This window comes from Mycobacterium sp. NGS57, assembly GCF_059812405.1.
The window spans coordinates 56,330-99,188 of the sequence record NZ_JCALCP010000014.1 but is presented as its reverse complement, the minus strand read 5'-3'; the positions used below and the strand labels follow the sequence as shown (position 1 = coordinate 99,188).

Below are 42,859 nucleotides of genomic sequence, written 5' to 3'. Positions count from 1 at the left end.
TGCGCTCGATCAGCACCGCCTCGGAGTCGCAGATCGGGTCTCCGAAGGCCACCAGGTCGTGCATGCTCAGGGTGCGCCCGGACCCCACCACGTCGGCGATGGCGTCGGCCACGCCGAGCTGCACCGAGATCTCCACCGCACCGTCGAGCCGGATGACGGTCGCCTCAATCCCCTTCTCCGCCAAATCCTTTCGGACCAGGTTCGGATATGCGGTGGCGATCCGCTTGCCGGCCAGGTCAGCCGTCGTCCAATCGGAGCCGGCCGGGCCGGCGTAGCGAAAGCTCGACGACCCGAAACCCAGCGCCAGCCGCTCGCGCACCGGGGCGTCGGAATCGCGCACCAAATCGCGCCCGGTGATGCCGAAGTCCAGCTCGCCCGAGCCGACGTAGATGGCAATGTCCTTGGGCCGCAAGAAAAAGAACTCGACCTGGTTGGCGGGGTCGATGACGGTCAAGTCCTTGGCATCGGTGCGCCGCCGGTAGCCGGCCTCGGCGAGGATCTCGCTGGCGGGCTCGCTGAGCGTGCCCTTGTTGGGTACCGCAATGCGCAGCATGCTCACAGCTTCCGGTAGACGTCGTCGAGGGACAGCCCGCGCGCGATCATCAGCACCTGGGTCCAATACAGCAACTGGCTGATCTCCTCGGCGAGCGCCTCGTCGGGTTCGTGTTCGGCGGCCAGCCACACCTCGCCGGCCTCCTCGAGGATCTTCTTGCCCAGCCCATGGACGCCGCCGTCCAGTGCGGCGACGGTGCCGCTGCCGGGCGGGCGGGTGCGGGCGCGCTCGGCGAGCTCGGCGAACAGATCATCGAACGTCTTCACGGCCAGCGATTGTTTCACGCGGCGGCGAGCAAAGTCACTCGGGTTTCGCCGAGTCCCCCGGCCGCGAGCGTCCGCATATGTACGCCAAGCACGGCGTGTCGCTGTACAAACATGCACGCTCGCGGGGGAAATCGGAGCTCAGTCCTCGGGGTTGTAGCCGAGGTTGGCGCCGAGCCAGCGTTCGGCCTCCCGCAGCGTCCAGCCCTTGCGCTTGGCATAGTCGGCGACCTGGTCCTGGGCCATCCGGCCGACCACGAAGTACTGCGACTGCGGGTGCGAGAAGTACCAGCCGCTGACGGCGGCACCGGGCCACATCGCCATCGAATCGGTCAGCTCGATGCGGGTGCGCTCCTGGACGTCCATCAACTTCCAGAGCGTCGCCTTCTCGGTGTGCTCCGGGCAGGCCGGGTAACCCGGCGCGGGGCGGACCCCCTGGTACTTCTCATCGATGAGGGCCTCGTTGTCCAGCTGCTCGTCCGGCTGGAATCCCCAGAACTCCTTGCGGACCCGTTGGTGCATCCGTTCGGCGAAGGCCTCTGCCAGCCGGTCGGCCACGGACTCCAGCAGGATCGCGCTGTAGTCGTCGAGGGCCGCCTTGAACTCCGCGATCTTCTCTCCGCTGCCGAGCCCCGCGGTGACGGCGAAGGCGCCGACGTAGTCGGCCAGACCCGTGTCCTTGGGCGCGATGTAGTCGCCCAGCGACCGGTTCGGGATGCCCTCCCGGTGCTCGCCCTGCTGGCGCAGGTTGTGCAGCGTGGTCAGCACCTCGGTGCGGGTCTCGTCGGTGTAGACCTCGACGTCGTCACCCACGGCGTTGGCCGGGAAGAACCCGATCACGGCGTTGGCGGTCAGCCACTTCTCCTTGATGAGGGTGTCGAGCATCTCCTGGGCGTCGTCGTAGAGCTTGCGGGCGGCCTCGCCGGTGGCCGGGTTGTTGAGGATGTCGGGAAACCGGCCCTTCATCTCCCAGGCGTTGAAGAACGGCTGCCAGTCGATGTACTCGCGCAGCTCGGCAAGGTCGTAATCCTGAAAATCCCGTACTCCGAGGCCCTGGGCGGGGACCGGCGGCGTGTATCCGTCCCAGTCGATCGGCGTCCGATTGGCGCGGGCCTTCTCCAGCGTCAGCATCGGCCGCTCGTTCTTCTGCGCGTGCCGTTCGCGCAGCGATGCGTAGTCCTTCTCGGTGGCCTCCAACAGGGGACCCCGCTGCTTGTCGTCGAGCAGCGCCGCGGCGACCGGCACCGAGCGGGACGCGTCCTTGACCCAGACCACCGGGCCGCTGCGACGCGGCGATATCTTCACGGCCGTGTGGGCGCGCGAGGTGGTCGCGCCACCGATCAGCAGCGGGATCTCCAGACCCTCGCGTTCCATCTCGACGGCGAAGTTGGCCATCTCGTCCAGCGACGGGGTAATCAGGCCGGACAGCCCGATGATGTCGGCGTCGTGCTCCTTCGCCGCGTCCAGGATCTTCTGGGCGGGCACCATCACCCCGAGGTCGATCACCTCAAAGTTGTTGCACTGCAGGACGACCCCGACGATGTTCTTGCCGATGTCATGGACGTCGCCCTTGACGGTCGCCATCACGATGGTGCCGTTGGTGTCCTTGGTCGAAGCGGCGCCGTTCGCTGTGTTTTCAGCCTTTTCCTCCTCGATGAACGGCAGCAGGTAGGCGACGGCCTTCTTCATCACCCGGGCCGACTTCACCACCTGGGGCAAAAACATCTTGCCGGAGCCGAACAGGTCGCCGACGACGTTCATGCCGTCCATCAGCGGGCCCTCGATCACCTCGATCGGGCGACCACCCGAGGCGGCGATCTCGGCCCGCATTTCCTCGGTGTCGTCATCGACGTGCGCGTCGATGCCCTTGACCAAAGCGTGCGTGATCCGCTCGCGGACCGGCAGGCTGCGCCACTCGGCCGCCGCAGGGGCCCCGTCTGTTGAGGCCTTCGCCTCATTGCTGAAGCGCTCGGCGATCTCCAGGAGCCGTTCGGCCGCGTCCTCGCGACGGTTCAGGACGACGTCCTCGATGCGGTCCCGCAGCTCGGGGTCGATCGAGTCGTAGGGCACCAGCGCGCCGGCGTTGACGATGCCCATGTCCAGGCCGGCCTTGATGGCGTGGTACAGGAACACCGCGTGGATCGCCTCGCGGACGGGGTTGTTGCCCCGGAACGAGAACGACACGTTCGAGATGCCGCCGGAGATGTGCACCCCGGGCAGGTTCTCCTTGATCCACGCGCAGGCCTCGATGAAGTCGATCCCGTAGGTCGCGTGCTCCTCGATGCCGGTCGCCAGCGCGAAGCAGTTCGGGTCGAAGATGATGTCCTCGGCCGGGAAGCCGACCTCCTCGGTCAGGATGCGGTAGGCGCGCCCGCAGATCTCCTTGCGGCGCTCCAGGTTGTCGGCCTGTCCGGTTTCGTCGAAGGCCATCACGACGACGGCGGCGCCGTACTTGCGGCACAGCCGCGCCTCACGGATGAACTTCTCCTCGCCCTCCTTCATGGAGATCGAGTTGACGATCGGCTTGCCCTGCACGTTCTTCAGGCCCGCCTCGATGACCTCCCACTTGGAGGAGTCGATCATCACCGGGACGCGGCTGATGTCCGGCTCGGCCGCGATCAGCTTGGTGAACCGGTCCATCGCGGCGACGCCGTCGATCATGCCCTCGTCCATGTTGATGTCGATGACCTGCGCGCCGACCTCGACCTGCTGCAGGGCGACCGACAGCGCGGTGTCGTAGTCCTCGGCCTTGATCAGGTTGCGGAACCGGGCGGAGCCGGTGATGTTGGTGCGCTCACCGATGTTCACGAACAGGGAGTCGTCATTGATGTTGAGCGGCTCCAGGCCCGACAGCCGGGTGGCGACATCGATCCGCGGCAGCTCACGCGGCGCCTTGCCCTCGACGACCTTGGCGATCTCGGCGATGTGCGGCGGCGCGGTCCCGCAGCAACCGCCGACCAGGTTGACCAGGCCGGCGTTCGCGAAGTCGGCGATGTAGCCGGCCTGGGCCTCCGGAGTCTCGTCGTACTCGCCGAAGGCGTTGGGCAGGCCGGCGTTCGGGTAGCAGGAGACGAAGGTGTCCGCGATGCGTGCCACCTCGGCGATGTAGGGCCGCATCTCCGGCGCGCCCAGGGCGCAGTTGAGGCCGACCGCGATGGGCTTGGCGTGCCTGATCGAGTTCCAGAACGCTTCGGTGACCTGCCCGGACAACGTCCGCCCGGAGGCATCGGTGATGGTGCCCGAGATGATCACCGGCCAGCGGCGACCGCGCTCCTCGAACAGCGTCTCGACGGCGAACACCGCCGCCTTGGCGTTGAGCGAGTCGAAGATCGTCTCGATCATCAGGAGGTCGGCGCCGCCGTCGACCAGCCCGTTGGCGGATTCAAGGTAGGCGGCGACGAGCTGGTCGTAGGAGACGTTGCGGGCCCCGGGGTCGTTGACGTCCGGCGAGATCGACGCGGTGCGCGTCGTCGGCCCGATGGCGCCGGCGACGTAGCGGGGCTTCTCCGGGGTGCTGAACTCGTCGGCGGCCTTGCGGGCCAGGGCGGCGCCGGCGTAGTTCAGCTCGTAGCTCAGGTCGGACATGTCGTAATCGGACAGCGAAATCGCGTTCGCGTTGAACGTGTTGGTCTCGAGGATGTCGGCACCCGCCTCGAGGTACTCGCGGTGGATTCCCTCGATGATCTGCGGCTGCGTGAGGGTGAGCAGATCATTGTTGCCCTGCAGAGCCGTCGGCCACTCGGTGAACCGGTCGCCGCGGTAGCCGGCCTCGTCCGGCCGGTCCCGCTGGATCGCCGTGCCCATCGCGCCGTCGATCACCATGATCCGCCGGCGCAGAGTCGCCGTCAGGTCGTCGGTGCAGTCGGGGCGGATGTTGGGCGCGAAGGCATTCGGCGCGGAGGTGTTCGACGCTGAGGCGTTCACTGTGCATTTCCTTCCGTAGCGGAAGGCGTCCTTGTCTCTGCCGAGCGTGGCGGATACCGGCCGGACCCGTATCCGTTGCAACGCCTCTCGACCAGAAAAGTCTACGTCGTCACCCGATCGACTTTGGACGCCCAACTCATCGCCGCGATCGACAGCTCGTGGATCCTGTCGGCGACGTGGTCACCCCCACGAGGATAGTCCGCCTATGCAAATTGCCCCGGCGCTTCCGGGTGTCTGACACGGACCGCACGTCCGCGCAGGCGACCCGCGAAAGGCCGTACGCTGATTGTCGTGACTTTGCCCGATCGCGGCCCGGATCGCAGCGCGCTCCCCGACCTGCACAACACCATCGTGGTGGCGGCGTTCGAGGGCTGGAACGACGCCGGCGACGCCGCCAGCGACGCGCTCGAGCACCTCGACGCCATCTGGGAGGCCGATCCGATCGTCGAGATCGACGACGAGGCGTACTACGACTACCAGGTGAATCGCCCGGTCATCCGCCAGATCGACGGGGTGACCCGGGAGCTGGTGTGGCCGGCGATGCGGATCACCCACTGCCGCCCGCCGGGCAGCGACCGCGACGTCGTGCTGATGCACGGGGTGGAACCCAACATGCGCTGGCGCACGTTTTGCGCCGAGTTGCTGGCCATCGCCGACAAGCTCAACGTCGACACCGTCGTCATCCTCGGGGCGCTGCTGGCCGACACCCCGCACACCCGGCCGGTGCCGGTCTCGGGCGCGGCCTACTCCCCCGAGTCGGCGAAACGCTTCGCGCTCGAGGAAACCCGCTACGAGGGCCCGACCGGAATCGCCGGGGTGTTCCAGGACGCGTGCGTCGCCGCCGGGATTCCCGCGGTGACGTTCTGGGCTGCGGTGCCGCATTACGTGTCGAGCCCGCCGAACCCCAAGGCGACGGTGGCGTTGCTGCGCCGCGTCGAGGACGTGCTGGATCTCGAGGTCCCGCTGGGTGACCTGCCGGCGCAGGCCGAGGAGTGGGAGCAGGCGATCACCGAAATGGCCGCCGAGGACGAGGACCTGGCCGAATACGTCACGTCGCTCGAGCAGCGCGGCGACGCCGAACTCGACATGAACGAGGCCCTGGGCAAGATCGACGGCGACGCGCTGGCCGCGGAGTTCGAGCGCTACCTGCGGCGGCGGCGCAAATAATTACGTCTCGCCCAACCGCTCGACGTTGGACGTCGACAGCGAGCGGCCCAGCGCGGCGACCTCGGCATCGATTCGCGGTAACAGCTCGGCGGTGGCCGCGCGGAGGGGAAGCTCGCCGACCGGGGTGGACAGCACCGGCTTGAGCCACCGGAACACGCCCACCCAGCGCGGGCAGTAGACGCGGTCGGCGCGCCGCGCGATGCCGTTGACGAACGCGTCGGCGCACTTGTCGACGGTGGTGGTCCGGTTCAGCGGCCACGGGAAGCGGGCCAGCAGCTGGCCGAAGGACGGCACGTCGGCCTTGGTGTCGCGGACCAGGGCGGTGTCGATCCAGGACATGTGGGCCGAGCCGACGGTGACGCCGAGGTGGCCGACCTCGAGGCGGAGCGCGTTGGCGAGGATCTCGACGCCGGCCTTCGACGCGTTGTAGGCCGCCCACCCCGGCGCCGCCGTGTACGCCGCCAGCGACGAGACGATCAGGAGGTAGCCCCGGCGTTCGACGAGCACGGGCAGCGTGGCCCGCGCGGTGTGAAAGACGCCCAGCACGTTGACGTCCAGCACTCGCCTGAAGGCCTCGGGGTCGACCTGCAACACCGACCCGTAGCTGTTGATGCCGGCGTTGGCCACGACGACGTCGATGCCGCCGAAGCGTTCGACGCCCGCCGCGGCCGCGGCCCGCATCGCCGGCAGGTCGCGCACGTCGGCGACCGCGGTCAGCACGCGGTCTTCGCCGAGTTCGGCGGCGATGGCCGCCAGTTGGGCCTCGTCGAGATCGGTCAGCACCAGGCGGGCGCCCCGGTTGCGCAGCCGCCTTGCGACCTCGGCCCCGATCCCCCTGGCTCCCCCGGTGATGAAGACGACCTTGCCGTGCAGCGACGCCATCACAGCGCCACCCCGAGCAGCGCGTCGACGGCGCTCCCCACCAGCGCCGGCGCGGCGGCGTCGTGGCCGCCGTACTCCAACGCGTCGGTGGCCCAACCGTCAAGGGCGGCAAGGGCTTTCGGGGTGTCGAGGTCGTCGGCCAGATACCGGCGCAGCCGGGCGACGACGTCGGTGGCGTCCGGGCCGGCGGGCAGCGACGTCGTCGCGCGCCAGCGGTGCAGCCGGGCGGTGGCCTCGCCGAGCACGTCGGCGCTCCAGAACCGGTCGGCGCGGTAGTGCCCGGCCAGCAGGCCCAGCCGGATGGCCGCCGGCTCGACGCCCTGCGCGCGCAGCGCCGACACCAGCACCAGGTTGCCGCGGCTCTTGGACATCTTGTGCCCGTCCCAGCCGATCATCCCGGCGTGCACGTAGTGGCGGGCGAATCTCCGTTCGCCGCGCACACATTCGGCGTGGGCGGCGGTGAATTCGTGGTGCGGGAAGATCAGGTCGCTGCCGCCGCCCTGGATGTCCAGGCCGCTGCCGATGCGGCTGAGCGCGATCGCGGCGCACTCGACGTGCCAGCCGGGGCGTCCGGCGCCGAACGGCGCCGGCCAGCTGGGCTCGCCGGGTCGCGCGGCCCGCCACAGCAGGGCGTCGAGCTCGTCGGTCTTGCCGGGGCGGCGCGGGTCGCCGCCGCGTTCGGCGAACAGCCGCAGCATGGTGTCGCGGTCGTAGCCGGACTCGTAGCCGAACTGCGGGGTGGCGTCGGCGCGGTAGTAGACGTCGGGGTATTCGCCGTCGGGACCGTCCAGGACGTACGCGGCCCCCGAGGCCAGCATCTTCTCGACGAGCTCGACCACCTCGGGGATCGCCTCGGTCGCCCCGACGTACTCCCGCGGCGGCAGGATCCGCAGCGCCGCCATGTCCTCGCGGAACAGGGCGACCTCGCCGTCGCCGAGTTCGCGCCAGTCGACGCCGTCGCGCTCGGCGCGCTCCAGCAACGGATCGTCGATGTCGGTGACGTTCTGCACGTAGTGCACGTCGTGGCCGAGGTCCAGCCACTGGCGATGCACGAGGTCGAAGGCCAGGTAGGTGGCCGCGTGGCCGAGGTGAGTGGCGTCGTAGGGGGTGATCCCGCAGACGTACATGGTGGCGTTCGGCCCGGCCGCCACCGGGCGCACCTGCCGGTCGGAGGTGTCGTACAGGCGAAGCTCCGGGCCGCGGCCCGGCACCACCGGGACCTGTGCGGAAGACCACGCCTGCATATCGTCGACTCTAAACGCGCGCCGGATCAGCGAAATTCCTGGCGGATCGCGCCGAGCAGGATCGGCGCCAGCTCCGCGCGGCACATGACGAAGTCGGGCAGGTACGGGTCGAGCTGGTTGTAGCGCAGCGGTGACCCGTCCAGGCGCGAGGCGTGCATGCCCGCGGCCATCACCACCCCGGCCGGCGCCGCCGAATCCCATTCCCACTGGCCGCCCGCGTGCACGTAGGCGTCGACGTCGCCGTCGACGATGGCCATCGCCTTGGCGCCCGCCGAGCCGATCGCGACGGGCTGGATGTGCAGGGTCTCGCGCATGCGGTAGAGCACCGCGGGCGGCCGGGTGGCGCTGACGGCGATCCGGATGACGTCGGGGACGCCGACGCGCGCGGCGTCGGCGGTGACGGTGTCGCTGCGGTACACCGTGTTCCCGCGGGCGGGCAAAGAGACTGCGGCGTCGGTGATTTCGCGCTTATTGTCGGTTGGGCCGTCAGCGGGGCGTTGCCACAGCGCGATGTGGACCGCCCAGTCGTCGCGGCCCGGCGTGGAGAACTCGCGGGTCCCGTCCAGCGGGTCGATGATCCACACCCGGTCGTGGTTCACCCGCGCGAGGTCGTCGTAGGCTTCCTCGCTGAGCACCGCGTCGCCGGGCCGTTCGGCGCGCAACCGGCGCAGGATCAACTGGTTGGCCAGGGCGTCGCCCGCGTCGCCGAGCGCCCAGGGATGGCCGAACCCGACCTCCTCGCGCACCTTCAGCAGCAACTCCCCCGCGTCCGCGGCGAGATCGGCGGCCAGCGCGGCGTCGGTCATCTCGTCGGCGGCCGGTTTCACCGCATCAGTATCGCCGACGGCGAAGCCGCCTTCAGAAGGCCGGCCACGGAATGGGGCGGTGCCGGTTGGGCCCGGGCATGACCGGGTTGTCCAGCAGCGCGAGCGCGCGCCCGCGCAGCGCCGCGATCTCGGCGCGGGTGATGTGGGCGGCCAGCTCGTCGCCCAGCGGCCCGGCGAGGGCCTCGGCGAGCCCGGCGACGGCCTCGAGCATGGTGTCGTCGACCGGCTTGCCCGCCCAGCCCCACAGCACCGTGCGCAGCTTGTTCTCGACGTGCAGGCTCACCCCGTGGTCGACGCCGTAGATGTGGCCGTCGATGTCGCGCAGGACGTGGCCGCCCTTGCGATCGGCGTTGTTGATCAGCACGTCGAAGACCGCCATGCGCCGCAACCGGATGTCGTCGGCGTGCATCAGGACGACCTCGTCGCCGCGGTAGTCGTAGGCCCGCAACACCGGCAGGTAACCCGCCTGCGCTTTGTCGGCGGGAAACAGGTCGACCGGATCCGGGCCCGGCCGCGGTTCGGAATCGGCGGCATCGCCGGGTTGCTCGACCCACAGCTGCAGCATCCCCGGGCCGGCGGGCCCGTGCCGAATCACGGTGTAGGGCACCAGGTTCCAGCCCAACTGCGTCGACACCAGGTACGCGCCGAGCTCGCGGCCGGCCAGGGTCCCGTCGGGAAAGTCCCACAGCGGCGCCTCCCCGGAGACCGGCTTGTACACGCAGTGCACGCTGGACTGACCGAGCGTCGACTCGCACAAGAAGGTGGCGTTGCTGGCCGAGCGGATGCGTCCGAGGACCGTCAGCTCGCCGTCCCGCAACACCTCACGCCCACTACTCCTCGAGGTCATCGTCCGGCCCGAGCAGCGCGCCGCGCCTGTACCCGTTGGTGCGCGCGCAGATGTGCCCGTCGGGGTCCAGCGGTTCGTCGCACAGGGGGCACGGCGGGCGTCCGGCCGAGATGACGCGGGTGGAGCGGGTGGCGAACTGGCGCGCCGACTCCGGCGTCAGGAACACCCGCACCGCGTCGGGACCCTCGTCGGTGTCGTCGAGCACCACCGAGGCGTCGAACTCGGCGTCGGTGACGGCCAGCAACTCGACCACCACGGTCTGCGCCTCGGAGTCCCAGCCCAGCCCCATGGTGCCGACCCGGAACTCCGCGTCGACCGGGGTGATCAACGGGTTCAGGTCCTCGATCTCGGCGGGCTCCGGGGGGACCGGCGTGCCGAACCGGCGATTCACCTCGAGCAGCAGCGCGCCGATGCGCTCCGCGAGCACCGCGACCTGTTGCTTCTCCAGCACCACCGAAACAACCCGCGAATCGCCCACGGCCTGGATGTAAAACGTGCGATTGCCGGGCTGGCCAACGGTCCCGGCCACGAAGCGGTCGGGCGTGCGGAAGACGTGGATTGCGCGGGCCATGGCACCTCCAAAATACCGGCTGTCGTCGCCGCCGTGCGATTCGATTGCCCAGCCAGAGCGGAATCAAGCGCGATCAGTCCGAAGAGCCGCCGACCATCGCATCGCCCGACGGCACCGCTTCGGCAGGCTCCGGTTGCGCGTCTTGTTGCGGCTCTTGCGGCGGGGGTCCGGCCCGCAGGGATGCGGCCAGCCGCGCCCCGGTGTGGTTGACGTGCAACACGAACGGCCGCAACGGCGTGTAGCTGATGACGCTCACCGAGCCCGGGTCGGCGGTGACGCGCTGGAAGGCGTCCAGGTGCATGCCGTAGGCGTCGGCGACGACCGCCTTGATGACGTCGCCGTGGGTGCAGGCCACCCACAGCGCGTCGCGGCCGTGTTGCTCGGCCAGCCGCCGGTCGTGGGCGCGGACGGCCGCGACCGCGCGGGCCTGCACCTGCGCCAGGCCCTCGCCGCCGGGGAACACCGCCGCGCTGGGGTGGGCCTGAACCACCCGCCACAGCGGCTCTTTGGTCAACTCGCCGATCTTGCGGCCCGTCCAGTCGCCGTAGTCGACCTCGGCGAGTTGGTCGTCGATCAGGGGCTCGAGGCACAGCGCCCCGGCGAGCGGCTCCACGGTGCGCCGGCAGCGCAGCAGCGGCGACGACACCACGGCCCGGATCGGCAGGTCGCCGATCCGGTCGACCAGCCCGGCGGCCTGCTCGCGCCCCTTGTCGTCGAGGTCGACGCCCTCCGAGCGGCCGGCCAGCACACCGGCGGTGTTCGAGGTGGAGCGGCCGTGCCGCAACAGGATGACGGTCACGACGACGACCGTACCCGGCGCGGCGACCTCTAGCGGGAGACCGGCAGCGCGTGCGCGACCGCGTCGCGCACCGCGGCGGTCAGGCTGCGCTCGTCGGTCAGGTCGATGTCGACCAGCCCGCGGACCGCCCTGGCCACCACGTCCTCGGCCTGCGGAACCGGTCCGGCCAGGCGCGGCCGGTAAACTTCGACGACCAGCGAACGATGCTCGATATGGAAGGAAAAGCTGCGTCCATCACCGGCTTGCCCGTATCCGCTGGCGAAAATCCCTGTCGATATGTCCTCGACAGCAAACTCGTTTTGCGCGGTATGCCTGTCATCGATGACGGTCATGACGCGACGATACCTCGCCAGTCCGGCGCGATGTGGGCAACGTGGCCATATTGGATGCGAAACCGTTCCCTAAAATTTTGACTTCGGTTCTGACGTGAGGAAAACAGAGTTGCTGCCATGGCATAGCAGGGTGGTTGGGCGCTGCCTGGCGTTGCTGACGCTGGTCGCGGGGTGTGCCAGTTGTTCGGCAAGTCCCCTTTCCAGCGCGCCGCCGACGATCGAACCGGCCCACCCGGCGGCGTCGCCGCCGGTGTCCCAGCGGCCGGCCGGCGTGGTGGCACCGTTGGGCGGCCCCGCCGCGGCGGCGATCTTCGACGGCAGCACCCACCGCCTGGTGGCGCTGACGCCGGGCACCGACCCGTCGGCGCCCGCCACGCTGACCGAGTTCGGGGACCCGCACGCCGCGCCGCGTCTCGTGCCCCTGCCGGGGCCGGCGACTGCGTTGACCGGCGATGGGCGCGGCAGCGCCTACCTGTCGACGCGCGGTGGCTACTTCTCGGTCGACCTTGCCAGCGGCCACACCGCGCGGGTGGGCGTCACCGGAAGCGGCGCCGACCAGGCCGACTTCACCGCGATCGCCCGGCGCGACGACGGCAGGCTGGTGCTGGGTAGCGCCGACGGCGCGGTCTACACCCTTGCCGCCCCGGCACCCGACGGGGCCGTCGGCAGCCGCACCAAAATCTTCGCCCGTGTCGATGCCCTTGTGACACAAGGGAATACAACGGTCGTCCTGGACCGGGGCCAGACGTCGGTGACGACGATCGGCGCCGACGGCCAGGTCCAGCAGTCGCTGCGCGCCGGCCAGGGCGCGACCACCCTGGCCGCCGACGCGCTCGGCCGGGTCCTGGTCGCCGACACCCGCGGCGGCCAACTGCTGGTCTACGGCGTCGACCCGCTGATCCTGCGGCAGGCCTACCCGGTGCGGCAGGCCCCCTACGGGCTGGCCGGATCCCGCGCGCTCGCCTGGGTGTCCCAGACCGCGTCGAACGTCGTCATTGGTTACGATTTGTCAACCGGAATTCCCGTCGAAAGGGTGCGATACCCAACCGTGCAGCAACCCAACTCCCTGGCTTTTGACGAAGCGTCGGGCACCTTGTACGTGGTGTCGGGGTCGGGTGCGGGCGTGCAGGCCATCGAGCACGCGGCGGGCGCGCCGTGACCGCGGCGCGCTGGGGCCGGCTGCCCTCGGGCTGGGACGCCGACATGTCCGACGAGTACGAGTGGATACCGTTGCGCCTGCCTCCGGAGGTGACCCGGCTCAGCGCGTCGACCCGGCTGTCCATCGAGGCCGAATATCGTGGCTGGGAGCTGACGCGGGTGCGGCTCTACACCGACGGCAGCAGGCGGGTTCTGTTGCGCCGGAAGAAGTCTCGCCTAGGCGGGCGGACCGACCAGCCGGAACTGTGACGGTGTACGGCCTGCTGCGACGGCTGTTGTTCGCGGTCCCCGCCGAGCGCATCCACACGGTGGTCTTCGCGCTGCTGCGCGGCGCGACCGCGGGGGGCTGGGGGCGGCGGCCGCTGCAGCGCGTCCTCGCCCCGAGCGATCCGGTGCTGGCCAGCACGGTGTTCGGGGTGCGATTTCCCGGGCCGCTCGGGCTGGCCGCCGGCTTCGACAAGGACGGCGCCGGGTTACTGACCTGGGGCGCACTGGGTTTCGGGTACGCCGAGGTAGGCACGGTCACGGCGCGCCCGCAGCCCGGCAACCCCGCCCCCCGCCTGTTCCGGCTGCCCGCCGACCGCGCCCTGCTCAACCGGATGGGGTTCAACAATCACGGCGCCGGGGAGCTGGCCATCCGGCTCGCGCGCCACCGGCCCGAGGTGCCGATCGGGGTCAACATCGGCAAGACGAAGGCGGCCCCGGATGCCGTGGCCGACTACCGCGCGAGCGCCCGGCTGCTCGGCCCGCTGGCGTCGTACCTGGTGGTCAACGTCAGTTCGCCGAACACGCCGGGCCTGCGCGACCTGCAGGCGGTCGAATCGCTGCGGCCCATCCTGTCGGCCGTCGTCGCCGAGGTGTCGGTGCCGGTGCTGGTGAAGATCGCCCCCGATCTCTCGGATTCCGACGTCGACGACATCGCCGACCTGGCCGTCGAGTTGGGCCTGGCCGGCATCGTCGCCACCAACACCACGGTGTCGCGCGACGGCCTGCGCACGGCGGGGGTCGACGAGCTGGGCGCGGGCGGCATCTCGGGGCCGCCGGTGGCGCGCCGGGCCGTCGAGGTGCTGCGCCGGCTCTACGCCCGCGTCGGCGACCGACTGGTGCTGATCAGCGTCGGGGGCATCGAGACCGCCGACGACGCGTGGGAGCGGATCACCGCCGGCGCGTCGCTGCTGCAGGGCTACACCGGCTTCATCTACGGGGGAGGCTTGTGGCCCAAGCACATTCACGACGGCATCGCCCGCCGCCTGCACGACGGCGGGTTTGCGTCGCTCAGCGAGGCGGTCGGCTCGGCGGCCCGACGCTAAGCCCGCCGCTGCCGCCACAGCTGCCGCGAAAGTGCAACTAGCGACACCGCCTCTCGGCCGATGCGTCGCCAGTTGCACTCTCGCGGGAAGGGCGGGCGGTTACGTCTGCTCGTAGGTGCCGTGGATGTAGGCCCGCGCGATCGCGTGCTGGAACAGGTTGAACCCCAGGAACGCCGGGCTGGCGTCCTCGGGCAGGTCGAGCTTGTCGACGTCCACGGCGTGCACCGCGACGTAGTAGCGATGCGGCCCGTGTCCCGGCGGCGGCGCGGCGCCGACGTAACGGCGCATCCCGGCGTCGTTGACCAGCGTCAGCGCGCCGCCCGGCAGGTCGCTGCCGTCGCCGGCGTTGTCGGGCAACTCGGTGACGTCGGCGGGCAGGTTGGCCACCGCCCAGTGCCAGAACCCGGACAGCGTCGGGGCGTCCGGGTCGTAGACGGTGACCGCGAAGCTGCGGGTCTCCTCCGGGAATCCCGACCAGCTCAGCTGCGGGCTGACGTCCTCGCCGCCGGCACCCATGATCCCACTGATCTGCGGGCTGGCCAGCGGCTGACCATTGGTGATCGAGTTCGAGGTCACGCTGAACGACGGAAGCTTGGGCAGCGCGTCGTACGGGTCGGACGGCAAGCTCATGGGCGATCCTCTCGTGTTGGTATCCGTTTAGCAGTGTGTCAGGAAGTGCGCCAGCACATCGGCGCCGAACCTCAGCGCGTCGATGGGTACCCGTTCGTCGACGCCGTGGAACAGCGCACTGAAATCCAGATCCGGCGGCAGCCGCAGCGGGCTGAAGCCGAAACAGCGAATACCCAAGCGCGCGAAGGCTTTCGCGTCTGTCCCGCCGGAAAGCATGTAGGGCACCGTCCGGGCGTCCGGGTCGAGCGCCAGCAGGGCGGCGTTCATGGCGTCGACCAGGTCGCCGTCGAAGCCGGTTTCATACGACGAGAAGTCCTTGATCCACTCGCGGGTCACGTCGGGCCCGATGAGCTCGTCGACCTCGGCCTCGAACGCGGCCTTGCGGCCCGGCAGGATGCGGCAGTCGACCACCGCCTCGGCGGTGCCCGGGATGACGTTGGCCTTGTAGCCGGCCTTGAGCATGGTCGGGTTGGCGGTGTCGTGCAGCACGGCCTTGAGCATGCGGGCGGCCGGGCCGAGCTTTTCGATCGTGCCCGCCAGGTCGCCGGACTCGACGTCGAACGTCAGCCCCGTCTCCTCGGTCACGGCGGCCAGGAACTGCGCGACGGTGTCGGTCACCACGAGCGGGAACTGGTGGCGCCCCAGGCGGGCGACCGCCTCGGCGAGAGTCGTGACCGCGTTTTTCTCGTGCACCATCGAACCGTGCCCGGCCGGGCCGCGGGCGCTCAGCCGCATCCACGACAGCCCCTTCTCGGCCGTCTCGATCAGATAGAGCCGCCGCTCGCCGCCGTCGCGGCGCGGCACGGTCAGCGAGAATCCGCCCACCTCCCCGATCGCCTCGGTGACGCCCTCGAAAAGCTCGGGCCGGTTGTCGACCAGCCACTGTCCCCCGTAACTGCCGCCGTGCTCCTCGTCGGCGACGAACGCGAACACCAGGTCGCGGGGCGGCACGATTCCGGCCTGCTTCAACTGCCGCGCGACCACGATCATCATGCCGACCATGTCCTTCATGTCGACCGCGCCGCGGCCCCACACGAAGCCGTCCTGGACCGCGCCGGAAAACGGGTGCACGGTCCACTCCGCCGGCTCGGCCGGCACCACGTCGAGGTGCCCGTGGATCAGCAGCGCGCCGCGCGAGCTGTCGGCGCCCTCGAGCCGGGCGAACACGTTGCCCCGGCCGGGCGCGCCGGACTCGAGGTACTGGGGCTGGTAGCCCACCTCGGCGAGCTGCTCGGCGACCCAGTGCGCGCACTCGGCTTCGCCCCGCGTGGTCTCGGGCTCGCCCGTGTTGGTGGTGTCGAACCGGATCAGCCTGCTGACGACCTCGACCACATCGTCGCTGGGATCGGTCGACTCGGTCGTGCCGCTCGCGGTGGTCACAACCACCTTTCCTACCACTGTGGGGTTCGCGTCGTGGACGAGCTGGGTTGGGACCGCGCGCACCGATCCGATAGCCTTAGGCGCCAGCCCACGTGGTTTGGTCTTGTCCGAGTGGCGGAATGGCAGACGCGCTAGCTTGAGGTGCTAGTGCCCTACTAATGGGCGTGGGGGTTCAAGTCCCCCCTCGGACACGCGACTGAGGCGAGCGAAGCGAATGCTCGCATTCGCTTCCGAACCGAGGGAGCGTGTTGAGCGGCGAAGCCGCGATCACACGACAACGACTGAGGCGAGCGAAGCGAATGCTCGCATTCGCTTCCGAACCGAGGGAGCGTGTTGAGCGGCGAAGCCGCGATCACACGATTTTTTTGGCGCCAAGGGTCCCCAGCTCCTAGCCTGGAATGCGACCCCATGACCCCACCGAGCGGCTTCCTCCGGCGAACGGCGACGCGCACGTTCCGCGACCGCCGCGAGGCCGGTCGCGTGCTCGCCGACGAGCTGGCGTCCTACCGCGACAAGGACGGCCTGCTGGTGCTCGGGCTGGCGCGCGGCGGGGTCCCGGTGGCTCGAGAAATCGCCGCCGCGCTGCAAGCCCCGCTGGACGTGTTCCTGGTGCGCAAGCTCGGGGTGCCGCGGTGGTCGGAGCTCGCGATGGGCGCGCTGGCCAGCGGCGGCGGCGTGGTGATGAACGACAACGTGGTCTCCAGCCTGCAGATCACCGATGAGCAGATCCGCGAGGTGATCGCCGCCGAAACCGCCGAACTCGCCCGGCGCGAGCACGCGTACCGGGGCGACCGCCCCGTCCCCGACCCGCGCGGCAAGACCGTGATCCTGGTCGACGACGGCATCGCCACCGGCGCCAGCATGCTGGCCGCCGTCCGCGCCCTGCGGGCGGCGGGTCCGCGGTCGATCGTCGTCGCGGTCCCGGTCGGACCGCCATCGACATGCCGCGAACTCGGGCAGGAGGCCGACGCCGTGGTGTGCGCCACCATGCCGCCGGGCTTCGAAGCCGTCGGACAGGTCTACGCCGACTTCCACCAGGTCAGCGACGACGAGGTCCGCGAACTGCTGAACACGCCCTACTTGGCGCGGTCGTCCACCACCGGCTCTTCGCCGGATTCGGCGCCGGACTCGTCGGGCCCCTCGTCCGGGACCTCTTCGGGATAGTCGACCGCGGCGGCCTCGTCCTCGGCGTCGTCTACGTCGGCTGCTTCGTCCACGAATTCGCCGCCGGCGTCACGGCGCTGGCGTTCCCGCAGCGCGTCGATGATCAGCAGCACCACGCCCAGCACGCTGGCGGCGATGCACACCCACGCGACGAGCTCGTTGCTGGTGACGACCGCGAACACCAGCGCGATCAGCCCGATCAGGGCGAGTACCAGCGCAATGATCAGCATCGGTCATCCTCCAGGCGGCAAGCGGAAACTGCCAGGTCTAGTGCAGGTTAATGTGCCGATCGAAGCTTGGCGAAATCCGGCACGGCGACCGGCTAGTTGTTCCCCCGGTTGAACTGGTCGAACCCGCCGGCGTCGGCGCTCGAGTCGACCGGTGCCGCCGAACCACGCTGCCCGAGCTCCTCGAGCTGGGATTCCAGGTAGGTCTTCAGTCGGGTGCGGTACTCGCGCTCGAAGGTGCGCAGCTGCTCGAGGCGGCCCTCCAGCACGGTGCGCTGCTGGTTGATGGTCCCCATGATCTCGGAATGCTTGCGCTCGGCGTCGGCCTGCAGGGCGTCGGCCTTCTCCTGCGCCTGGCGCAGCTGGGTCTCCGAGCGGCTCGTGGCGTCGGCCAGCATGGTGTCGGCGCGCTGCTTCGCGTCGGCGACCGTGGTCTCGGCGGTGTGCTTGGCCTCGCTGAGGATCTGGTCGGCGTTGGCGCGCGCGTCGGCCAACATCTTGTCGGACTCGGCCTTGGCGGTGCTGGTGAGCCGGTCGGCGGTGTCCTGGGCCAGGCTCAGCACGCGAGCGGCCTTCATGGCCTGCTCCTCGTTGGTCCCCTGGGACGCCGCGGGCGCCGCCGGCGCGACTACAGGAGCCGGCTTGACGGGCTCGGGCTCGGGCTCGGGCTCGAAGGCCGGCATCGCCTGGGTGGTCTGGGCGGCGCCACCGCCACCACCCGCGGCCAGCTCGCGGTCCAGCTCCTCGATCCGCTGACGCAGATCGGAGTTCTCCTCGATGAGCCGCGTCAGCTCGTTCTCCACCAGGTCGAGGAAGGCGTCGACCTCGTCTTCGTTGTAACCGCGCTTGCCGATCGGCGGCTTACTGAACGCCACATTGTGGACGTCGGCTGGTGTAAGCGGCATTGTTCGTCCCCTCGAGTTCCTGTCAAACGATCTGGAAAGTGTAGAACGGAGTGGTTGCCGGCGTGCAACTGCCGTCCATCCTGTCACACCAGACTCGGCGGTAGCCGATTAGGCCAATAAATAAGAACCAATTTCACACACTAAGACCAATAAAATCCAAACCCTTAACGATTTTAAATCGCGACCGCCGAACCGACACTAAAACGTGGCCGAACCGTCTCACGCCGCCGCGCTGAACGCCAGCTGCATCCCGATGAACGCGACCAGCAGCAGCACCATGATCGACAGGTCGAAGCGCACCGCCCCGATGGTGAGCTGCGGGATCAGCCGACGCAGCAACTTCACCGGCGGGTCGGTGATCGACATGATGATCTCCAGGACCACCACGGTGATGCCGGTCGGATGCCAGTCGCGGCTGAACGAGCGGATGAACTCGACGACGACCCGGGCGATGAGCAGCAGCCAGAAGATGAACAGCGCAAACCCAAGGATCTGAAAGAACACCACCAGAGAAGCCCCGACCTTAACGATGAGGATGACGCGAAAGTCAGCCGCCGACCTGCGGGCGGCATCCGCTAGCGTACCGACTCCGGGGTGCGGCCACGCACGTCATGCGGCGCGGCCGGACACTGCTGGCTATTGGTAAGCGTAAAAACCGGTTTCGGCGATGCGGCGCCGCTCCTCCGGGGAGACGTCGACGTCGGCGGGCGACAGCAGGAACACCTTGGTCGCCACCTTGTCGAACGAACCGCGCAGCGCGAAGGCCAGGCCGGCCGCGAAGTCGACGAGTCGCTTGGCGTCGGCGTTGTCCATCGACACCAGGTCCATGATGACCGGGGTGCCGTCCCGGAAGCGCTCGCCGATGGTGCGCGCCTCGCTGTAGTCCTTGGGCCGCAACGTCGTGATCTTCGACAGCGGGCTGCCCTCCTCGAACAGCATCGCCATCCGGCGCGGGTCCATCGCGAGCGCCCCGCGGGTGGAATTGCGCAGCCACGACCCGAAGCGCGGGCGGCTCATGTCGGGGCGGTCGAACTCACGGGGGTGGACCGACCCATGGACCGACCCGTAGCGGGGCTCCTCGGCGTAGCCGCCGCGGTAGCCGCCGGGGGGCGGGTAGTCCGCCGGCTCCCGGTCGTCGTAGTCGCGCCCATCGTAGCGGCCGTCCATTCGGCCGTACCCGTCATCGAACCGCGGGCGGGGGAAGCCGCGGGAGGGCGCGCGGTCGTCGTAGTACTCGTCGTCGTAGTCCTCCATCGGAGCCATACCGAAGTAGGCCTTGACCTTGTGCAGTGTGCTCATCGCGTAAACCCTTCTAGCCCCTGGGAGTAGTGGTGTCTGTGATGAAGGTGTTACTACAGTGACTACTCACGGTGACGGTAACCGGCGCGGACCCAATAGCGCGGTACCGACACGCACACATGTCGAACCATGTTTGACGGCGATTTCCAGATCGTCGGACATGCCCGCGGACAGCCCGACCGCGCCCGGGTGCAATTCGAGCACCCGGTGGTGCTCCGATCGCAGCAGGTCGAAGGCCCGCTCGGGGTCCCACTGCAGCGGCGGAATGCCCATCAGGCCGAGCAACTGCAAACTCTTGGACTCCTCGACCCGCGCGCAGACCTGATCGACGGCGCCGGCCTCGGTGATGTCGACGCCGCCGCGCGACACGTCGCCGTCGAGGCTGACCTCGACATAGACCCGTAGCGGGTCCCGGCGCTGATCCTCGGCCAGGGCCGCCGAGACCGCCCGGTCGAGCGCGGTCACCAGCCGCGTGCTGTCGACCGAGTGCGCGGTGTGCGCCCACCGGGCCAGCGACCGGGCCTTGTTGCGCTGAATCCTGCCCACCATGTGCCAGTGGATATTCGGCAAGTCCGGCCGCTCGGAACTGCTCGCCAGCCGGGCGACTTCGGCGACCTTCGCCGTGGCTTCCTGATCCCGGGATTCGCCAACGCAGCGACAACCCAATCGGGACAAAATCGCGACATCGGTTGCTGGAAAGAATTTGGTAATAGGAAGAAGTTCAATTTCGCTGACATTGCGGCCCGCCGCTTCGGCGGCCGCCGCCAGCCGCGAGCGCACCGCGGCCAGCGCGTGGGTCAGTTCCGATTCACGGTTGCCGTCGCCCCGGCCCGCGCGGACCGGCGTCTCCCCCGCCATGCGATCACTCCATCCAGATCAGCGAGGCCAGCCGGCCCGTGGGCGCGGCGCGGCGGTGACTGAACAGGGCCGGGTCGGCCACCGTGCAACGCGAATCGACATCGATCGCCGTGACGCCCAAATCGCGGAGCTGGCAAGCGATTCCGGCGCGAAGGTCGAGCCCCGGGGTGCCGGCCGCCGTGGTGGTGCGGCTGCCCGGCAACGCCGCCTCGACCTCGTCGGCCATCGCGGCGGGCACCTCATAGTTGCGTCCGCTGACCGCGGGCCCCAGCAGCGCCGAGACGTCGTCGGCCTGCGCGCCGAGCGCGAACATCGCCTCCAGCGCGCGGGCCACCACGCCGCGCTGGGCGCCGACGCGACCGGCGTGCACCGCCGCGACGACGCCGGCCCGCGCGTCGGCCAGCAACACCGGCACGCAGTCGGCCGTCACCACCGCCAGCGCCAGTCGCGGCGCGGTGGTCACCAGCGCGTCGGTCTGGTCTACCGCGGACTTCCGCGGTTCCCCGACCACCTCGACCCGATCACCGTGGACCTGGTTCATCCACACCACGTGCTCGTCGCCCAGGCCAAGCGCTTTGGTCAGCCGGGTGCGGTTGGCGGCCACCGCCGCCGGGTCGTCGCCGACGTGGTCGCCGAGGTTGAAGGTGTCGAACGGCGGTTTGGACACGCCGCCCGCGCGGGTGGTGGTCACCCGCCGGATGCGAAGGCTCACAGGGCCAGTATCCGGATTCCGTTGTGGGCCAGGCGGCAGCGACGTCCGGGCGCGGCCGGTTTGTCGCGCACTGGCAAGCAAATTGAGACCCTTAGCGGCGCATGAACGGCGGCACGTCGACGTCGTCGTCGTCGCCGCCGATGTTGAGCGTCGAACCGTTGGTGTGCACCGGCACACTGACGGCGTCGACGGGCTCGAACAACGTCGAGGAGAGCTTGCCGGCCTTCGCCGACTCGATCCGGTGCGCGCCGGTCTTGTCCCCGGCGCCGCCGACGACCGGCTTGCGGCCGGGTCCGGCGGCCTCGAAGCCCGCCGCGATCACGGTGACGCGCACCTCGTCGCCCAGCGAGTCGTCGATGACGGTGCCGAAGATGATGTTGGCGTCCTGGTGGGCGGCGTCCTGCACCAGCGACGCCGCCTCGTTGATCTCGAACAGGCCCAGGTCGCTGCCGCCCGCGATCGACATCAGCACTCCCTGCGCGCCCTCCATCGAAGCTTCCAGCAGCGGCGAGTTGATCGCGATCTCGGCGGCCTTGAGCGAGCGGCCCTCGCCGCGGGCCGAACCGATGCCCATCAGGGCGGTGCCGGCGCCGGACATGATGCCCTTGACGTCGGCGAAGTCGACGTTGATCAGGCCCGGGGTGGTGATCAGGTCGGTGATGCCCTGCACGCCGTTGAGCAGCACCTCGTCGGCGCTGCGGAACGCGTCCATCAGCGACACCGCCGCGTCGCCCATCTGCAGCAGCCGGTCGTTGGGGATGACAATGAGGGTGTCGCAGCTCTCCCGCAGCGCGGAGATGCCGCTTTCGGCCTGATTGCCGCGGCGCTTGCCCTCGAACGAGAACGGCCGGGTGACGACGCCGACGGTCAGCGCGCCCAGCTTGCGCGCGATGCTGGCGACGACGGGCGCCCCGCCGGTGCCGGTCCCGCCGCCCTCGCCGGCGGTGACGAACACCATGTCGGCGCCGCGCAACAGCTCCTCGATCTCGTCCTTGGCGTCCTCGGCGGCCCGCCGCCCGACCTCGGGGTCGGCGCCGGCGCCCAGCCCGCGGGTGGAGTCGCGGCCGACGTCGAGCTTGACGTCGGCGTCGCTCATCAGCAGCGCCTGCGCGTCGGTGTTGATGGCGATGAACTCCACGCCCTTGAGGCCCTGTTCGATCATCCTGTTGACGGCATTGACGCCGCCGCCACCGATACCTACGACCTTGATGACGGCGAGGTAGTTGTGCGGGGGGGTCATCATTCGTCTTCCTCCCTGGTGGGTCGGCTCACGTCGGCGGCCCCTTGAGCATTCCCTGCAAACCCTCAACCTCAACCATAGAGTTAGAGTTATGTCAAGTAGTTCCGCGCAACCAGAACGGTAGGGGCACCGCGGGCCCTAATCCGGCAGGCGCGCCGACGCGCGGTGCGCAAATTTTTTCGCGTCGGATGTCGCGCCGGCTCGTCCACGAGGGGACGGCTACTTGACTGTCGGCAGGTCGGGGCTGGACACGTCGTAGGTCTTGCCCGGCTGCGTCAGCAGCGCGGCCAGCTTTTCGGCCTTCTCCTCGGTGCGGTCGGTGGTCCCCCAGATCACCACCCGCCCGTCGGTGAGGGTGAGGGTGATCGAGGCGACCGACGGGGCGGCGATCCGGGCCACCTGGCTCGAGACCTCGGGGCGCAGCGCGGTCAGCACCTGCAGCGCGGCCCTGGTCGCCGGGTCGGTGGGCCCGGGATCGGCGACGTCGATGTAGGGCAGCGCCGGTGGCGGCGGCGCGGTGGCGAAGTCGACGCCGTCGCGGTCGAACAGGTGTGGCCCGTCGGGAAAGTCCTTGACCACCAACGGGATTCGCTCGACGATCGTGATGCGCAGCGCCGACGGGTACTGGCGTTGCACCCGGGCGCTGGCCACCCGCCGGATCGCCGCCACGCGTTCGGCGACCTGGTTGGTGTTGATCTGCAGCAGCGGCGTCCCGGGCCGCACCCGCGCGGCCTCGAGCACCTCCTCGCGCGTCACCGACCCGGTTCCGGTGACGACGATGCTGCGTGCCGACATCGCGGGCGTGAAATAGAGGACGAGGCCCAACCCCACCCCGACGATGGCCACCAGCACGCTGACCAGCAGCATCTTGAGGCCCCGCACGACGCCGCGCGCGGGGCGCTTGGGCTGGTTGACCAGGCGTCCGCTGGCCTCGCGCTTGGCCTCGCGGCGGGCCTCCTCGATGGCCCGGGCGCGCGCCTGCGCGGCGCGGCGCTCGGCCCGTTCCCGGCGCGCGCGCCGGCGCGGCCCCTCGAAGTCGCCCTGCTCTGCGGGCTCTTTTGGGGCACCCGTCTCGAGCGGTTCGGTGATCACGCTGTCGGCGGCCTCGGCGTCTGAGCCCTCGGGGTCGCCCGGGCCGGGGTTCGGCTCGGTCATTGCGCCACCCCCGGGCGCCCCGGCGTCCCGCGGTTGGCCCGCGCCCGCAACGCCGTCACGATCTCCGGACCCAGCACGGTCACGTCGCCGGCGCCCATCGTCACGACGACGTCGCCGGGGCCGGCGGCCGCGGCGACCTCCTCGGTGACCGCGGAGAAGTCCGGCAGGTAGCGCACCGGCACGGTGACGTGCTCGGCGACGATGGCCCCGCTCACCCCGGTGAGCGGTTGCTCGCGGGCGCCGTAGACGTCGAGGACGAACACCTCGTCGGCCGCGTCCAGCGCGCGACCGAACTCGGCCGCGAAAGCCTTTGTACGCGAATACAAGTGGGGCTGAAACACCGCGATGCAACGCCCGCCGCCGCTCTGCTCGAGGACCGTGCGCACCGCGGCCAGCGTGGCCGCGATCTCGGTGGGGTGATGGGCGTAGTCGTCGAAGACCCGGATTACTGAATTCGGAGCCGGCCCGGTTCCCGAGGTGCCGACCAGCTCGAAGCGGCGGCGCACGCCCTCGAACCCGGCCAGCCCGTCGAGCACGTCGTCGGCGGGCGCGCCGATCTCGATCGCGGCCAGCAGCGCGCCCAGCGCGTTGAGCGCCATGTGCCGGCCGGGCACCGACAGCCGCATCACGCGCGGGTGTTCCTCGCCGGACAGTTGGATGTGCGCGACCGCCTCGGTGCCCTGCTGGTCCCACGACAACAGGCTCGCGGCGTGGCCCCGGTCCGGTGCGGACCCGTAGCACAGCACCCGGATGCCCAACTCGGCGCTGCGCTCGGCCAGCGCGGCCGCACCCGGGTCGTCGGTGCACACGACGAGCGCCCCACCTGGGGCGAGCCGTTCCACGAACGCGTCGAACACCTCGACGTAGGCCTCGGCGCTGCCGTAGAAGTCCAGGTGGTCGGTCTCGATGTTGGTGACCACCGCGACGTTGGGCGTGTACTCCAGCAGCGAGCCGTCGCTCTCGTCGGCCTCGGCGACGAAGCAGTCGCCGCTGCCGTGGTGCGCGTTGGTGCCGGCCTCGCCGAGTTCCCCGCCGACTGCGAACGACGGGTCCCGCCCGCAGTGCTGCAGGGCCACGATCAGCATCGACGTCGTGGTCGTCTTGCCGTGCGTGCCGGTGACCATCAGCGTGGTGCGCCCGGCCATCAGCTTGGCCAGCACGGCCGGCCGCAGGACCACGGGGATGCCGCGACGGCGCGCCTCGACGAGCTCGGGATTGGTCTTCGGGATGGCGGCGTGGGTGGTGACGACGGCGGTGACGCCGCCGGGCAGCTGGTCGAGCGACGAGGCGTCGTGGCCGATGCGGATCAGCGCGCCGCGGGCCCGCAGCGCGTGGACGCCGCGCGACTCCTTGGCGTCGGAGCCGGACACCAGCCCGCCGCGGTCGAGCAGGATGCGCGCGATGCCCGACATCCCGGCTCCCCCGATGCCCACCATGTGGACCCTTTGTAACTCAGGGGGCAGCTGCTCGACGGTCACGGGGTGCCCCCGCGCCCCGCCGCGAGCCGGGCGATGTCCAGCGCCGCCTGGGCCACCCGGCGCGCGGCGTCCGGGTGTCCCACCCGCGCGGCGGCGGCCGTCATCGCCGCCAGCCGCGGTGCGTCGGTGAGCAGGCCGGCCACCTCGCGGGCGACCAACTCGGGCGTCAGGGCGGCGTCGGCGACGATCATGCCGCCCCCGGCGTCGACCACCGGCAGCGCGTTGAGCCGCTGCTCGCCGTTGCCGATTGGTAGCGGTACGTAGATGGCCGGCAGGCCGACGGCCGAGACTTCGGCAACCGTCATCGCCCCGGACCGGCAGATCGCCAGGTCGGCCGCGGCGTAGGCGAGGTCCATCCGGTCGAGGTAGGGCACCGCCACGTACGGCGGATCGCCCGGCGCGGGCTCGCGCAGGTCCAGGGTGTTCTTCGGGCCGTGCGCGTGCAGCACCGCCACCCCCGCCGCGGCCAGGCCGGCGGCAGCCCCGGACACGGCCCGGTTCAGCGACACCGCGCCCTGCGAACCGCCGAACACCAGCAGCACCCGGGCGTCGTCGGCGAAGCCGAAATGCCGGCGCGCCTCGGCGCGCAACGCCGCGCGGTCCAGTGCGGTGATCGCCTCCCGGACCGGCACCCCGACCACCTCGGCGCGCGGCAACCCGCAGTCGGCGACTGCCGAGAGCACCCGCTCGGCGCTGCGGGCGCCGACCCGGTTGGCCAGCCCGGCGCGGGCGTTGGCCTCATGGATCACCACCGGGATGCGGCGCCGCCTGCGCAGACCGCGCGCGGCCAGGTAGGCCGGCACGGCCACATACCCGCCGAAGCCGATCACCACGTCGGCCCCGACGGCGTCGAGCACCGCGCGGGCCTCGCGGACAGCGCGCCATACCCGCGGCGGCAGCCGGGCCAGATCACCACTGGGCTTGCGGGGCAACGGCACCGGCGTGATCAGCTCGAGGCGATAGCCGCGCTGGGGCACCAGCCTGGTCTCGAGCCCGCGCGCGGTGCCCAGCGCGGTGATGCGGACCCGAGGATCCAGCGCCGACAGCGCGTCGGCGACCGCCATCGCGGGCTCCACATGGCCGGCGGTGCCGCCGCCGGCGAGGACCACCGACAGGCCCGCATCGGCCGATGATGCGGCACCGGCGGGCGAGGGGCTTGCCCCCAGCCCGCCGGCCGGCTGATTGATCGTGCCGTTCACCCGTAACGCTGACCTTCCAATGTGCGAGCCCGCCGGTTCGGGCGCTGACCGGCATACCGCTGGCCAGATCCATGATGCCCTCCCCGCGCGCGCGCCGTGGCGCCAGACCGGGCGGCCTTTCGGCCGGTCGCCACCCGTGGCGGGGCTTCCTCGTTTCGCGAGGCCTTTCGCGAGGCCTTTCGCGAGGCCTTGGGCGCCGCTGGCTTGGGCGCCTTGCGTGCCGCGCGCGGGTCTTCCCGCTTGCGGTCGCGGAAGGACTCGACCCGGCTCGGCACGTACGGGCGGGGCCGCGGCAGCCGCAACAGCCGGTTCATCTTGTCGTCGCGTCCGGCGCGCAGCGCCGCCACCGCCTCAGGTTCGTGGCGGGCCGCGTTGGCCATCATGCCGATCATGAAAAGCGTTGCGGCCGTGGATGTCCCACCGGCCGATATGAGCGGCAGCTGAATGCCGGTGACCGGCAGCACGCCGATCACGTAGCCGATGTTGATGAACGCCTGACCCAGGATCCACATGGTCGTGGTGGCGGTCAGCAGCCGCAGGAACGGGTCGGCCGAGCGGCGCGCGATCCGCATCCCGGTGTAGGCGAACAGCCCGAAAAGCGCCAGCAACCCGAACGCGCCGATGAAGCCCAGCTCCTCGCCGATGATCGCGAAGATGAAGTCGTTGTGCGCGTTGGGCAGGTAGTTCCACTTCGCCACGCCCTGGCCCAGGCCGTCGCCGAAGATCCCGCCGTGGGCCAGCGCGAACTTCGCCTGCCGGGCCTGGTAGCCGGTGTCCTGCGGGTCATTCTCGGGATTGATCCAGGACCGCACCCGCTCGGATCGATAGCCCGCCGACATCGCCAGGATCGCGCCGGCCATGAAGACGGCCAGCAGCGAGGTGACGAAGACGCGCAGCGGCAACCCGGCGTACCACAGCAGGGCCAACAGGATGATGCCCAGCGACACCGTCTGCCCGAGGTCGGGCTGGGCCACGATCAGCGCCAGCGCGATGACGGCGGCCGGCACCAGCGGGATCAGCATCTCGCGCAGCGAGGCCCGCTCCAGGCGCCGGCCGGCCAGCAGGTGCGCGCCCCAGATGGCGAACGCGATCTTCGCGAGCTCGGAGGGCTGCATCGACAAGCCCGCGACCACGAACCACTTGCGCGAGCCGTTGGCCAGGTTGCCGATCCCGGGAACCAGCACGAGCACCAGCAGGATGATCGTGACCAGGTAGCCGGTGAACGCGACGCGCCGGATGAACCCCACCGACACGCGCATCGCCAGGTAGGCGCCGACCAGCCCGACGACCGTCCACAGGACCTGCTTGCCGAAGATCACCCATGCCGACCCGTCGGCGCCGTAGGAGCGCACGCCCGAGGCGGACAGCACCATGATCAGCCCCAGCGTCGTCAGCAGGCCGGCGACGGCGACGATCAGGTGAAACGACGTCATCGGCCGGCCCAGCCAGGCGCCGAACCGGACGCGCAGTCCGCCCGGCAGACCGGTGAATCTGGCTTTCACGCCCGCCGGGGCCTCGGCGGGTTCGGCGGTTTCGATCGCGTCGGTCGGCGTCTCGGCGCTCGAGGCGTCCGGCTGCGCCGCCTCGCCCTTGCTCCGCTTGCCTCGCCCGGGGAGCCGGTTCAGCCCGATACCCACGCCCGCCTACCGGATCGCCGCGCGGACGGCGGCCGCGAAGGCGTCGCCGCGGGCGGCATACCCCGCGAACTGGTCAAACGACGCGCCGGCCGGGGCCAGCAGCACCGTGTCGCCCGGCTTGGCGAGGTCGCGGGCCGCGCCGACGGCCACGGTCATGACGCGAGCGCCGAGGTCCCCGCCCTTAGGTCTCACTTCCGTCACTTGAACAACAGAGGCATCAGAAACCACAGCAGTCGCATCCATATCAGCATCCTCGCCTGTCACAACCTGGACGACGGGGACATCCGGCGCGTGTCGCGATAACGCCTCGGCAACCTCGGCGCGATCTCGGCCGATGAGCACGGCGCCGACCAGGTGCGACGCGATCCTGGCGACCTCGGCGTCCACGGACGCGCCCTTCAGCAAACCGCCGGCCACCCAGACCACGCGCGGATAGGCCCGCACCGACGCCTCGGCGGCGTGCGGGTTGGTGGCCTTGGAGTCGTCGACGTAGGTGATCCCGTCGGCGACGGCCACGACCTCGGCCCGGTGCCGACCCACCCGGAACGACGAGATGGCCGCCTCGATCGCGGCCGGGGGCACGCCGACGCTGCGGGCCAGGGCCGCCGCCGCCAGAGCGTCGAGCACCCCGACCGGGCCCGGCACCGGGATCGAGTCGGCCGGCAGCAGCGCCAGGTCGTCGCCTGGATCGGTGACAAAGGCGCGGTCGACGAGTTGACCGCCGCGCACGCCGAGCTCGCCGGCGGAGGGCTCGCCGAGCCGGAAGCCGACCTTGACCGGCGCGGCCGCGGTGTCCAGCAACGCGGCGGCCCGGGCGTCGTCGAGCCCGGCCACGGCCACCCGGCCGTCCAGCACCCGGGCCTTGGCCGCGGTGTACGCGGCCATCGTGACGTGCCAGTCCAGGTGGTCCTCGGCGATGTTGAGGACCGCGCCGGCCTCGGGCCGCAGCGAGGGCGCCCAGTGCAGCTGGAAGCTGGACAGCTCGACGGCCAGCAGGTCGGCGGGCCGGTCCAGGACGTCCAGCACGGGGCTCCCGATGTTGCCGCACAACACCGCGTCGTGACCGGCGGCGACCAGCATGGCGTGCAGCATCGACGTCGTCGTGGTCTTGCCGTTGGTCCCGGTGACCACCAGCCAGCGCCGCGGCGGCCCGTAGTGGCCCGCGGCGTCCAGGCGCCAGGCCAATTCCACGTCGCCCCAGATGGGCACGGCCGCCCCCGCCGCGGCGGCCAGCAGGGGTGTGGCCGGCGAGAAGCCGGGGCTGGTGACCACCAACGCGTAATCGGCGATCCGCTCGGCCGCGGCGGCGGGCTCCGTCGTCGCGATCCCGCGCTCGGCGTACGGGCGCAGCATTTCCGGGTCGTCGTCGCAGACCGTCGGCGTCGCGCCGAAGCGGGTCAGCGCGGCCTGCACCGCGCGGCCGGTGACCCGGCCGCCGGCCACCAGCACCGGCGCGCCGGGGGCGAGGGGGTCGAGCACGTCAGGCACCGATCGCGGCCAGCCACTCACCGTAGAACAGGGCGACGCCCAGGCCGCAGCTGATCGCGGTGAGCAGCCAGAAGCGAATGATCACCGTCGTCTCGGCCCAGCCGGCCAACTCGAAATGGTGGTGGAACGGCGCCATCCGGAACACCCGGCGCCCCGTGGTGCGAAAGGCGAGGATCTGCGCCACCACGGAACTGACCTCCGCGACGAACAGCGCGCCCAGCACGACGGCGAGGAATTCGGTGCGGCTGGTCACCGACAGGCCCGCGATGATTCCGCCCAGCGCGAGCGAGCCGGTGTCGCCCATGAAGATCTTCGCCGGCGCGGCGTTCCACCACAAAAAACCGATGCAGGCGCCCGCGGTTGCGGCCGCGATGAGCGCCAGGTCCAGCGGGTCGCGCACGTTGTAGCAGCCCAGCCCGGGCGCGGTGACGCACGCGTTGCGGTACTGCCAGAAGGTGATCAGCACGTAGGCGGCGGTGACCATCGCCATGGCGCCGGCGGCCAGCCCGTCCAGGCCGTCGGTGAAGTTCACCGCGTTCGACCAGCCGCTGACGATGACCACGCAGAACAGCACGAACAGCGCGGGAGCCAGTGTGACGGTGGCGATTTCGCGCACGTAGGACAGGTTCGCGCTGGCCGGGGTCAGGCCGTCGGCGTTGCGGAAGCCCAGGACCAGCACCCCGAACAGGACCGCGGCGACGAGCTGGCCGACGGTCTTCGCGGTCTTGTTCAGCCCGAGGTTGCGCGACCGGCGGATCTTTATGAGGTCGTCGACGAAGCCGACGCCGCCCAGCACGGTGGCGAGCCCCAGCACTAGCAGGCCCGAGGCGGAGATGCCCTCGCCGTGGAAGGCCAGCCCCGCCAGGTGGGTGCCGAGATAGCCGGCCCAGATGCCGGCCAGGATCGCCACGCCGCCCATCGACGGGGTGCCGCGCTTGGCGTGGTGCGTCGGCGGGCCGTCCTCGCGGATGTGGTGGCCGAAGCCCTGCCTGGTGAACAGCTTGATCAGCGCCGGGGTCAGCAGGATCGACACGGTCAGCGCGACGGCGACCGCGATGAGGATCTGTCTCACGGGCGCGCCCCGGCGTCCGTGGCGAGCGCGTCGGCGAGCGCCCCGAGGCCCGCGGCGTTGGAGGCCTTGACCAGGACCACGTCGCCGGGCCGCAGCTCGGCCCGCAGCAGGGCCAGGGCGGCGTCGCCGTCGGGCACGCTCACGGATCCGCGCTCACCGGACGCGCCCCACGAGCCCCATGCCCCCTCCAAGACCGCGCCCCCGTGCATGGCGCTCATCGACCTCCCGCTTCCGACGACAACGAGTCGAGACACATCTAAGCGCACCGCGAGGCGGCCGATGCGATCATGCTCGGCAATCGCGTCGTCACCGAGTTCGGCCATTTCGCCGAGCACCGCCCAGCTGCGCCGCTTTTCGGTGGCGCCGTGGGCGATCCAGGCCAGCGCCTGCAGCCCGGCCCGCATCGAGTCGGGGTTGGCGTTGTAGGCGTCGTCGATCACCGTGACGCCGTCGGGGCGCGTGGTCACCTGCATGCGATGCCGCGACACCGGGCCCGCCCCGGCCAGCGCGGCGGCCACCTGCTCGACGCCGGCGCCGCACTCCAGCGCGACCGCGGCGGCGCACAGCGCGTTGCTGACCTGATGGTCGCCGAACACGCCGAGCCGCACTTCGACTTCCCGGGCACCGCGCACGTCCATCGCGTGCAGGGTAAAGCGCGGCCGGGCGAATTCGTCCAGCGACACTCCCTCGGCCCATAGGTCGCTGGGACCCGATTCGGTACGCGCAGCGCGGCTGACCCTTAGCACGCGGGCCGCGGTGACGTCGGCCATCGCGGCCACGGTGGGATCGTCGGCGTTGAGGATGACCACGCCCGACGACGGAACCGCTTGGGGCAGTTCGGCTTTGGTGCGTGCGATCGCATCCCGCGAGCCGAACTCGCCCAAGTGGGCGGTCCCGACGTTGAGGACCACCCCGATCGACGGCGGCGCGATCTCGGCCAGCGCGGCGATGTTGCCGGGATGGCGCGCCGACATCTCCAGCACGAGGTAGTCGGTGCCGGGCGTCGCCCGCAGCACCGTCCAGGGGTGGCCCAGCTCGTTGTTGAACGACCCGGGCGGTGCCACGACCTCGCCCAGCGGCTCGAGCACCGCGGCCACCAGGTCCTTGGTGGAGGTCTTTCCCGACGAGCCGGTGATCCCGACGATGGTCAGCCCGCCCGCGACCAGCTCGGCGGCCACCGCCCTGGCCAGGCCGGCCAGCGCGGCCAGGACGGCGGCCCCGGAGCCGTCGGCGTCGTGTTCGAGCACCCCGGCCAGCGGACCCCCGGTCGGGCCCGGTCGCGGTGCGACGACGATGGCGGGCACCCCGACCGGCCGGGCGGCCAGCACGGCGACGGCGCCGGCGGCCACCGCCGCGGCCGCGTGGTCATGGCCGTCGGAGCGCGCTCCCGGCAGGGCGAGAAACAGCCCGCCCGGGCCGATGGCGCGCGAATCGAACTCGACGGACCCGGTGACGCGGAGTTCCGCGGCGACCTCCGGGGCGATGTCGGCGAGTGTGCCGCCGACGATCTCGGCGATCCGGGCGACGGTCAGCTCGATCACCGGCGCGCCTCCAGCGCGCGGGCCAGCTCCACCCGGTCGTCGAACGGGCGGACTTCGGCGCCGCTTTGTTGCCCGGTCTCGTGGCCCTTGCCCGCGACCAGGACGACGTCGCCGGTGCCGGCCCAGGCCACCGCGTGGTCGATCGCCGCCCGGCGGTCGGCGATCTCGACCAGCTCGGCCTTGCCGCCGGTTGCGCCGGCCAGGATCTCGCGGCGGATCGCCGCGGGGTCCTCGCCGCGCGGGTTGTCGTCGGTGACGACGACCAGGTCGGCCAGCTCGGCAGCGATCTCGCCCATCGGCGAGCGCTTGCCGGGGTCGCGGTCGCCGCCCGCGCCGAACACCACCGCCAGCCGCCGCTCCGGCCGCGCCAGAGCGGCCAGCACCGCCCGCAGCGCGCCCGGCTTGTGGGCATAGTCGACCAGCGCCAGAAAGTCCTGGCCGCGGTCGATCTCTTCCAGGCGACCCGGCACGCGGGTGTGCAGCAGCCCCGGCGCCGCCCGCTCCGGCGAGACCCCCACCGCGTCCAGAACCGCCAGCGCGACAAGCGAATTGGCGACGTTGTAGTGGCCGGGCAGCCGGATGCCGACCCGGTGCTGCACGCCGGCGGGGTCCGTGGCGGTGAACTCGCTGCCGGCGCCCAGCGGCGTCACGTCGGTGGCGCGCCAGTGGGCGGAGCGGCCCGTCGTGCTGACGGTGATCGCGTCGCCGGCGCGGGCGGCCATCGCGCGCCCGGCGTCGTCGTCGATGCACACGATCGCGGTGCGCGCGCGCAGCGGCGATGCCGGGTCGAACAGCACCGCCTTGGCCTCGAAGTAGTCGGCCATGGTGGGGTGAAAGTCGAGGTGGTCGCGGGACAGGTTGGTGAAGGCGCCCACCGCGAATCCGGTGCCGTCGACGCGGCCGAGGGTCAGCGCGTGGCTGGAGGCCTCCATCACCACGGTGTCCACGCCGCGTTCGGCCATCGCGGCGAGCATGGCCTGCAGGGCAGGGGCCTCGGGTGTGGTCAGCGCGCTGGGGATGTCGGCGCCGTCGATGCGGATGCCGATGGTGCCGATGAGCCCGGCGGTGCGCCCGCCGGCGCGCAGGCCGGATTCGACCAGGTACGTGGTGGTGGTCTTGCCCGACGTTCCGGTGATCCCGATGACCGCGACCTTCTGGGAAGGGTCGCCGTAGACGGTGGCGGCCAGGCCGCCGAGGATCGAGCGCGGCGCCGGGTGCATCAGGATGGGAACTTGGGCAGGGTGGGGGGCCATCTCGGCGACCCCGGCGGCGTCGGTGAGCACCGCGAGCGCACCGCGGGCGATCGCGTCGGCGGCGTAGCGGGCGCCGTGCGTGGTCGAGCCGGGCAGGGCGGCGAACAGGTCGCCGGGGCGTACGTCCTGGGCGCGCAGCGTCACGCCGGTGACGGGCAGGTCGGGAACGGTCACGCCGTCGGCCATCACGGCGCCGATCCGGGCCGCCAGCTCCGGCAACCGCGCGTCGACGACGGCACTCGGTCGCAGCACCGTCGACACCTCAGCCACACCTCCGTCCCCCATGATCGGCCATGACCCTACCGAGAAAGCGGCAAGAGAATGACGCATGCGCGCGCCTACCCCCGGTTGGCGCCGGCAGCTCTAGGTCACGCCCAGCGCCCGACACGTCGACTCGGCGCACCTGTCGCAGGTGACCAGCGTCGACCCATGCGCGCGGGCGGCCGCACCGCCCAGGCCGTCGCAGAGCGCCGCGAGCGAGACGCCCATATAACCAGCAAGCTGGTATGATGGGCAGGTGAAAACCACCATCGACCTGCCCGACGAGTTGATGCGCGCCATTAAGATCCGCGCGGCGCAGCAGGATCGCAAGATCAAGGACGTCGTGGCCGAACTGCTGAGGAGCGGCCTGTCCCAGGCGGGCAGCGCGCCAACGGCCTCGGCCACCCGGCGGGTCGAGCTCCCGCTCGTTCGATGCGCACACCCGGCTCCCTCCGACCGCGAGATGACACCGGCCCGGGTCGCCGCGACTCTGCTGGGCCAAGAAGCGGCCTGGACATCCGAGCACGACGATGCCGCTGCTCTGTGACACCAACGTCTGGCTGGCGCTGACACTTTCCAAACACGTACACCACCGCGTTGCGCGCGCATGGCTGGACACGATCGACGAGCCCGCGGCAGTCCACTTCTGCCGCGCCACGCAGCAGTCATTCCTTCGGCTAATGACCGCCCGCGTGGTGCTCGGTGCGTATGGCAACGACCCGTTGAGCAATGCCGAAGCATGGTCGCTCTATGCCGCGTTGCTGGCGGACGATCGCATCGCGATGACCGATCAGGAACCCATCGGCCTTGAAGCGCAATGGAAAACGTTTGCCTTTCGCCCGTCGGCGTCGCCCAAGGTCTGGATGGACGCCTACCTGGCCGCGTTCGCGTTCGCCGGCGGATTCGCGTTGGTGACTACGGACGCGGATTTCCGGCACTACCAGGGAATCGATCTGCGACTGCTCACTCAGCAATGAACCCGACGTCGGTCTAGGTGGCCTGCAGGGTCAGCGGCGGGCCGGGATCCGGTGACAGCGGCACGTTCTCGCGCTGCATCAACCAGCCGGCGATGTTGTGGAACAGCGGCGCCGCCGAATGCCCGGGTGTGCCGTCCGCATTCTGGTGCGGGTTGTCCATCATGATGCCGATCACGTAGCGGGGATTGTCGACGGTGGCCATGCCGGCGAAGGTGATCCAGTAGACGTCGTCGAAGTAGCAGCCGCAGCCGGGGTTGATCTGCTGCGCGGTGCCCGTCTTGCCGGCCATCTGGTAGCCGGCCACCGCGGCCGCCGATCCGGTGCCCTGCTGGTAGCCCATCGGGTCGCGTTGCACGACCGCACGCAGCATGCCCCGCACCGTCTGCGCGGTCTGCGGCGAGACCACCCGGATCCCGTCCGGGCGCGGCTCCTCGGTGCGGGTGCCGTCGGGCGCGATGGTGGCCTTGATGATCCGCGGCGGTATCCGCATCCCGTCGTTGGCGATCGTCTGGTACATGTCGGTCATCTGCAGCAGCGTCATCGAAAGGCCTTGGCCGATCGGCAGGTTCGAGAAGGTGCTGCCCGACCACTGGTCGATCGGGGGCACCAGCCCGGCACTCTCGCCGGGCAGCCCGACGTTGGTGCGCTGGCCGAGGCCGAACTTGCGCACCATGTCGTAGAAGCGCTCCGGGCCGACGCGCTGCGCCAGCATCAGGGTGCCGACGTTCGACGACTTCCCGAAGACCCCTGTGGTGGTGTAGGGCATGACGCCGTGATCCCAGGCGTCGTGGATGGAGACGCCACCCATCTGGATCGAGCCGGGGACGTGCAGCACCTCGTCGGGGTCGGACAGCCCGTATTCGATCACCGACGACGCGGTGATCACCTTGTTCACCGATCCCGGCTCGAACGGCGAGGACACTGCCAGGTTGCCCAGTTGCCGGTCGCCCTGGCGACCGATGTCCTGGGACGGGTCGAACGTGTTGTCGTTCGCCATGGCCAGCACTTCGCCGGTCTTGGAGTCGAGCACGACGGCCGAAACGTTGTGCGCCCCAGACAGATTCTTGGCCTGCTGGACCTGCTGCTGGACGTAGAACTGGATGTCGTCGTCGATGGTCAGCTGCACGGTGGAGCCGTTGACGGCCCGGTGCCGGTTGCGGTAGCTGCCGGGGATGACGACGCCGTCGGAGCCGCGGTCATAGGTGACCGAGCCGTCGGTGCCCGACAGCGCGGAGTCCAGGGAGTCCTCCAGTCCCAGCAAACCGTGGCCGTCCCAGTCGATGCCACCGACGATGTTGGCCGCCAGCGACCCACCCGGATACTGGCGCAGATCCTGCCGTTCGGAGCCCACCTCCGGGAACTTGTCGGAGATCGCGCTGGCGACGGCGGGGTCGACGGCGCGCGCCAGGTAGACGAAGTTGTCGTTGCTGCGCAGCTTTTTCAGCACGGTCTCGAAGTCCGGCTTGTTGTTCAGCCGGGTGGAGACCTCCTTGGCGATGTCCCGCAGCCGTTCCTGCGGATCGGGGGCGGCCGAGTTCTTGTTCCTCGCCTCTTCGAGTTGCTGGCGAATCCGCTTGGGCTGGAACGTCAGCGCGCGCGACTCGATGGTGAACGCAAGCTGTTCGTTGTTGCGGTCGACGATGCTGCCCCGGACCGCCTTCTCGACGTCGGTGACCTTGAGCTGTCCGGCCGCCTGGGCGCGCAGCTTCGGCGCGCTGGTCACCTGCAGGACGAACAGCTGCGCGGCCGCCACCAGGATCATCACCAGGATGACCGCGTTGCCGGCCCGGTGCCGGAAGACGAACGACGCGCCCCGCGTGCCGGTTTCCAGGATCTGGCGGGTGCGCCGCTGCCGCGCCGAGTGACCAGCCGCGACGGTGACGGGTCGTTCGGCCGCGCGGGTCTGATTGGCCTGCTTCGGCTTGCGGGCGCGCTTCGGTTGCCGAACGTCCTTGGGCTCCTGCGGTTTACCGGGACCGCGCGCGGGTCGCGCCGCCTGCGACCGGCGCGCCCGCCCGCCCTCGCCGCGGCTCATCGGGGAGCACCCGGCGTCGCAACGGTGGGCGGCACGGCCGGCCCGGGAACGAGCGGGACTCCGGCCTGGGGTACCTGCGGCACCACCCCCGGCGACACCGGGACCGGCACCTCAGCGGGCAGCTGTGCGGGCATGGGCGCCGGCGCCGGGATGGGCAGCCCGCCAAGGGGAATCGAGACTTCGGCCGGCCCCGGGAGTGGCGCCGCGGCCACCGGCCCCGGCAGCCCCGGCGTCGGCAGCGCGCCGTGGAACTGCCCGGTGGCCGGTCCGCCGGGCATCCCGGGCAGCGGCGCCGTGGGGGCCGCGGGCGCAGGCAGGTGCTGGCCTCCCACGGTCGACGAGCCGTCCGGGGCGCGCAGCAGCGCCTCGGGTCCCGGCCGCGCCGGCATTGCCGGGGCGCCAGGCGCCGGTTGCACCCGGACCGGGACCTCCGGGGGAAGCACCGGCGGCGGCGGGGCCGGCGGGGGCGCGTCGGAGATTTTGGTGTTCAGCGGTGGCGGCGGGACGCCGTCGGCCGGCTTCGGGCTGCCGACAACGACCCAGTTACCGGACGGGTCCTGGACCAGGTGCGCGGTATCCCGCGTCGGGATCATGCCCTGCTTGCGGGCCGCCTCGGCCAGCGCCGGCGCGGACTCGGCCTGGCGCACATCGCGTTCCAGCGCCTCCTTCTGCTGCAGCAGCATCCGGTTCTTGTCGCGGGCGTGGCTCAATTGGTAGGACCGCTCGGCCGAGGCGGTGGACAGCCACAGCGTCAGCCCCAGTCCGAGACCGAGCGCACCGATGACCAACACGACGAACGGAACCTTGCGCGCCAACGTGGAGGGGCGCACGTCGATCGACGACAGCCGAATGGCCAACCGCTCGGACAGCCGGGGGCGGACAGCCTTGGGCGCCTTGGCCTTCCGCGCCTTCGCCCGTGCCTTGGCCTGGCTGGCGTTTTTGGGCCGGCCGGATCGCTCGACGGGCCGGGTGATCGGGCCGGTTTGCGGTCCCGACCGCGGCACCCGGTTCTCGCGCGTGTTCGCCGAGACCGGCCGGGTACGGCGGGATTCGGCCGGGGCGCGCCTGCCCTTGCGGGCCGGCCCGTCGTGTCGGTCGCCACCGCCACGGCGTTTCGAGGTCTCGCGCTTCACCTTCATGTGTCGCCTTTCCCGCTCGCCCGTTCTGGTTTCACCGTTGGCGCCAGCCGTTGCAATGCCCGTAATCGCACCGCGGCGCTGCGCGGGTTGCGTTCGATCTCGGCGGCATCGGCGCGTTCGGCGCCGCGCGTCAGCGAGCGGAACAGCGGCTCGTGGCCGGGAAGCTCCACCGGAAGATCCACCGGAGTCCGCGACGAAACCGCGTCGGCGAAAACGCGTTTGACGATCCGGTCCTCCAGCGACTGGTAGGCCAGCACCACTATGCGCCCGCCGCCGGCGAGCGCACCCAGGGCGGCAGGCAGGGCGGCGCGCAGCGAGGCCAGTTCGTCGTTGACGGCGATCCGCAGCGCCTGGAAGGTGCGCTTGGCGGGATGGCCGCCGGTGCGTCTTGTGGAGGCCGGAATCGCTTGGTACAGCAGGGCCACCAGCTCGGCGGTCGAGGTGAACGGCGCGCGGGCGCGCTGGCGCACGATCTGCGCGGCGATGCGGCGCGCGAACCGTTCCTCGCCGTAGCGGTGCAGGATGTCGGCCAGGTCCGCCGCGTCGTAGGTGTTGACGATGTCGGCGGCGGTCAGCGGCGACGACGGGTCCATCCGCATGTCCAACGGCGCGTCCTGGGCATACGCGAAGCCGCGTTCGGCCCGGTCCAGCTGCATCGAGGATACGCCGAGGTCGAAGAGCACCGCGTCGACGGATTCGCTTGCCGGGCAGCCGGATTCGGCCAGGGCTGCGCCGAGGCCGTCATAGCGGGTGTGGGCCAGGGTGACGCGGTCGCCGAACCGGGCCAGCCGGTCGCGCGCGATGTCCAGCGCGCTGGGATCGCGGTCCAGCCCGATCAGCCGCAGCCCGGGCAGCCCGGTCAGAAACCGCTCCGCATGACCACCGGCGCCCAGCGTCGCGTCGACGAGGACGGCCCCCGACCCGTCGGGCGCCGAGCGCGTCAGGGCGGGGGTGAGCAGCTCGACGCAGCGGTGCAGCAGTACGGGCACATGCCCGAAATCGTTCGAATCCTCAACCACCGCAACGCCTCCCCGGGCCTGGCGGGCGGCCCCTGCACCCGGGTCTCTGTCCGAAGGCACGAACCTGGCGTTGGGGAAGTACGCCAGGGTCGGTTCGGGCAGAGGCCACGATGCACGGGCACGCGCCTCAGATAATGTCGCCGAGTGCTTCATCGCTGGCCGCGGAGAAGTTCTCTTCATGGGACTGCTGGTAGTCGTGCCAGGCTTGCGCATCCCAGATCTCGAGGTAATCGACCGCGCCGATCACCACGCAATCCTTGGACAGGTTCGCGTACCGGCGGTGGTCGGCCGACAACGTGATCCGCCCCTGGGCGTCGGGATGCTGCTCGTCGGTGCCGGCGGCCAGGTTGCGCAGGAACGCCCGGGCCTCGGGGTTACTCCGCGACGTCTTGCTCGCGCGCCGCGCCAGCTGCTCGAATTCCGACCGCGGGTAGACGGCCAGGCTGTGGTCTTGACTCTTGGTGACCATCAACCCCCCTGCCAACGCGTCGCGGAACTTGGCGGGCAACGTCAGCCGCCCCTTGTCGTCGAGTTTGGGCGTGTAGGTGCCGAGAAACACCGGCTCACCTCCCGCTATGGGTCACCCAAACACTTCAGCCACCATACCCCACGATCCCCCACTTTGCCCCATTGCTGTGGTGTCGGAGCGGCGTTTCGCGGGCTATCCACCACCGGGCAGTATCCGGCGGCCGTCCGCGGCCCGCCAGGACTGGCGCCCCACCGCACCGGGGCGTCGCAAATCCGCATGTCAGAGGCGCCGAGGAGGCCAGTGGGGCGCGGCGGGGCTCTTGGTGGGGCCGGGTGGGGCATGACTGCGCCGCCCGGACTCGATTTGGGCTCGATTGCGAATCGGTTCGACCTCGACCGCCCGGCGCGGCCGGGCCCACGCCCGCGGCCTGCGACGATGACCCGCACGCGAAAACGGGGCAGCCGCTTTGGCTACCCCGTCTGGCCCGTTCTGCCCGGCTACTCGCCTACTCGTCGAACCGTCGGCGGAACCGGTCCTCCATGCGGCTGGTGAACGAGCCGCCCTTGCTACGGCGTGGGCGCGCCGATCCGGGCGCGGACCCCGAACGGTCCGGCCTGCCGGACAACCGCGGGCCGGTGATCGCATAGACGACGCCGCCGAACATCACGATGAAGCCAAAGATGCTGAGAATCGGGATGGTTCCGACCCAGGTGGCGCGGAACGCAACGCCGGAAACCAGCATGGCCAGGCCGATGACGAACAATGCCGCGCCCTGCAGGCGCCGCCGCGCGGTAGGCGCGCGCAACCCTCCGCCACGGACGCTCGACGCGAATTTGGGGTCTTCGGCGTAGAGTGCGCTCTCGATCTGATCGAGCATCCGCTGTTCATGATCGGAGAGTGGCATTCGTCCCTCCTTGCCGACAGTTTGGCACGTAACTATCGATAGCACGCGGATGCCCCTTGTAAAGGCAACTAACCCAAATGATACGAGGTCGACCTGCGCCGTACCACTGGTTCGGCAGCGATTCTATCCCGGCCCCATTGCCCCACGCGTACCGCCCGCAACGACGGTGCGCGGCAACCCCCTTGCCGTGCGGCGCCGCCACCGGCGGACACTGAGCCCCGGCCGCGGCCGCCCGGCGCGCCGACCGGGAAGCGTCGGATAATGGCGACACCGGCACGCGCCGACCCGAAATATCAAGCCACCGGATGAGGAGGACACCGCGCGTTGGCGATATTCCTCATCGATTTGCCGCCGGCCGACATGGAGCGCCGTCTAGGTGATGCCCTCGGGGTGTATGTCGAAGCGATGCGGTATCCCCGCGGCACCGAGAACCAGCGCGCGAGCATGTGGCTGGAGCACATCCGGAGACGCGGCTGGCAGGGGGTGGCCGTCGTGGAAGCGGAGGAACCGGCAGCACCCGAGGCACCCGGAGCCGGCCAGCAACCGTCGGCCGCGCAACTGAACAGCGCGCCGCTGCTGGGCGTGGCCTATGGCTACCCGGGCGCGCCGGGACAGTGGTGGCAGCAGCAGGTGGTCTTGGGCATGCAGCGCGGCGGGCTGCCGCCCCAGGAGATCGCGCGGCTGACGAACAGCTACTTCGAGCTGACCGAGCTGCACATTCACCCCCGCGCGCAGGGCCGCGGACTCGGCGAGGCGCTGGCCCGGCGCCTACTCGCCGGGCGCGCCGAGGAGAACGTCCTGCTCTCCACCCCGGAAACCAACGGTGAGCCCAACCGCGCGTGGCGCCTGTACCGCAGGCTGGGGTTCACCGACATCATCCGGCGCCACCACTTCGCCGGGGACCCACGCGCGTTCGCGGTCCTGGGGCGCGCACTGCCCCTTTAGCGGTGCGCGCCCTCTGGCGGTGCACGCCGGATCTGGCACGATGACGTCGTGCACGCCAGCGCTCCCCCGGTCCGGGCCCACCAGAAAGCGTCGTTCACCCCCCGGCGCCGCCGCGTGCTGGCCATCGCGATGCTGCTGCTGATCGTGCCGCTGGCCAGCGGCTGCCTGCGGGTGCGGGCGTCGCTCACCATCTCGCCCGACGACCTGGTGTCCGGCGAGATCATCGCCGCGGCCAAGCCGAGGACATCCAAAGACACCGGACCCCAGCTCGAGAGCAACAACCTGCCGTTCAGCCAGAAGGTGGCGGTGTCGACGTACGACAGCGACGGCTATGTGGGCTCGCAGGCGGTGTTCTCCGATCTGACCTTCGCCGAGTTGCCGCAACTGGCGAACATGAACTCCGACGCCCAGGGCGTGAACTTGTCGCTGCGCCGCAACGGCAACCTGGTGATCCTCGAGGGCCGCGCGGACCTGACGTCGGTGACCGACTCCGACGCCGACGTCGAGCTGACGGTCGCCTTCCCCGGCGTGGTGACCTCCACAAACGGCGACCGCGTCGAACCGGACGTGGTGTCGTGGAAGCTCAAACCGGGCGTGGTGAGCACCATGACGGCCAACGCCCGCTATACCGACCCCAATACCCGCAACTTCACCGGCGCGGGTGTGTGGCTGGGCATCGCGTCGTTCGCGGCGGCCGGGGTGGTGGCGGTGCTGGCCTGGGCCGGGCGCGACCGCTCCCCGCGGCTCACCGGGCCGCGCGACCATCCGCCCGGCTGAACCCGATGGCGGCGACCCGCCGCGCGCGGCTTAGCCGCGCTTGCGATCGCCGCTAGGCGGGCGACCAGTAGGCCAGCATCTCCGCGAAGGTCTGGAACGCGGGGCCGGAAACCCCGTACGTGGCCTCGAAATGGACGCTCAGCGGGAAGCCGAGCTCGCCGACGCCGTCGATCACGCGCTTGTACAGGTCGACCATCAACCGGCGCTTCTGGTCCGGCTCGGCGCCGGCCAGGCGCTTGACGAACGCCTGCTCGCCGGCCACCGCGGCGTTGCCCGGGTCCTGGATCAGCCAGTTGATCAAGCCGACGCGGTTCTCGACCTTCGGCACGAACCCGAAGGACAGCAGGATTTCGGGCCGGTGGTCGGTGTCCTTGGCGAAGTCGGATAAAAAGCCCACGATCGCGTCGGAATACAGCAGCTGCGTCATGCCGTAGGTCGCACCCTGTTTGCATTTGAAATCGAGCCGGCCGTGTTCGCCGTCACGGGTGGGGATCACGATCACGCCGCGGTTGCTCACCTGTTCGCGATAGATCGACAGGGCGTCGGTCGGTGCGACGCCGGAGCCCTCGCCGTCGTTCATCGTGCGCGGCACGCCGACGAAGACCACACCCTCCATCCCGGCGTCGCACAGGTCGGCGAGGCGCTGGCGCAGCGACGCCTCGTCCATGAACGCGGTCACCTGCGTGCACAGGCCGCGCAACCCCGGCAACTCCGGCTTGATGATCGACCAGAAGTCCAGCACGTCCAGCTTCGGCTTCATCGCGACGGGACGGTCGTCGTCCTCGGCGATCATCCCCGGAATCATCACGTGCCGGATGCGGCCGTCGAGACCGGATTCCGCCGAGTACCGCACCACTTTTCGCGCGTCCTCTAGCGCGCGCTCCCGCCCGTCTTCCACATTGGGGGCCACCAGTTCGAGCGCGATGGTGTTGAGCGTCACGCGGCTCCTTCCCATCGAATCCACCGGACGGCTTGCCGGACAACCCCCGACAGCATAGTGAGGTAGTCGAAGCAACTGCGGGCCGATGCGACATACACTGTCGGGCCAGAGACCTGCCGAGCAGAAAGGGGCGCCGCGCTGAGCCTCAAAGCCACAGCAGCAGCGGCCACCGTCGAGTTGACCAGCGCCATCACCGAGCAACTGCGGCGGTACCTGCACGACCGCCGCGCCCAGACCGCCCGCATCGGCGCCGACTACGACGTGCTGGTCGGCGCCCT

General features: G+C 70.6%; 43 protein-coding genes, 1 tRNA gene and 1 pseudogene (1 of these 45 only partly in view). 11 read left to right on the top strand and 34 right to left on the bottom strand.

Annotation, left to right across the window (positions count from 1 at the left end):
* From hisG to metH, 3 genes are all read right to left on the bottom strand, one after another.
* On the bottom strand, positions 1-553 hold a 553-nt coding region (gene hisG, locus AC5Y43_RS22765; protein ID WP_499976226.1), incomplete at its 3' end, for an ATP phosphoribosyltransferase.
* 2 nt (positions 554-555) lie between these two features.
* Positions 556-837, bottom strand: a complete 282-nt coding sequence (locus AC5Y43_RS22760) for a phosphoribosyl-ATP diphosphatase (protein WP_499976224.1) — start codon at positions 835-837, stop codon at positions 556-558.
* A gap of 120 nt (positions 838-957) precedes the next feature.
* A complete protein-coding gene (metH, locus tag AC5Y43_RS22755) occupies positions 958-4,740 on the bottom strand; it encodes a methionine synthase (protein WP_499976222.1) in 3,783 nt (1,260 codons plus the stop codon).
* A 297-nt stretch (positions 4,741-5,037) separates the two neighbouring features.
* Between metH and AC5Y43_RS22750 the strand changes: the two genes are divergently transcribed.
* Positions 5,038-5,907 carry a PAC2 family protein gene (locus AC5Y43_RS22750; RefSeq protein WP_499976248.1) on the top strand — a complete coding sequence of 290 codons (870 nt, stop codon included), beginning with the start codon at positions 5,038-5,040 and terminating at the stop codon, positions 5,905-5,907.
* On the opposite strand, the gene AC5Y43_RS22745 is transcribed toward AC5Y43_RS22750, so the two are convergent.
* The 7 genes from AC5Y43_RS22745 to AC5Y43_RS22715 all read right to left on the bottom strand — a co-directional run bounded on the left by AC5Y43_RS22745 (position 5,908) and on the right by AC5Y43_RS22715 (position 11,409).
* Positions 5,908-6,789, bottom strand: a complete 882-nt coding sequence (locus tag AC5Y43_RS22745) for an SDR family oxidoreductase (RefSeq protein ID WP_499976220.1) — start codon at positions 6,787-6,789, stop codon at positions 5,908-5,910.
* Positions 6,789-8,033, bottom strand: a complete 1,245-nt coding sequence (gene mshC, locus AC5Y43_RS22740; RefSeq protein ID WP_499976218.1) for a cysteine--1-D-myo-inosityl 2-amino-2-deoxy-alpha-D-glucopyranoside ligase — start codon at positions 8,031-8,033, stop codon at positions 6,789-6,791. The genes AC5Y43_RS22745 and mshC overlap by 1 nt, the downstream gene beginning before the upstream one ends.
* Positions 8,034-8,059: 26 nt before the next feature.
* Positions 8,060-8,839, bottom strand: coding sequence for a 3'(2'),5'-bisphosphate nucleotidase CysQ (locus AC5Y43_RS22735; RefSeq protein WP_499976247.1), 780 nt, complete (start codon positions 8,837-8,839; stop codon positions 8,060-8,062).
* A gap of 52 nt (positions 8,840-8,891) precedes the next feature.
* Positions 8,892-9,707: an SCO1664 family protein gene (locus AC5Y43_RS22730; protein WP_499976216.1), complete on the bottom strand. Its 816-nt coding sequence runs from the start codon at positions 9,705-9,707 to the stop codon at positions 8,892-8,894.
* Positions 9,691-10,278 (bottom strand): DUF3090 domain-containing protein, encoded by a 588-nt coding sequence (locus tag AC5Y43_RS22725; protein ID WP_499976214.1) that lies wholly within the window; start codon positions 10,276-10,278, stop codon positions 9,691-9,693. The genes AC5Y43_RS22730 and AC5Y43_RS22725 overlap by 17 nt, the downstream gene beginning before the upstream one ends.
* Before the next feature lie 73 nt (positions 10,279-10,351).
* Positions 10,352-11,077, bottom strand: a complete 726-nt coding sequence (locus AC5Y43_RS22720) for a histidine phosphatase family protein (RefSeq protein ID WP_499976212.1) — start codon at positions 11,075-11,077, stop codon at positions 10,352-10,354.
* A gap of 29 nt (positions 11,078-11,106) precedes the next feature.
* Positions 11,107-11,409 carry a hypothetical protein gene (locus tag AC5Y43_RS22715; protein ID WP_499976210.1) on the bottom strand — a complete coding sequence of 101 codons (303 nt, stop codon included), beginning with the start codon at positions 11,407-11,409 and terminating at the stop codon, positions 11,107-11,109.
* Between the two features lie 109 nt (positions 11,410-11,518).
* Between AC5Y43_RS22715 and AC5Y43_RS22710 the strand changes: the two genes are divergently transcribed.
* Genes AC5Y43_RS22710 through AC5Y43_RS22700 form a run of 3 tightly spaced genes read left to right on the top strand, consistent with a single transcriptional unit; the run spans position 11,519 to position 13,877 of the window.
* Entirely contained in the window at positions 11,519-12,568 is a 1,050-nt protein-coding gene (locus tag AC5Y43_RS22710) for a YncE family protein (protein ID WP_499976208.1), read from the top strand.
* Complete coding sequence (locus AC5Y43_RS22705; RefSeq protein ID WP_499976206.1) at positions 12,565-12,816, top strand: DUF5703 family protein; 252 nt, start codon at positions 12,565-12,567, stop codon at positions 12,814-12,816. Before AC5Y43_RS22710 ends, AC5Y43_RS22705 begins: the two co-directional genes overlap by 4 nt.
* 2 nt (positions 12,817-12,818) lie before the next feature.
* Positions 12,819-13,877 carry a quinone-dependent dihydroorotate dehydrogenase gene (locus AC5Y43_RS22700; RefSeq protein WP_499976245.1) on the top strand — a complete coding sequence of 353 codons (1,059 nt, stop codon included), beginning with the start codon at positions 12,819-12,821 and terminating at the stop codon, positions 13,875-13,877.
* A 99-nt stretch (positions 13,878-13,976) separates the two neighbouring features.
* Here AC5Y43_RS22700 and AC5Y43_RS22695 read toward each other — a convergent pair whose 3' ends face one another.
* Positions 13,977-14,507, bottom strand: coding sequence for a YbhB/YbcL family Raf kinase inhibitor-like protein (locus tag AC5Y43_RS22695; RefSeq protein ID WP_499976204.1), 531 nt, complete (start codon positions 14,505-14,507; stop codon positions 13,977-13,979).
* Positions 14,508-14,534: 27 nt separating this feature from the next.
* Positions 14,535-15,887, bottom strand: a complete 1,353-nt coding sequence (locus AC5Y43_RS22690) for a M20/M25/M40 family metallo-hydrolase (protein WP_499976202.1) — start codon at positions 15,885-15,887, stop codon at positions 14,535-14,537.
* 105 nt (positions 15,888-15,992) lie between these two features.
* Between AC5Y43_RS22690 and AC5Y43_RS22685 the strand changes: the two genes are divergently transcribed.
* Together AC5Y43_RS22685 and AC5Y43_RS22680 are read left to right on the top strand one after the other, a co-directional pair.
* Positions 15,993-16,078 (top strand) — tRNA-Leu (locus AC5Y43_RS22685).
* A 205-nt stretch (positions 16,079-16,283) separates the two neighbouring features.
* A pseudogene (locus AC5Y43_RS22680) lies at positions 16,284-16,964 on the top strand (phosphoribosyltransferase); the annotation flags it as partial.
* Here AC5Y43_RS22680 and AC5Y43_RS22675 read toward each other — a convergent pair.
* The 16 genes from AC5Y43_RS22675 to AC5Y43_RS22600 form a co-directional block, all read right to left on the bottom strand.
* Positions 16,964-17,281, bottom strand: coding sequence for a hypothetical protein (locus tag AC5Y43_RS22675; protein ID WP_499976200.1), 318 nt, complete (start codon positions 17,279-17,281; stop codon positions 16,964-16,966). The pseudogene AC5Y43_RS22680 and the gene AC5Y43_RS22675 overlap by 1 nt on opposite strands.
* A 92-nt stretch (positions 17,282-17,373) precedes the next feature.
* A complete protein-coding gene (gene wag31 / locus AC5Y43_RS22670) occupies positions 17,374-18,183 on the bottom strand; it encodes a DivIVA-like cell division protein Wag31 (protein WP_499976198.1) in 810 nt (269 codons plus the stop codon).
* 219 nt (positions 18,184-18,402) lie between these two features.
* The gene (locus AC5Y43_RS22665; RefSeq protein WP_499976243.1) at positions 18,403-18,693 is read right to left on the bottom strand and encodes a YggT family protein; all 291 of its coding nucleotides are present in this window, start codon (positions 18,691-18,693) and stop codon (positions 18,403-18,405) included.
* Between the two features lie 126 nt (positions 18,694-18,819).
* A complete protein-coding gene (locus AC5Y43_RS22660) occupies positions 18,820-19,482 on the bottom strand; it encodes a cell division protein SepF (protein WP_499976197.1) in 663 nt (220 codons plus the stop codon).
* A 66-nt stretch (positions 19,483-19,548) separates the two neighbouring features.
* Complete coding sequence (locus AC5Y43_RS22655; RefSeq protein WP_499976196.1) at positions 19,549-20,340, bottom strand: YggS family pyridoxal phosphate-dependent enzyme; 792 nt, start codon at positions 20,338-20,340, stop codon at positions 19,549-19,551.
* 4 nt (positions 20,341-20,344) lie between these two features.
* Positions 20,345-21,052 carry a peptidoglycan editing factor PgeF gene (gene pgeF / locus AC5Y43_RS22650; protein WP_499976195.1) on the bottom strand — a complete coding sequence of 236 codons (708 nt, stop codon included), beginning with the start codon at positions 21,050-21,052 and terminating at the stop codon, positions 20,345-20,347.
* 91 nt (positions 21,053-21,143) lie between these two features.
* A complete protein-coding gene (gene ftsZ / locus AC5Y43_RS22645; RefSeq protein ID WP_499976241.1) occupies positions 21,144-22,292 on the bottom strand; it encodes a cell division protein FtsZ in 1,149 nt (382 codons plus the stop codon).
* 219 nt (positions 22,293-22,511) lie between these two features.
* Positions 22,512-23,447 carry a cell division protein FtsQ/DivIB gene (locus AC5Y43_RS22640; protein ID WP_499976193.1) on the bottom strand — a complete coding sequence of 312 codons (936 nt, stop codon included), beginning with the start codon at positions 23,445-23,447 and terminating at the stop codon, positions 22,512-22,514.
* On the bottom strand, positions 23,444-24,925 hold the full coding sequence (murC, locus tag AC5Y43_RS22635) for a UDP-N-acetylmuramate--L-alanine ligase (RefSeq protein WP_499976191.1): 1,482 nt from the start codon (positions 24,923-24,925) through the stop codon (positions 23,444-23,446). Before murC ends, AC5Y43_RS22640 begins: the two co-directional genes overlap by 4 nt.
* Positions 24,922-26,124: an undecaprenyldiphospho-muramoylpentapeptide beta-N-acetylglucosaminyltransferase gene (gene murG / locus AC5Y43_RS22630; protein ID WP_499976189.1), complete on the bottom strand. Its 1,203-nt coding sequence runs from the start codon at positions 26,122-26,124 to the stop codon at positions 24,922-24,924. The genes murC and murG overlap by 4 nt, the downstream gene beginning before the upstream one ends.
* On the bottom strand, positions 26,121-27,662 hold the full coding sequence (gene ftsW, locus AC5Y43_RS22625; RefSeq protein ID WP_499976239.1) for a putative lipid II flippase FtsW: 1,542 nt from the start codon (positions 27,660-27,662) through the stop codon (positions 26,121-26,123). The genes murG and ftsW overlap by 4 nt, the downstream gene beginning before the upstream one ends.
* Before the next feature lie 105 nt (positions 27,663-27,767).
* A complete protein-coding gene (murD, locus tag AC5Y43_RS22620; RefSeq protein WP_499976187.1) occupies positions 27,768-29,240 on the bottom strand; it encodes a UDP-N-acetylmuramoyl-L-alanine--D-glutamate ligase in 1,473 nt (490 codons plus the stop codon).
* A 1-nt stretch (position 29,241) separates the two neighbouring features.
* Positions 29,242-30,321, bottom strand: coding sequence for a phospho-N-acetylmuramoyl-pentapeptide-transferase (gene mraY / locus AC5Y43_RS22615; protein WP_499976185.1), 1,080 nt, complete (start codon positions 30,319-30,321; stop codon positions 29,242-29,244).
* On the bottom strand, positions 30,318-31,862 hold the full coding sequence (locus AC5Y43_RS22610; RefSeq protein WP_499976184.1) for a UDP-N-acetylmuramoyl-tripeptide--D-alanyl-D-alanine ligase: 1,545 nt from the start codon (positions 31,860-31,862) through the stop codon (positions 30,318-30,320). Before AC5Y43_RS22610 ends, mraY begins: the two co-directional genes overlap by 4 nt.
* A complete protein-coding gene (locus AC5Y43_RS22605; protein WP_499976182.1) occupies positions 31,859-33,400 on the bottom strand; it encodes a UDP-N-acetylmuramoyl-L-alanyl-D-glutamate--2,6-diaminopimelate ligase in 1,542 nt (513 codons plus the stop codon). Before AC5Y43_RS22605 ends, AC5Y43_RS22610 begins: the two co-directional genes overlap by 4 nt.
* 78 nt (positions 33,401-33,478) lie before the next feature.
* Positions 33,479-33,604 (bottom strand): hypothetical protein, encoded by a 126-nt coding sequence (locus AC5Y43_RS22600; RefSeq protein ID WP_499976179.1) that lies wholly within the window; start codon positions 33,602-33,604, stop codon positions 33,479-33,481.
* Between the two features lie 28 nt (positions 33,605-33,632).
* Here AC5Y43_RS22600 and AC5Y43_RS22595 point away from each other — a divergent pair, with 28 nt between their 5' ends.
* Together AC5Y43_RS22595 and AC5Y43_RS22590 are read left to right on the top strand one after the other, a co-directional pair.
* Positions 33,633-33,923, top strand: a complete 291-nt coding sequence (locus AC5Y43_RS22595) for an antitoxin (RefSeq protein WP_499976177.1) — start codon at positions 33,633-33,635, stop codon at positions 33,921-33,923.
* Positions 33,907-34,353: a TA system VapC family ribonuclease toxin gene (locus AC5Y43_RS22590; protein ID WP_499976175.1), complete on the top strand. Its 447-nt coding sequence runs from the start codon at positions 33,907-33,909 to the stop codon at positions 34,351-34,353. Before AC5Y43_RS22595 ends, AC5Y43_RS22590 begins: the two co-directional genes overlap by 17 nt.
* A 13-nt stretch (positions 34,354-34,366) precedes the next feature.
* Here AC5Y43_RS22590 and AC5Y43_RS22585 read toward each other — a convergent pair whose 3' ends face one another.
* The 5 genes from AC5Y43_RS22585 to AC5Y43_RS22565 form a co-directional block, all read right to left on the bottom strand.
* Entirely contained in the window at positions 34,367-36,388 is a 2,022-nt protein-coding gene (locus tag AC5Y43_RS22585) for a peptidoglycan D,D-transpeptidase FtsI family protein (protein ID WP_499976173.1), read from the bottom strand.
* Positions 36,385-37,527 (bottom strand): cell division protein FtsL, encoded by a 1,143-nt coding sequence (gene ftsL, locus AC5Y43_RS22580; protein WP_499976171.1) that lies wholly within the window; start codon positions 37,525-37,527, stop codon positions 36,385-36,387. Before ftsL ends, AC5Y43_RS22585 begins: the two co-directional genes overlap by 4 nt.
* Positions 37,524-38,699, bottom strand: a complete 1,176-nt coding sequence (rsmH, locus tag AC5Y43_RS22575; RefSeq protein WP_499976238.1) for a 16S rRNA (cytosine(1402)-N(4))-methyltransferase RsmH — start codon at positions 38,697-38,699, stop codon at positions 37,524-37,526. Before rsmH ends, ftsL begins: the two co-directional genes overlap by 4 nt.
* Entirely contained in the window at positions 38,674-39,105 is a 432-nt protein-coding gene (gene mraZ, locus AC5Y43_RS22570; protein ID WP_499976169.1) for a division/cell wall cluster transcriptional repressor MraZ, read from the bottom strand. Before mraZ ends, rsmH begins: the two co-directional genes overlap by 26 nt.
* Positions 39,106-39,520: 415 nt before the next feature.
* The gene (locus AC5Y43_RS22565; RefSeq protein ID WP_499976167.1) at positions 39,521-39,919 is read right to left on the bottom strand and encodes an SCO2097 family morphological protein; all 399 of its coding nucleotides are present in this window, start codon (positions 39,917-39,919) and stop codon (positions 39,521-39,523) included.
* A 324-nt stretch (positions 39,920-40,243) separates the two neighbouring features.
* On the opposite strand from AC5Y43_RS22565, the gene AC5Y43_RS22560 reads away from it, so the two are divergent.
* On the top strand, positions 40,244-40,864 hold the full coding sequence (locus tag AC5Y43_RS22560) for a GNAT family N-acetyltransferase (RefSeq protein ID WP_499976165.1): 621 nt from the start codon (positions 40,244-40,246) through the stop codon (positions 40,862-40,864).
* 129 nt (positions 40,865-40,993) lie between these two features.
* Entirely contained in the window at positions 40,994-41,641 is a 648-nt protein-coding gene (gene lppM, locus AC5Y43_RS22555) for a lipoprotein LppM (protein WP_499976236.1), read from the top strand.
* A gap of 52 nt (positions 41,642-41,693) precedes the next feature.
* On the opposite strand, the gene AC5Y43_RS22550 is transcribed toward lppM, so the two are convergent.
* Positions 41,694-42,581: a mycobacterial-type methylenetetrahydrofolate reductase gene (locus tag AC5Y43_RS22550; protein ID WP_499976164.1), complete on the bottom strand. Its 888-nt coding sequence runs from the start codon at positions 42,579-42,581 to the stop codon at positions 41,694-41,696.
* 177 nt (positions 42,582-42,758) lie between these two features.
* Between AC5Y43_RS22550 and idsA2 the strand changes: the two genes are divergently transcribed.
* Positions 42,759-42,859, top strand: the start of a protein-coding gene (idsA2, locus tag AC5Y43_RS22545) for a bifunctional (2E,6E)-farnesyl/geranyl diphosphate synthase (RefSeq protein ID WP_499976163.1). It continues 958 nt past the right edge of the window; 101 of the gene's 1,059 nt are visible here — the first part of the coding sequence; its start codon is at positions 42,759-42,761; the stop codon falls past the right edge of the window.

Coding starts and splice junctions, on each gene's coding strand:
- AC5Y43_RS22590 (WP_499976175.1), top strand. CDS start 33,907: ATGCCGCTGCTCTGTGACACCAACGTCTGGCTGGCGCTGACACTTTCC.
- AC5Y43_RS22640 (WP_499976193.1), bottom strand. CDS start 23,447: ATGACCGAGCCGAACCCCGGCCCGGGCGACCCCGAGGGCTCAGACGCC.
- AC5Y43_RS22730 (WP_499976216.1), bottom strand. CDS start 9,707: ATGACCTCGAGGAGTAGTGGGCGTGAGGTGTTGCGGGACGGCGAGCTG.
- rsmH (WP_499976238.1), bottom strand. CDS start 38,699: ATGAAGCACTCGGCGACATTATCTGAGGCGCGTGCCCGTGCATCGTGG.
- AC5Y43_RS22695 (WP_499976204.1), bottom strand. CDS start 14,507: ATGAGCTTGCCGTCCGACCCGTACGACGCGCTGCCCAAGCTTCCGTCG.
- AC5Y43_RS22745 (WP_499976220.1), bottom strand. CDS start 6,789: ATGGCGTCGCTGCACGGCAAGGTCGTCTTCATCACCGGGGGAGCCAGG.
- AC5Y43_RS22675 (WP_499976200.1), bottom strand. CDS start 17,281: ATGCTGATCATTGCGCTGGTACTCGCCCTGATCGGGCTGATCGCGCTG.
- AC5Y43_RS22725 (WP_499976214.1), bottom strand. CDS start 10,278: ATGGCCCGCGCAATCCACGTCTTCCGCACGCCCGACCGCTTCGTGGCC.
- ftsL (WP_499976171.1), bottom strand. CDS start 37,527: ATGAAGGTGAAGCGCGAGACCTCGAAACGCCGTGGCGGTGGCGACCGA.
- AC5Y43_RS22585 (WP_499976173.1), bottom strand. CDS start 36,388: ATGAGCCGCGGCGAGGGCGGGCGGGCGCGCCGGTCGCAGGCGGCGCGA.
- mshC (WP_499976218.1), bottom strand. CDS start 8,033: ATGCAGGCGTGGTCTTCCGCACAGGTCCCGGTGGTGCCGGGCCGCGGC.
- AC5Y43_RS22735 (WP_499976247.1), bottom strand. CDS start 8,839: ATGACCGACGCCGCGCTGGCCGCCGATCTCGCCGCGGACGCGGGGGAG.
- wag31 (WP_499976198.1), bottom strand. CDS start 18,183: ATGCCGCTTACACCAGCCGACGTCCACAATGTGGCGTTCAGTAAGCCG.
- AC5Y43_RS22565 (WP_499976167.1), bottom strand. CDS start 39,919: ATGCCACTCTCCGATCATGAACAGCGGATGCTCGATCAGATCGAGAGC.
- ftsZ (WP_499976241.1), bottom strand. CDS start 22,292: ATGACCCCCCCGCACAACTACCTCGCCGTCATCAAGGTCGTAGGTATC.
- AC5Y43_RS22605 (WP_499976182.1), bottom strand. CDS start 33,400: ATGGGGGACGGAGGTGTGGCTGAGGTGTCGACGGTGCTGCGACCGAGT.
- AC5Y43_RS22715 (WP_499976210.1), bottom strand. CDS start 11,409: ATGACCGTCATCGATGACAGGCATACCGCGCAAAACGAGTTTGCTGTC.
- AC5Y43_RS22655 (WP_499976196.1), bottom strand. CDS start 20,340: ATGGCGGGGGAGACGCCGGTCCGCGCGGGCCGGGGCGACGGCAACCGT.
- lppM (WP_499976236.1), top strand. CDS start 40,994: ATGCTGCTGCTGATCGTGCCGCTGGCCAGCGGCTGCCTGCGGGTGCGG.
- AC5Y43_RS22660 (WP_499976197.1), bottom strand. CDS start 19,482: ATGAGCACACTGCACAAGGTCAAGGCCTACTTCGGTATGGCTCCGATG.
- AC5Y43_RS22600 (WP_499976179.1), bottom strand. CDS start 33,604: ATGGGCGTCTCGCTCGCGGCGCTCTGCGACGGCCTGGGCGGTGCGGCC.